We start from the raw sequence: 57,307 nt of genomic DNA on the forward strand, positions 1-57,307 counted from the left end.
CTGATCCAGAGTGATGCCGGTTCGGACTTTACTTCCGACCACTTCCAGCAGGTTTGCCGAAGCATCGGACAGTGGGTCCGTTGTCGCGTCGCCCAGGTCGGCGGCATGGGCATCCTGGAGCGCTTGAACCGCACCTTCAAGCACGAATTCGTCTTTCGTCACGAGGTCAGTACCCTGGCTGATCTCAAGACCCTGTTACCTGGATTCCAGTATTGGTATAACGAGCGCCGGTTGCACAGCCATTTGGAGTATCGTCCGCCCGCCACCGTTTTGGCCGACGAGGTGGCCGCTATACTCTCTTAACTATCGGAAGTCTTTTTTTGGGGCAGTACAACCCTTACCCATCGCATTCAGTCGAGGCCTCCATGAGACGAACTCCGTTCGCCCTGTTCGCCGCCGTGCTCACCGCCCTGTCCCTGGCGGCATCCTGGATCTCGACCGCCGCCGATCTCGCCCCCCCCGCGCCATCCGCGCATCGGCCTGGTGTTGAGCGGGGGCGGAGCTCGGGGCTCGGCCCATATCGGGGTGCTCAAGGTCCTGGAGGAGTTGCGCATTCCCATCCATGTGGTGGTGGGAACCAGCATGGGCTCCCTGGTGGGCGGCTCCTACGCGGCCGGACTGACGCCGGAGATCCTGGAGCAGCGGGTCACCCAAGTCGACTGGAATACCCTCTTCAACGACGACCCGCCCCGCAAGGACTGGCCGGCCCGCCGCAAGCAGGCGTCCGAGGCCCCAACCTTCGACTTTACCGTGGGGGTACGGGACGGTCAGCTCAAGCTGCCCAAGGGAGCCATTTCGGGTCAGCAGGTCCAGTTGTTCTTCAACGATCTGGTCAAGGGCGCGGAAACTGTCCAAAATTTCAACGACTTGCCGATCCCCTTCCGGGCCGTGGCCACCAACCTGGAGAACGGCGAGATGGCGGTCTTCGATCACGGGCCGCTGCCAGTGGCCATGCGTGCCAGCATGTCCGTGCCGGGATTGTTCGCGCCCATGGAATGGGACGACCACATCTACGTGGACGGAGGCTTGGTCCGCAACCTGCCCATCGACGTGGCCCGACACATGGGCGTGGACGTCATCATCGCCGTCAATCTGGGGTCCGGGTACCTCCCTCGCGATCAGCTCGGCAACATCCTCGGCGTCACCGGCCAGATGATTGCGATTCTGACCGAGCAGAACGTCCAGGCCTCGCTCAAGCAGATCGACCCCAAGCGCGACGTGCTGATCGTCCCGGATTTGGGTGACATCACCTCCAGCGATTTTGCCCGTGCCCCGGAAGCCATCGCCACCGGCGTGGCGGCTGCCCGCAAGGCGGCTCCCCAGTTGGTTCGCTACAGCCTGAGCGAAACCGAGTACGCCGCCTGGCAGCGCGGGCGCTTCGGTCCGGGTCATCCGGCACGACAGGTGGGTGAGGTGCAAATCGCTGGCCTGGAGCGAGTCAATCCCGGGGTCTTCGACACTCTGGTCGAGGCCCAAAAGGGCAAGCCACTGGATCGTCTTCGGTTGGAAGAGGATATCCAGAATGCCTACGGTCACGGCGACTACGAACGCATCAGTTACCATTTCCAGCCCCGGTCCGATGGCAGCGACCTGCTTATCGTCAACGCGGTGGAAAAGGCCTGGGGTCCAGGGTATCTGGGTTTCGGATTGGGCCTTTTGGCCGATAACAAGGGCGACAGCCGATTCGGCCTGCGCGCCACCTATGACCAAACTTGGATCAACCCGCTCGGGGCCGAATTTGGCGCCGAGCTGACCCTGGGCAATGCCCCGAACCTGCACACCGAGTTTTACCAGCCCTTGAGTCTCGACCGGGCGGCTTTCGTCGCCCCCTATCTGGACTATGGCTTGAGCCCGGACAGTGTCTTTCTCGACGACCAGCGGGTCGCGCGCTACAACGTGATACGCGGGCGCCTCGGCGTGGATCTGGGCACGACGCGACGCGGAACCGAGTTGCGGATCGGACCCTATTACGGGCAGACCAACGTCAACCTCGATACCGGTTCGCCCGAACTCCCGGTGGGGCGGATCACCGACACCGGGGTTCGCGCCCGGCTCCTCTACGATACCCTCGACAGCGCCGCTGTCCCGCGCTCGGGGACCCGCGTCTTGCTGGAGGTGTTAAACCCGCTTGAAGCCCTGGGGGCCGACGTTCAATACACCCGGGCCTTCCTCAGTGCCACCACCGCCTACAGCTTCGGACCCAACACCCTGGCCTTTAAACTCAAGGGGGGCAGCAGTTTCGGCGAGCAGATGCCCTATTACGACCAATTCCCCTTGGGCGGCTTCCTCAATCTCTCCGGTTACGCCAACGAGCAGTTCCGCGGCAATGATATGGCTTTTGCCGGCCTGGCCTATTATCGCCAGATCGCCGCGCTGCCCCCGCCCATTGGCCGTGGCCTCTACCTGGGTGCCTCCCTGGAGGCTGGTTGGCTGTCGGAGGGCGTGATCCGCAACCCCGACACGGGTCAGAACGTGACCTTGAGTCCCGAGCAGAACGGTTACGGCGGAAGCGTCTTCTTCGGCTCGGACACCTGGATCGGCCCGGCCTTCCTGGGGTTCGGAGTGTCGGGGTCGGGCGAGAGCGCCATCTATGTGCTGATCGGTCAGCCCTGAAACAGATTGGTGATCCATTGATAAGCACGTTTGAACTCCCCATTCGCATCTGAAGCGCTATCCATGCCTGAGTCGCCACCGGAGAAAACCATGCCTTTGATACTGACCGAAATCAGGGACACGATTGGCACCATCGTGATGAACCACCCACAAAAGCGCAATGCGCTCAGCGAGGCGCTGATCGACGAAATCACCGCCGCGCTGGAGTCTTTTCGGAAACAAAATATTCGTGCCGCCGTGCTGCGCGCGCCCGCCGGGGTAAAGGTCTGGTCCGCCGGTCACGATGTCAGCGAACTGCCCGACCGTGGTCGTGACCCGCTCGGCTGGAGCGATTCGCTGCGGGTTCTGGTCCGCGCCATTCAGGAATTTCCCGCGCCGGTCATCGCCCTGATCGAAGGCGGCGTCTGGGGCGGCGGTTGTGAAGTGGCGATGGCCTGCGATCTGCTGGTGGCGACGCCGGAGGCAACTTTCGCCATCACCCCGGCGAAGCTGGGCGTTCCCTATAACCTGGGCGGCATCTTGACGCTGATGAACATGATCCCGTTGCCAGTGGCCAAGGAAATGCTGTTCACGGCGCAACCCATTCCCGCCGCGCAGGCGCTCAATCTCGGCGTCATCAATTACATCAAGCCCGTCGAGGACATCGAGAGTTTCGTTTACGGCCTCGCCACCCACGTTGCCGCCAATTCGCCCTTGAGCATCGCGGTGATGAAGGAAGAGCTGCGACTGCTCGCCAGCGCCCACGCCATCACGCCCGAGTTGTTCGAACGAATGCAGGGCCTCCGCCGTATCGTGTATGACAGCCACGACTACCAGGAAGGATTGAACGCGTTTCGGGAAAAGCGCAAGCCAGTATTCAAAGGCAAATAAATGGCGTTTTATAAGCAAAATTGGGATCGATCGAGCCGTCGTGAGCCCTCTTATCCCGTTCACCACGGATTCAATCCACACACCGAGTATCGAAACATGCGCAATATAGGAAAAGTTTCCGATCTGGGCGTACTGATTGCGTCATTCCGTAAGTTCATGGCATCGTTGATGGTTGTCATGGGGCTCATCGGTTTGCAGGCCTGTTCGACGGCGCCCATGTCCCAATATCAGGTTGACGAGCAACGCGCCTCGGTTCGCGAGATGGCCGACCAGACCTTGGAACGGCTTTACCAGCAATACCCCGATGCCCGCCGGCGGATCGAACGAGCGGCCGGCTACGCGGTGTTCAGCAACTTTGGGCTGAAGATCCTGTTCATGGGGAGCGCCACCGGGGAGGGAATCGCCGTCAACAACGCCACGCGGCGGGAAACCTTCATGCGGATGGTCGAGTTGCAGCCCGGCTACGGTTTCGGAGTGCAGCGGTTCCGATTGGTGTTCGTGTTTGAAGACTCCCAAGCTTTCGACCAGTTCGTGTATTCGGGCTGGGAGTTCGGAGCGAATGCGATGGCGTCGGCGCGGACCAGCACCCAGCAGATGGGGAATCAGTTGGGCGTATCGGTATCGCCGGGCGTGCTGATGTACCAAGTCAGCGAGGAGGGCGCCATCGTCGGAGTCAGCATCACCGGCGCCAAATACTATCCGGATCCCGATTTGAACTGACGCCATCCGATTTGCCGGCTCCAGCGGCGCCCACGCCCTGCACGGCCACTGCGGGAGCCGGTATGATGGGCGGATGAAAAAGCATGGCTTTCTTTGGACGATCATCGCGCTGGGTTTGCTGGCGGCCGGCGGTTTCTGGGCATGGCGATGGTTTGGCCCGATCACCGTGGAGGTCGGGCAGCCGACCCGAGGTCCGGCGGTGCGGGCGGTTTACGCCACCGGCACCGTGGAGCCGACCGTCATGCTGCCCATCGCCCCGCGCAATTCCGGCCGTCTGGTGGAACTCAAGGCCGACGAAGGTGACCGAGTCCGCCAGGATCAGGTGCTGGCCCGACTGGAAGACGCCGATTTGCAGCGCTCGGTCGATGAGTTGGAGGCGCGGGCGCGCTTCGCGAAATCGCAATTCGACCGTGCCCAGACACTTTATGAACGCAAGCTGGGCTCGCTGCTGGAGCGCGACCAGGCGCGGTCCGAATGGCAGGTGGCGGAAGCGAGCCTGGCCCGTGCACGCGCCTTGCGCGGCTTCATGACCCTGACCGCGCCGGCCGATGGTCAGATCCTGCAACGCGATGGCGAGATCGGACAGTTGATTCCCGCCAACCAACCGATTTTCTACTTCTCCTGCTGCGCGCCGTTGCGGATCGAGGCCGAGGTCGATGAGGAAGACATTCTGCTGGTGCGGCCCGGACAGCGGACACTGATCCGCGCGCCGGCCTTGCCGGACCAAGTGCTGGAGGGCGAGGTCACGGAAATCACCCCGAAGGGCAACCCGGTCACGCGCAGTTATCGAGTGCGCATCGGTTTCAAGGGCGACACACCACTGCGGATCGGGATGACCACCGAGATCAACATCGTGGTGGATCGGCGAGAGAATGCGCTGCTGGTGCCGGCGACCGCCGTGGTCGAAGGTCAAATCTGGGTCGTGCGCGACGGCCGCTTGCATCGCCAGCCGGTCGAAACCGGTATCCACGGCGAGTTGAAGACGGAGATCCGGTCCGGCCTGACCGAGACCGACCGCATCGTGATCCATCCCTCCGCTGGACTGGAGGAGGGACACCGGGTGCGCGCCACCGTCATCGATCAAGTGCCCGCCGCCGGATAAGCCGTGTCGCTGCAACTCTCCATCGCCGTCACCCAACTGATCAGCCGCCGTCGGCCCACCCTGGTGTCATTGACCGGCATCGCGCTGGGGGTGGCATTCTTTCTAGCGGTGTCCTCGCTGATGCGCGGTTCCGAACGGGATTTCATCAAGCGGTTGATCGACAATAGCCCGCACATCACCGTCTCCGACGAATACCGCAAGGCCCAGAGGCAACCGGCCGCCGAGCAGTGGCCGGACGGCGCGGTCGAAGTGCGGCGGGTCAAGCCGCTGACCGAGGTGCGCGGCATTCGCGGCCACGCGCAAAAGCTGGTCTTCGTCGAATCGCTGCCCGGCCTGCGCGCCGCGCCGGTGCTGATGGGGTCGGTGGTGCTGACCTTTGCCGGGCGCAACGAAGGCGTCACCCTCAACGGCATCATCCCAGCGAAGATGAAGGGGGTGTCCACCATCGAGGAAAAACTGACTCAGGGCTCGCTGGAGGCGCTGGCCGCCAATCCGAACGGTATCGTCATCGGCGAAGGGCTGGCCAAGAAGTTTGGCCTGAGCATGGGCAGCGTGATGAACGCCGCCTCGCCGGGTGGGGAGGTACGTACCCTGAAGGTGGTCGGCATCTTCCGCACCGGCAATGCCAGCTACGACGAGAACCAGACTTTTTCCCTGCTCAAGCGGGTGCAAGGCTTGTTGGACCGGGCCGACCGGGTCAACCGTTTCATCATCCAGCTCGACGATCCCTACGCCGCCCGCGATGTCGCCGCCGTCATCGAACGGCAGGTCGGCTACAAGGCGGTGTCCTGGCAGGAATCGGCCGAAGATCTGATGAGCGTGCTGCTGGTGCGCAACCTGATCATGTACAGCGTGGTCTCGGCGATTCTGGTGGTGGCCTCGTTCGGTATCTACAACACCATTTCCACCATCGTCATGGAAAAAATCCACGACATCGCCATTCTCAAGTCGATGGGCTTCCACGCCCGCGACGTCCGTCGGATCTTTCTGGCGGAAGGCGTGATTCTCGGCGCGCTCGGCAGCCTGTTCGGCGTGACTTTGGGCATGGGGCTGATGTGGTTGCTGGCCCAGGTCGAGATCAAGCCGCCCGGCGCAGCGATCTGGTGCATCTGCCGATCTACTGGGGTTGGGAGCAGTATCTGCTGGCGGTGGGGTTCGCGCTGGTCTCGGCGGTGGGGGCGGCCTACCTGCCGGCGCGCAAGGCCGGGCGAGTGCAGCCGGTGGCGATCCTGCGAGGTCTGGCGTGACCCCGATCCTAGCGGCCGAGCGGCTCGGGCGGGTGTTGGCCGGCGAGGTGCCGGTGACCTTGGTGCGGGATATCGACCTGGAGGTCGGTCGCGGCGAATTCCTGGTCATCATGGGACCGTCCGGGTCCGGCAAATCGTCCCTGCTGTATCTGCTGGGCCTGCTCGATACCCCGACCTCGGGCCGGATTCTGCTGGACGGACAGGACACCTCGGGTTACGGCGAGGACCAGTTGGCGGCGACCCGCTTGCGCAAGCTCGGCTTCGTGTTCCAGTTCCATTTCCTGCTGGCCGAATTCACGGTGCTGGACAATGTGCTGCTGCCGATGCGCCGACTGGGCGTCCTCGACGAGAATGCCGCCCGGCGGCGGGCCGAGGATCTACTCAATCAGTTCGGCCTGCGGGAACACGCTCGCAAGCATCCGCACCAACTCTCCGGTGGCCAGCGCCAGCGGGTGGCGATTGTCCGGGCGTTGGCCAACGACCCGCTGATCATTCTGGCCGACGAGCCTACCGGCAATCTGGATACTCACGCCTCGGCCAACGTCCGGCAAATCCTGCACGATCTGACCCGCCAACTAGGGACCACCGTCATTGCCGTCACTCACGACGTCACTTTCGCCAACGCCGCCGATCGGCGCATTGGTATCGTCGATGGCCAGATCGATCCAGAATGGCAAATGTAGGTGGGATGATTTTGCCTGATTCCGGCACAGCCTTTTCTTCAGAATCAAGGCAACGGAGCCTTGAAATTTCCGTCCCATTGTTGCGGGTGTACAGCATCCGCGGTAATGCCTTGCTAACCGAGGCTTTCCCGCTCACGTCCTTCCCTCACTGCGCTAACGATATCTTCCCTCGTCACATCGAGCTCAATGTCCTTCACCACCGCCGCCGCCTGTTCGGCGTCGCGGTCGTGAGCGTGATCCTTGGCGATCAGGATGTACAACGCCGGCACGATGAACAGGGTGAACAGGGTACCGATCGCCATGCCGCCCACCAGCACCAGACCGATGGAGTTACGGGCGGCGGCGCCGGCGCCGCTCACCAGCGTCAACGGCAGATGGCCAGCGATGGTGGCGGCGGTGGTCATCAGGATCGGCCGCAGCCGGGTCAGGGCGGCGTCCCGCACCGCGTCGAGCTTGGAGAGGCCCGCGAACTGGCGCTTATTGGCGAATTCCACGATCAGGATGCCGTTCTTGGCGATCAGGCCGATCAACGTGACCAAGCCCACCTTGGAATAAATGTTCAGCGTGGTGGTCCAGCCGGCGGTCAGCGCGAAGGGGATGTTTGGATTGGGCATCTTCAGAAAGGTGAACAGCAGCGCGCCGAACATCGCGAACGGTACCGAACCGAGCAGGATGATGAACGGGTCGCGGAAGCTGTTGAACTGCGCGGCCAGCACCAGAAAGATCAGGATGATGGCGAAACCCATGGTGGTGAAGAACTTGCCGCCGCCCTCCAGCCGGAGCTGGCGCGATTCGCCGGTGTAATCGATCACATAACCTTGCGGCATCAGCTTGGTGGCCTCGTCTTCCAGAAAACGCAGCGCCTCATCGAGCGGGCGGATCGCCACTCCACTGATCTTGACCGCGTTCAACTGCTGAAAGCGATTGAGCGAACGCGGTTCGGTGCTGTTGCGCAGGGAAGCGACGGTGCTCAGCGGGATCAGTTGATTGTTCGGTCCGGTGACGTAGATGTCGTTCAGTTGGTCGGGATTGAGCCGGCCCGCCCGCTGCACCTGGGGGATGACCTTGTAGCTACGGCCAGCGATGTTGAAGCGATTGACGAAATTGCCGCCCACCGCCGCGCTGAGGTCGGCGCCGACCTGCTGCAAGTTGAGGCCGAGATCGGCGACCTTGTCGCGGTCGATGACGATCTCGGTCTGCGGCTGGTCGATCTTGACGTCGATCAACGGCGGGAAGGCGAATAGACCGCTTTGCATCGCCTTCAATTGCACCTGTTTGGCGATGTCGAGGATTTGCTGGGTGTCGGCGGTCGAGGCAATGATGAACTCCACTGGAAACTGACCGCCGCCGGGCAGCGCCGGCGGTGTGACCGGGAACATCTGGATGCCGGGGATATGTTGCAGTTTCTGCTGGATCTCGGGCAGGATTTGAAAGACGGTGCGTTCGCGCTCGTTCCAGGGTTTGGTCACCATGCCGCCGAAGCCCGAGGTGGGAAAGGTGATCTGAAAGGTGAACTCGGTTTCGGGGATGCTCTGAAAAGCGTCGTTGGCGGCGGCGGCGAAGGCGCTGGTCTGATCCAGGGTGGCGTTGGCGGAGGCATCGACGATGCCGAAGATCACCCCCTGATCCTCGGACGGCGCCAGTTCCTCCGGCGAGAACATCCACATCGGCACCACCACCAAAAACAACGCGCCCCAGACCAGATAGGCCGCCGGGCGCGCGCTCAGGGCGCCGTCGAGCAGCCGGCCGTAGAATCGCTTCAATCGTTCGAATGCGGCATTGATGTGAGCGGGCAGCCAATGCCGTTCGTCTTCCGCGCTCAGCAGCTTGGACGACATCATCGGCGACAGGGTCAGCGCCACCACGCCGGAGATGGTCACCGAACCGGCCAGGGTGAAGGCGAATTCACGGAACAGTGCGCCGGTCAGCCCACCCTGCAAGCCGATCGGGGTGTAGACCGCGATCAGGGTGAGCGTCATGGCAATGATGGGGCCGACCAGCTCGCGTGCCCCCAAAATCGCCGCGTCGAAGGGACTCTGGCCCTCGCGCAGATGACGCTCGACGTTTTCCACCACCACGATGGCATCATCCACCACCAGACCGACCGACAGCACGATGGCCAGCAGAGTCAACAGGTTGATGGTGAAACCGAAAACCTGCATCAGGAAAATGCCGCCGATCAACGAGAGCGGGATGGCGATTACCGGCACCAGCACCGAGCGCACCGAACCGAGAAACAGGAAGATGATGATCACCACGATCAACAAGGTCTCGCCCAGGGTCTTGATCACCTCCCTGATCGCGTTGTTGATGTAGTCGGTGGCATCGTAGGCGACTCGCGCCGCCAGACCGGTGGGTAAATCTTTTTGGATCAAGGCCATCTCGGCGCGGACCCGGCCGATGACGTCGATGGCGTTGGCGTTGGGCAGCGGAAAGATGCCCATGAACACGGCGGTCTGCCCGGAGAAGCGGACCTCGGCGTCATAGTCCTCGGCACCGAGCGCGACATCGGCGATGTCCCGCAGTCGCACCAGAGTGCCGCCCTGTTCGCGGATCACCAGATTCCTGAATTCCTCGACCGAACGCAGATCGGTGTTGGCCGTCAGGTTGACCTGGATCAACGCCCCCTTGGTACGACCGATGGCGGCCAGATAGTTGTTGGCGGCCAGTGCCTGGCGTACCTGCGCCGGGCTGATGTTGAGCGCGGCCATCTTGTCCGGTTTCAGCCAAACCCGCATGGCGAAGGTGCGCGCGCCCAGAATTTCGGCGCGCTGCACACCTTCCAACGCCGACAGTCGCGGCTGCACCGCCCGCACCAGATAATCGGTGATTTCGTTCTGTTGCAGGATGTCCGAGCTGAAGCTCAGGTAGGCCGAAGCGAACTCGCTGTCGGCCGATTCGATGTTGAGTACCGGCACTTCGGCCTCGGGCGGCAGATCGCCGCGCACCTGATCGACCTTGGAACCGATCTCAGCCAGCGCCTTGGTCGGGTCTTGGTTGAGCTTGAGGCGGGCGGTGATGGTCGATAGGCCCTGAGTGCTCTGCGACTCCAGATAATCGATGCCGTCGGCGGCGGCGATGGCGCGCTCCAGCGGCGTGGTGATGAAGCCACGCACCAGATCCGCGCTGGCGCCGACGTAGACGGTGGTGACCTTGACGCTGGCGTTGTCGCTGCGCGGGTACTGCCGCACGTTGAGGGTGAAGATGGCCTGGATGCCGGCGATGATGATCACCAGATTGACCACGATCGCCAGCACGGGGCGGGTGATGAACAGATCGGTGAAGGATTTCATGATGGGCTCGGCATCAGGAGTCGGTGGGTTTAGGGTTGATTTGGAAGTCGGGAGCCAGCTTGTTGTCGATCACCACCGCCATGCCGTTGCGCAGCTTGAAGAGCCCGGTGGTGACGATGGTTTGCCCGGCGCTCAGTCCCGAATCGACCACCACGAAATCGCCGCGGGTCTTGCCGAGCCGCACGAACTGCTGGTTCAGCACCTTGTCGACCGCGCCGGTCTTTTCATCCTTCTTGTCCTCGACCACGAACACCGAATCGCCGTAGGGTGCGTACAGCACCGCCGTGGCGGGAATCATCAGCACCTGTTCGGTGGCCGGCAGCACGGCGGCGACATCGACGTACATGCCGGGTCGCAGCAGGCCCGATGGGTTCGCCAGCGTGGCCTGCATGCGCACGTTGCGGGTGACCGTTTCGACTTCGGGGTTGATCGCGGTCAATTTGCCTTCGAAATCCCGGTCGGGAAAGGCGTCGGTGGTCACCCGCACCGTCAGGCCCGTCTTGAGCTGGGCGAGGCGTTGCTGAGGCAGGGAAAAGTTCACGTACACCGGATCGAGCGATTGCAACGTGACGATGGAGGTGCCGGTGTCGAGGAACTGGCCGAGGTTGACCTGGCGGATGCCGGCGCGGCCGGCGAAGGGCGCGCGGATCGTCTTCTTTTCGATGACGGCGCGGATGTTGTCGATCTGGGCGTCGGCCTGCTTGGCCTGGGCGTTGGCGCTATCGAGGTCGGCCTGGGACACCATGTTCTTGCCGCGCAGGTCGCGCGCGCGCACCAGGTTGGCGCGGGCCAGTTCGGCGCTGGCGACGACCGAACGCAGTTGGGCCTGCTCGACGCCGCTGTCGAGTTCCACCAGCAGCTCGCCGGCCCGCACGTTCGCCCCGGATTCGAAAGCGATCTGTTTGACCGTGCCCGCCACCTCGGCGCTGAGCATGACACCCTGAACCGGGGCGATCGAGCCGACGGCGGTCAATGTCGGCTGCCAGGTATCCCGCGTCACTTCGGCGGTGGTCACCGTCTCCGGCGGCGGCGTGAAATTGGCCCCTTGCGCGAACATGGTCTGAAACTGCAAGACCTTGAGGCCGGCGAGCGATCCCACCAGCAACAGCACGCCGATCAGGGCGAGGATGATTTTCTTGGCCATACGCTAAGGCTGTCCTTGACCGAATATTCATCGGTGATACTGGATGTTGATTTGAGGGGATTGAGCGCGAGCGTCCGAATCGTCCGCCAGCCGCAACCACTCGCGCCTACTGGGTCTTGAGCTCTGAACAGGGGTACGATCTGGCGATCAGGTCAAATCTCCGATCTGGGCTGCATTCGGATCTCCCAGAACCCGGTTTCTCCCCGCTTGTTTTGCCTGATACAAACGATGATCGGCGCTCTCGATCAAGGTCTGGGGTTCCATATGCGGATCGGGCCGCAAGGTCGCCACGCCCATGCTGACGGTGACGAATGGACAAACCGGCGAGAGCGGGTGATCGCTCCGCCGAGATGCGACTCGTTCCCGCAACCGTTCCGCTATCGCCATGGCGCCGGTGTGATCGGTCGCCGGCAACACACAGGCGAATTCCTCGCCGCCGTAACGGGCCACCAAATCGGTGCGCCGCGACAATCCTTCCGCCAGTGTTTGCGCCACGGTTTTCAAGCATCGGTCGCCAGCGGGGTGGCCATAATGGTCGTTGTAGGCCTTGAAGTAGTCCACATCCGCCAAAATCAGCGAAAGCGGTCTCCCAGTACGAGCCGCGCACAACCATTCGCTCTTTAGGAACTCATCGAAGCGGCGGCGGTTGGGGATTCCGGTCAGGCAGTCGGTCAGCGAGAGCGTGGCCAGAAAATCCCGGTAGCGTTTCAATTCCAGATGAATGCCAACCCGCAGTTTGACAATGCCGGGGCGCACCGGTTTGGTCAGATAATCGACGGCGCCCAGTTGCAGGCCGATCTCCTCGTCTTCCTCTTGATCCTTGGCGGTCACGAAGATGACCGGTATTTCCCGAGTGTCTGGATTTTGTTTCAGTCGAACGCAGACTTCGCGTCCATCCATCTCCGGCATGAGGACGTCCAAGAGGATCAGATCCGGTAACTGCTCCCGCGCCACGGCCAGCGCGTCCGAACCATTGGTGGCGAAGAGAACTCGATAATGATCGGACAGCACATTGTTCAAGATTTCAATGTTTTCGATCATATCGTCGACCACCAGAAGGGTCGCTCGCTGTTCACCGAGCAGGGTCATCTTCTCTTCCATCGAGCACGATTCCCAGGGAGTTGGCCATGCAGGTCAGGACCCGCAGCGCCTCGGTAAAATTTAGTCGTTCAATCTGCTGACCGACTTCGTGCAATTGATGTCGGGTTGCAAGGTCCACGGCCTGAGCCGCCACCTCGCCAAACAGCTTTCTCGCCCGAAGATCGCGCGCTGCAAGCAATTTCGCCAAATCATTCAGCATCTTCGCCCACTGTTGACGGCCAAGCGGCGGTTCGGTCGCCGATCGCGGAAGTATCGCCGGGTCCGCCGTCGGATTCAGCGCCAGTTCCTGGATGCTTGTCAGTGCCTCGCGCAACGCCACTTCCGCTTGTGTCAGGCATCGGGGAACGTCATCGGTCCCATCGTTTAGCGCCCGTTCCAAGCTCCGCATCGCCTGTTCCAAGGATACGGCGGAAAGATTTGCCGCTACTCCGGTCAAGGCATGCGCCCGATGTATCGCCTGTTTCCAGTCGTCGGCATCCAGGGCTATCCGGATTTCCGCCAGCATGTTGCCGTAGTGGTCGGGAAAGCGCGCCAAAAGCCGCCGGTGGAGCGCTTCGTTACCGCCAAATCGCCGCTGGCTGGCCACCAGGTCGAAACCCGGCATTGCGGCGGGTAAGGAGGATGCGGCGGCGGTGTTGGGCGACGCTTCGGCTCCGGGTTCCGCGCCCGAATGGGTGACCGGTTGCGCGGATGTGACCGCCGCCTTCTTAATCCAACGCTGCAAGGTCCGGTACAAGATCGGGACATTGATCGGCTTGGCCAGATAATCGTTCATGCCGGCGGCCAAGCAGCGTTCTCGTTCCCCAGCCAGCACATTGGCGGTCATCGCGATCACCGGCAGCTCGGCATGGCGCGGATCGGCTCGCAGCCGCCGAGTGGCTTCGTAACCGTCCAGCACCGGCATCTGCAAGTCCATCAGTACGACATCGAATCCGCTGGGATTGGCTCGTACCTGGTCTAGCGCTTCCTGGCCATTGTCGGCCATCCACACCAGCAATCCAGCCTGACGCAGAATATCCCCGGCCACTTCCTGATTGATGGGTTGATCCTCCACCAGCAGCACCCGAGCCCCACGCAATTGAGTCGCTTCTTCAAGCGAACGGACCGGCCGTTGGGTGGATTCCGTTTGGGACGGTTCGGCGTGGCCGAAAGTGGCGGTAAAACGAAAGACGCTGCCTTGGCCCAGGGTGCTGGTCACTTCGATCCGCCCACCCATCATTTCCACCAACCGTTGGCTGATCGCCAAGCCTAGCCCGGTGCCGCCGAAGCGCCGGGTGATCGAGGAGTCCGCCTGACTGAACACTTGAAAAAGCCGAGCCTGTTGTTCCGGTGTAATGCCGATGCCGGTGTCCCGCACCGCGAATTCCAAAATGGTTTGTTCCGAGGAACTCTCCATCATTCGGATAAAAACCTCAACCTCGCCGTGTTCGGTGAACTTGATCGCGTTTCCCGCCAGGTTCAGCAGTACTTGCCCCAAGCGACCGGGGTCGCCGCGCAGATACTTCGGCACCCGTTCATCCTCATGAAACTTGAGTTTCAGTCCCTTCTCGATGGCTTGAAATCCCAGCGCGCTGCGAATTTGGTCCAAGACCGCGCACAAATCGAAGGATACGACCTCAAGCTCCAAATGTTCGGCTTCGATCTTGGAGAAGTCCAGGGTATCGTTGACGAGTGTCAGCAGTGTATGCGCCGAGTGTTCCATTTTTCTTAACCGATCATCCAGCCTTGGTGGCGGCTGGTCTTGCCGGGCCAGGTGGAGCAACCCTTGAATGGCGTTGATCGGAGTACGGATTTCATGACTCATGTTGGCTAGAAACTGACTCTTGGCCCGATTGGCTTCATGTGCCTCCTGTTCAGCCCGCTGCCGTTCCAGCACCTCGCAGCGCAGGCGATGACCCAAGGCAAGCACCCATCGCCAGACCACCAGCAGCAGCACCAGAATCAATAGGGACTCGGCGATCAAGGTCCGACGAATGTCTAGCTTCAGCGTCTGAAAAAACAGGGGGCTGACATAAAACCGGGCAATGCCCAGCAGTTCATCGGTTAAGGGGGCATAAAGTGGGACTTCGACTCGAAAATAGTCTTGGCGATCCATGTGTCCTCGTCCCAAATCCAACGTTCCCTTGGCGGCGGGTATGACTTCGTAGTCCAACTCCAGCATCAGCCCAACGATAAGAGGCTGACCGGTGGCCGGATCGGTGACGAGCAGAATTTTATCCATTGCCGCAATCACCTCGTTGACGGAAATCGTATCGCCGCGCGGTTGCAATACTTCCGCCAGAGGAACCGCCTGCGCTTGGGCCAGCAGTTTGGCGTTGGCATCCGCCGCCAGAAATAAGCGGGGTTGCAGCAAGACGAACCAGTAAACCGCCGTTACGCCCGCTACCGCTAGCACCAGCGACATGAATGACAGCGTGAGCTGGAAAACGATCCGGTCGGCTTGCCGCCTGGCATGATGACCGGCGCCTTTAGTCATGAATCTTGGCTACTTTGAGCAAGAGACTGTTCAGCCGGATACCGGACTGCTTCAAAGTGGTCTCGTTGATATAGGGCATGACCCGCACCTCGATGGCTAAGCCGGCCAAGGTTCCCTTTTCCACCTGCCCCGCGAACGGGGAAAATACGATTCGCTGGTGATCGATGCCATACCGAATGATCGCCTCCAAAGCAGGGTCCGGTAGCGGCTGCACCAGATAAATGGCTGCTGGCGTTCGCTGCCGCAACTCCTTGAGATGAGCGAGATCGGTGAGAGTGATCTGGATGGGAAAATTTCTGATCTTGCCTTGCTCGCTACCGCGACCCGATTCTTGCAGCGCCGTGGCGAATTGCTCGGCCTGGGTCCGATCATCCTGATAGACCAAGGCCAATTCCAACCGGCCTTCGGCATTCACTTTCTCCGCCAAATCCCGATCCGCCGCCAGCATGGTGCGAAACAGGCGCAGCCCGATCTGAACCCGTTGTTCCTGCGGACCGCCCAACGCCCCATGCAAAACGCTCAGGAAGCCCAGCAGGATTCCCAACAACAATGACAGATGGTTCGGCGAGCGAGAACCGGGCATTGTGCAACGATTACTCCAGCCATTCCGGGCGGGCGGCATCAAAAGTCATACGAAATCTGTCCCCAGATCAGGCTATCGGGAAAATCGGAAGTGATCACGCGGAGCGGACCTCCGATCAGGGAGCGCTGATCCGCCTGCAAAAGATTGCGCACCCCCAGCCGCAGCGTCAGTCCTTTTGTCCAGATATCGAACAGGTTCAGGGTGACGGCGACCCGGTGTTCCGCTGCGGAATCCACGCTCGCGGCATGGCGTTCGCCTATATAGTTCCAATAAGCAGTGAGCAGCATTCGGTCGGTGGGCCGGTAGAACAAGGCCAGGTTCCCTAGCCAATCGGTGGTACCAGGATCTTGGTTATTGGTTCTTTCGCCGGGAGGTAGCATGCGACCGTCTCGGCTATCGCTGTAAGAGAGATTGAACGAGGACTTGAACTGAGGGGACCATTGTTGTTCCCATTCCAGTTCCACGCCCGCTGTCCGTGATGAACCGACGTTGCCAAAATCGAAACTGGGCGATCCCAAAGGGGTGATATGATTTTCCATCTGGGAATGAAACAGTGTCAGCCGCAGCACCCGATCCGCTAGGCGATTGATGTAGCTGAGTTCGGTGGTTGCCACGGTTTCCGGCTCCAGATCAATCTGGGTATTGTTCGGAAATAGCTCCCAGAATGTCGGTGCTCTGTAGCCTTCGGCATACTGGGCTTTCAGAATATGGACATCCGAGAGTCGCCACACGGCGGCCAAACGAGGGGTGAGGAGATTCAGATCAAGATCGTCGCGATGGTCGAAACGCAGACCGGCGGTGATCGACAGCCGGTCGGACGCCTCATACTGATCCTGTAGGCTGATACCGTAGTAACGCCAGTTTACATCGCTCTGATTCACCGCCGGAGGTCGGGGGTTGTTGGAGGGAGGACTGGGTGACGCTTTAAAAGCTTCCTCGATACGAGTGTCTGCATACGAGAACTGCGCTAACCAGCGATGACGTTCCATCCCCCGCCAGGAAAGTTCCCCGCGCCCTTCCCAGGTGTGCCCCAGAAAGTGCTGACCCCTTGTCTCAAAATCATTATCCAGGTAAGAACCATACAGGTTCGCGGTGGTGTTCGCCGTCAGTTCGAAGGTTTGACGCGCCTCGAAGGCCTCGGTGCGTTCGTTGTAGCCTACCCCCTGGTCATTTTGATAGTCGCGATGAATGGCCTGAGCGGTGAGTTGGAATCCCCGATGCGCAAAGATGGCGATACCGGATGGTTGGTCGTCCTGAGCGTGGAGGCCGACCTGGGCTTCCACCGAATTACCGGTTAGACCGGCAATATTGAGACTGAACCGGGTGGCGTCGTCCTCACTTCGATAAGCATACTGTCCTCCGAGCGTGGTCGTGCCATGTTCGTCCACCCGCGCGAATGTTCGAGTATTCTCTTTGCGGGTCAGAATATTGAGTACCCCATTATAGGCATAGTCGCCGTACAGGATCGCGCCAGGACCCCGGATAAACTCGATGCGATCCACCTGCTCGATCGGCAGGGATAATGCTTGGGAGGAAAGCCCAGAATTGTCTCGACTCATTGGCACCGAGTTCAACAGCACCTTGATATTGCCGGAGTTAAACGGAGCGCTGAATCCTCGGACCGCCACCAGCAAACCTCCCTGACCTCCCTGGTTGATCATTACGCCGGGAATCAGGGCCAGCGCGTCCCAGACCGTGCGCATGCCCAGTGCTTCCAAATCCCGGCCTTGCAAAACCGTCACCATGCCTGGCACATAATCGGCGTTCAGTCGGTTTTTGGTGGCGATTTCGGTGCTTTCGTCCAACACCTGCATTAGTTCCCTCAACCATTGTTCGTCTTCGCTGGCTGGGACAGCGGCCAAATCAGCGGAAGCTTCCTCGGCCAATGATGGGATACTAATGCTCAGCGAGAACGTTGTTGCCAGCACCCATTTCATCCAACATCTTGGCCTGTCACTATGGTTTATCACATCACGGGTGATTTCAATTTTCCGGCGGGCACGGCAGATGGTCACCATTTCATGGATCATCATCGTGTTTTACTCCGGTTCACCATATCTCGACTATTGCCATTCGATTTCATGAAAAATCAACTGGTCACGGATACCCATCCACAACTTTCATTATTAAGCAAAGTCAAATGACCAGACAAAATTTTCCAGGTTGGTGGCCAAACAGTTAATGTTAGGCCATGGTGTTCCTCTCTGATTGACGGAATCGCCATTTCGAGTGACCCCGGTGCTCTGTGTCGCTTCTCTTGGTCAAGAATGAAAAGCCACAATTCGAAAAGAATTGCCATGGTGTCGACCAGTAGTGGCGGATGGTCGAGCCTGAGTTTGTCCGACAGTCTGAGAGTCGACCAAAATCTGGGTTGGATCGAGACTGGACGTGCATGTATCCCCCGCCGAAATCGAGGATGCGGGGAAGGTCGTTGGATGGCGAGGAGAAACCATGAAGCACCCGCAATCTTTAACCGCATGGTCCTGGCGCCTGAACTGGGACACGATCCGACACGATCTGACGATCGGTAGCTGCCCGCGTGGCCCGGCCGATCTCGATCGACTCCAGGCCGAAGCCCGGATTTCGGCGGTGCTGTCGTTGCAGCACGACGAGTGCCTGGAAAAATTGGAAATCGATTATCCGCGACTCGCGCGTCACGGCCGTGCCCAGGGTCTGCGCATGGAACGCAGCCCGATGCGCGATTTCGAGCCCGAGGACCAGCGCCGCCGCTTGCCCGAGGCCGTTCGGATTCTGCACGATCTACTCAGCCAGGGTCATCGGGTTTATTTGCACTGCACCGCCGGCATCAACCGTTCGTCGCTGGTGGCGGTGGCCTATCTGACCTGGATCGAAGGCCAGTCGCTGGACGACGCCATGGCCCTGCTGCAAGGCGCCCGACCGGAAGTCAGTCCTTACTGGGACGCTTACGAAGGATGCGGGCAGGATCTGATTGCCCGCCATGCCGACCAAATTCGTCAGCGCATCGCCGAACTGAGCCGCCAAGACCCTGGACGGAGCGCCAAAATCCACCGGTCGCGGGCGGAACGGGAAATAATCCGGACCGTGCTGATCGGCTGATGGCATCAGGCGTGCTTTGCTGATCGCCGTTCGTTCGGAAGATGATTAGTTCGTGGTGAGGGGCGGAGCTTGAATCGATACCGCTCATCCTTGACTCGCGGGGGAATTCACCCCTCGTCGTGATCGATATCGACCGCCGGTGGGGAAGGGTCTTGTCCTACTTTTGAAACGATCAGCGCATGGCTTTCATGAACCAACGTGGCGGTATGCAGTTCGCCGTAGTCGGCGGTCACGAAAAAGCCGCGAACCGAACCGCTGACGGGTAGGTTGTGCTGGAACTCCAGCAATGCCTTACAGAAAAATCGGTTGCAGAGATCCGAACGCATCTCCCGAAGCAAAGCGCAACCATCGGCCTGATGATAGAGGCAGGAATCTCGATAGGTCCGAGAGCCCACACGGCCCAAGTAGGCGGCGGTCACGGCGGAAGCGTCCTGTTCCGGATGCGCCGCCCGATAAGCGCGCAGGGTCTCGACGTCGAGATAGGCGTGATCCCCACCACCCTGACAGCAGAAACCTCGGCAGCGCGCGCAGGCTTGTTCCAGTACCGTCCGGACGCGGGGTTCCGGCTCGGGTGGCCGCGTCGATGGGCGCTCCGGCGGTTCGACGGGCGCTGGGGATGGGTCGAAGGCTTGCTCGACCAGCGCCGTCAAGCTCGCCCGGAAAACCTCTTTGCGCTGCTCCGGCAGCGGGGCGAGCCCCGCCGTCACGGAGGGCGTCACCACCAGGGGAAAGGAGTCCGGCTCGCGGATGCCGAAAGCGGCCAATACCCGGTCGCGCAACCGCGTGGCATCTTCGATCTCCCGCCGCAGCAGAGCCGTGTAACGAGCTTGGTTGCGCTCGTACACCTGAACCGCATAGTCCTTGACCGCCGCCCGCTGGCACGTCGCGGTGGCGCAGGTTTGGGTCGGCTGCTCCCGCGCCGACAGCGGGCGACCGCAAACCCGGCAGACTTGGCCCCGCCGTTGTAGCAGCGAATAGCGTTGGTGACACTCCGCACGTACGCAAAGTGAGCGGGGCCGCGCCGGACCGAAAGGCAGCGGAGCCTGGCAGATCAGGCAGATGGATGCCGTCGGGCTCTGGAGATCGGGCGGGACCAGCATGACAGTTTACCGGGGTTGGGGTGTTCGACCACCAACAATCGGGATACCCGCACGCTTCGCATGGAGTGGCCTGACGGTTCGGCTAGCCGATGTTGCGAGCCGACGGCGGCGTCTGCAAGTCCGACTCGATCTTCGGACGGCTGCTGATGGGTTCGTTGGGGGTGCCCAGTCGTCGCAATCGTTCGGTGGCCTGCAATTGTTGTTGCTGGACCGAGGCGGCCAGCGAGCCCAGCGCCAGATGGGCGAAAGCGGCCAGCGACCGCGCCCGGGCGGCGGCGCCGTCGGCGAGGGCGTCGGTGATAGCCTCGTTCAACGCAGCGGCATAAGCCTCCAGGGCGTCAAGCAGCGCGTCGTGGCGCTGGGCCAGGGGAGTGAGACGATGCGCGGCGGGTGCGTCGGTCATTTGGAGGTCCTCAAGCGATGCGTCATCCTATGGTTCCGTCGGGATTTCGCCATCACCCATCGCATCGCGCAGGCATTGCGTTAGCGCGTTCAGGGTATAGGGTTTTTGCAGAAACCCGAATAGTGGCTTGCCCGCGAACTGCGGGGCGATTTCGGCTTCGGTGTAGCCGCTTGAGATCGCCACCCGCACCTTGGCGTCGATTCGCCGCAGTTCGTGCAGGGTTGCCTCGCCGTCCATCTGCGGCATGGTCAGATCGAGCAGGATCAGCGCGATCTCGTCGCGCCGCTTGCGGTAGATGTCCAGCGCCTCCTGTCCATCCGCGGCGACCAATACCTTGAACCCGATCCGCTCCAGCATGCGGGTCCCCAAGGTCCGAACCGATTCCTCATCGTCCACCAACAGGATGGTGCCAGCACCTTTCCAGTTCCAGGTGCCGGCTTTCGGAGCGGCGCCCTGTTCGGCGGAAAATTTGCCTTCCGCCAAAGCGGGGAACAACACCTTGACCGTGGTACCCTTGCCTGGTTTGCTGTACACCTTGAGCGCGCCCTTATGGCCGCGCACAATGCCCAGCACGGCCGACAGGCCCAGGCCTCGGCCAGTGAATTTGGTGGTAAAAAACGGTTCGAAGATGCGCCGCTGAGTTTCCTGGTCCATGCCGGTGCCCGTATCCGAGACTTCGAACCAGACATACAGGCCTTCGGCCAGGTTTTCGTAGAGATAAGGCTCGCAAAGATATTCACGCGAGCACTGCATCAGGCCGGTCGAGATCGTGATGACCCCGCCGCGGTCGCCGATGGCTTCCGAGGCGTTGGTCACCAAATTCATGATGACTTGGCGGATCTGGCCGGGATCACCGTGCAACGGCGGCAGCGGTTCCTTCAGATTCAGGTTGAGCGTGGCTTTCTTCGAAATGGAGGACTGCAACAGGGAGAACATGTCCCCGACCAGATTGCCCAGCCGGATGTCGTCGATGACGAAACGGCCCTTGCCGGAATAAGCCAGAATCTGGCGGCAGAGTTCTGCGGCGCGCAGCGAGGTTTTCTCGATGGTCAGCAGGCTTTCGCCCGCCGGAGACAATGGCGGTAGGTCGTCCAGCGCCAGGCTGGTGTTACCCAGGATAATGGTCAGGAGATTGTTGAAGTCGTGGGCGATACCGCCGGCTAGCACACCCAGGCTTTCCAGTTTCTGGGTCTGCTGCATCTGTCGTTCCAGTTGCAGGCGTCTTTCCTCGGCCCGCTTGCGCTCGCTGATGTCGGTGATCGTCAACAGCAGTAGGGGTTGGTTATCGCGCTGCGGACGTCCCATGGGCGTGGCGATGATCGTTCCTTCCATGTGTGCGTGAAACGCCGCATCTGGACCACTCGGGATCAACGCTTCCAGGTTTTTGCCGATCGGATTCTTGAAAAAATGCCCGATAGCGCGAGAGAAACACGCTGCGGTCGTCACCCTCCAGGCAATCCGCAAACGGGCTGCCCAGCAATTGATTCCGGTTGCGGCCCACCATCCGGCAGAACGTTTCGTTGGCTTCGTGAATCAATCCGACATCGTCCAGCGCCAGATAGCCGATCGGTGCTTGGTGAAACAGAATGGAGAACTGATTGCGGGATTGCTCCAATTCCGTCATCAGGCGGCGCAGTTCTTCGTTCTGCAATTCCAGCTCGATCTGGTGGACTTGCAATTCGTGAACCAGCTTGCGGATTTGCTCGATGGAGAGATCCGATATTTCCGCTTGGTGTTCCGCAACGCTGGCTTCGGCTTTTTCCCTAAGATGCTTCATGCCCTCCTGGTTATGTTGCGTCATGTGGCCCTTCTCCGTTGAATCGTGACAGGCGGGCCCGGCACGTTGCGGTGCGTTGGACCATTCAGCGCCTGTGGCTTTTTTATTGTCGCGGTTGTTCGCCCGTTGCGGTGGCGCCCGTGCATTCGTGAATCACAATGACGCGCATCGGCCCGTCGCCGGGCAAACCGGTGGCACGCCTGACCAGCGTGCATTGTTCCGACCATGCCCGACAGGACGAGTCGTGCTGGATGAAGCGCGGGCGCGTTCCAGCGAGCACGGCACGGATTCCCACGGCAAAGTCGGACGCTTTCTCGGTGGCGGCATCTTGCGGGCACTCGCAGGCTTGCAGGTAGTTGCTCCCCTCCAGTAGGCCGGCCAATGGCCCCGAACTCGCGCGGGCAAGATCGCGCCAAGCTTTGTTCACTATTAGGATAGTCCCGTTTTCGTCAAGGATGGCGACGCAAGCCGAGACGGCGTCCAACGCCGCTCGCGCGAAGCGTTCCGATTCGCGCAATTCGTCTTGAATGCGCTTCAGCTCGCGCTTTGCCTCCAACCTGGCGGTGATGTCGTTGAAGGTGGCATAAACCTGCGTGGGCTTGGATGTGCCCGGTTCGAACAGAGGAATGGCGTTGACCCGGAGCCAGCGGGTATGTTCGAGCGCGGCATTGTGTACGCCCATCACGGTGGCCGTCACCGGCTGGCCCGTCCGCAGGGCGATCATGGACGGATGTTGGTCGGGAGGTAAAACCGTACCGTCCTCGCGGAGCGCTTGCCACTGGGGATCGGCGGAGGTCCACCCCGAGATCCGGTCGGCCGGTAGGCCGAGAATACGCTCGGCGGCCGGGTTGACCGAAACGATTTCGCCACGCTCGTTCTGATATACCACCCCTTCCGCCATGGTGTTGAACAGTTGCCGGAAACGCTCCTCACTGGCCTGCGCGCGCGCCACCGCCTTGCGGTGCGTGGAGAGATCCAGCACGGTGAAGATCGCGCCCTCTTCCGAGTTGTCCGGATTCAGCGCCGAGGCGTTGAGCAGGATCGGCAGGGGCGTGCCGTCCTTACGCTGCCAGCAGGTTTCCACCGTCCCCACTCCGTGCAGCCGGATCTGTTCGTATAGATCCTTGCCGACGCGCTCGAATTCCTGGAGTGAGGAATACATCAGACGCGCGCTCTGACCGACCAACTCGGCACGGGAGTATCCGAACAATTGGCATAGCTGGTCGTTGAGTTCCAGGAATATCCGGTTGGCGACTCGACCGATTCCCACCGGCGTGGCCCGGTAGAGGCTGGATAGCCGAGTTTCGCGCTCGTTCAGCGCATCGCGGGTGGTCTTCAGCAGGTTGATGTCGATGAAGGCCAGCACCACCCCGGCGATGGTGCGCACCCCGACATAATAGGGTAGCACCCGCATCAGAAACCAAGCGCCATCCTCGGTGCGGACTTCCCGTTCCTGCTCGACGGCGGTTTCGGCCACTTCCTTGATGACCCCGAACAAGTCGATATCCAGATTGTGCAGCAGATGATTGATCGGGCGGCCGATGTCACCGTCCAGAATCTTGAAGATGCGTCGGATCGCGGGCGTGAACCGGCGAATGGCCAGGTTTTCATCAAGGAACAGGGTCGCGATCCGGGTGCTAGCCATCAGGTTGTCCAGATCGTTGGTCAGCTCAGTCAATTCGATGATCTTGCTCTGGTGCTCGGCGTTGACCGTATGTAGTTCCTCGTTGACCGATTGCAATTCCTCGTTGGTGCTTTGCAATTCCTCGTTACTGGCCAGCAATTCCTCGTTGGTGGCTTGCAGTTCCTCGTTGGCCGTTTCCAACTCCTCGATGGTGGCTTGCAGGTTTTCCCGGGTGAATTGCAGCTCCTGCTCCAGGTCGTGGAGGCGTTGTTCAACTTCCAGACCGAGGTCGTATACCTGCGCCTCGTTGCCGCTGCTCCTGTCTTCGAGCCGTGCGGCTAGATCTTCGATGAAGATCGCCGCCAGCAGCTCCTGCCCGCGTTTCCCCGGTAGTGGGCGGATGCGAATCTGTACCGTTTTGGTTTCATCGCGCCATTTGGTGCGGATGCTGGTGTATTTCAGCTCCTCGCCGGACTTGAACACTTTTTGCAAGCCGGTGGCCAGCGGGATGGCGAGATCCTTGGAGGCAATCTTGGTGATGTCGTTGATCAGTTTGCCGGAGGGCAAGCGGAGGTAACCTTCCGGGTCGCCGAAGATGTGCAGTACTTCCAGTTGCTCGTTGACTATCACCACCAGTGGCAGGTAATCGCCGACCAGCGCCTGCAGGAAGCGGCTGAGCAGGCGCTCTTCCTCCTGAGCACGGGACAGGCGGCCACTGCCGGCCGCTGGTTGGCCACGGTCCTGTGTAAATCGAGGTTCCTGGAAAAGGGTAAAATTCGGTTTTTCGGCATTTGGGCGGCGTTTGCCCTTGGAGGCGTAAATTTTGTATTTCTGGTGCAGGGAATCGAATAGGTCGGCCATTTCGCCGGTCGTTTCGCTGGTACCCAGCAGCAGAACGCCCTGCGGATTGAGCGAGAAGTTCATCATCTCCATCGCCTTGCGCTGCAATACCGGCTGCAGGTAGATCAGCAGGTTGCGGCAACTGACCAGTTCGATGTTGGTGAACGGCGGGTCCTTGATCAGATTGTGCTGCGCGAACACCACCATTTCGCGGATGGAGCGGTCGATCTGATAGCGGTCTTCCTTGTAGTGAAAATACTTGGTCATGAGCTTCGGCGGCAGGTCGGCGACGATACCATCCGAATAAATGCCGCTGCTGGCGCGCAGGATGGCGTCGCGGTCGATGTCGGTGGCAAAGATTTTGACCTCCAATCGTTTCCCCATTTGTTCCAACACTTCGCGGCTCAACATGGCCAGCGAATAGGCTTCCTCGCCAGTGGAACAACCGGCCACCCAGAAGCGTGCCTCCTGATTGTTCGCCCGCTCGAACAAGCGCGGCAAATGCTGCGTTTCCAGTTCGTCGAACACCTCGCGGTCGCGAAAAAAAGCTGGTGACTCCGATCAGCAGTTCGCGGTAGAGCGTGTTCACTTCGCTCGGATTGGCTTCCATGTAGCGCACGTAATCCCGCAGATCTTGGAGTTGGTAGATTGCGATGCGCCGTTCGATGCGTCGGGCCACGGTGCTGGGTTTGTAATAGGTGAAATCCACTCGCGTGCGCTCGCGCAGCAGGGCGAAGATGCGCATCAGATTATCTTCGTCCGTCAACAGCACGGGTGGGCGATCGGTCTTGGCGGCGTAGGGGTGGCGGGCGAAGGACAGCAGCTTTTCCGGCATTTCGTCCGGGGGCAGGATGCAGTCGGTCAGTCCGGTGGAGATGGCCGACCGCGGCATGCCGTCGAAGCGGGCGGATTCCTCGCTTTGCACCATCACCATCCCGCCGGCTTCCTTGATCGCCCGGATGCCGCGCACCCCGTCGCTGCCGGTACCCGAGAGGATGATGCCGATCGCCTTGTCGGCCTGATCGTCGGCCAGCGAGCGCAGGAATACGTCGATGGGTAGATTCAGCCCGCGCGAGCGATCCGATTCGCTCAGCAGCAGCTTGCCGTGGAAGATGGATAGATTTTTCTTGGGCGGGATCAGATAAACCGAGTTGGCCTCGACCCGCATGCCTTCCTCGGCCCGTTGCACCGGCATGGCGGTGCGCTTGGAGAGCAGTTCGACCATCATGCTCTTGTAGTCGGGCGAGAGGTGCTGGATGACAATGAAGGCCATCCCGCTGTCGGCCGCCATGTGCGAGAAAAACGCCTCCAGCGCCTCCAGGCCGCCGGCCGAGGCGCCAACCCCGACATAGTAGATCGGGTTGGAGGAGGTGGTGCCGTGCTGGAAGGAAGACTCTTGCATGGATTCGGCCCTAACGGGTCAATGGATGATGCTGGATTGGGATATGGATGCGCGGCCGTGGCGGCGTGGTGGCACGCCTCTTCAGCCTTCGCCCAGCACTTCGCGCAGTTTGGCCAACCGGATCGGCTTGGTCAGGGTGATCACCGAACGCAAGCCCTTGAATTCCGCCAGCAGGCGGGCGTCCTTGGCGTAGTCGGGGCTGTAGCCGGTGATGATGATCAGACTGGCCTCGTAGTTTTGCTCCACCAGCCACAACACCAGTTCGTTGCCGTCCATTTCCGGCATCACCATGTCCATGACGATCAGGGTGGGGTGCAGTTCGAAATACGCTTGTTGGAAAGCGCGGCCGTCGGTGACGACCCGTACTTGATAACCGAGATCGGAAGCCACCTTGCTGACGAGTTCGCCGAATTCCGGTTCGTCGTCGACCACTAGAAGCCGTTTTTCACTCATTTCGTTCTTTTTCGCTCATGAAATTATCCCGCGGACGAGCCGATACAGTGCAGTTTCAGAATAACATGCTTTACGCTGGGATCATCGTGATCGGTATGGATGGCGAAACCCAGCGCGCGATCCAATTGCAGCATGGGTTTGTTTTCCTGCAATACTTCCCCCGTAGATTTCGCCGATGCCGCGCCGGCGCGCATAATCGATGATGCGCCGCATCAGCAGATTGCCCAGACCCAGTCGCATCATCGCTCGATCGACGATGATCGAATATTCCGCCCGCTCGCCGTTCGGGTCGGCGCTGAGGTTGACGATCCCGTAAATCTCCGCCTTGCCGGGCAGTCCGGGGCCGACCGCCACCAATGCCATCTCCCGATGGTAGTCGATTTGGGTCAGCGCCGCCGCCATCTGATGCGACAACTCGCGGATCGGCTGGAAGAAGCGCAAGCGCAGGTCTTCGGGCGAGGCGCGCGATACCAGCGCTTGCAACGACGGTTCGTCCTCCGGCAGCACTGGGCGCAGCAGCAGTTCCTTTTCGTCGTTCGGCGAGAGCGTTTCCTCAAGCTCCTTCGGATAGGGGCGAATCGCCAGACGGTGGGCCGGCGCCTTGGGGGCGAGCTGCACTCGGGCGTCCAGCGCCACCACGCCCCGGGCGTTGAGCCGCAACGGGTTGATATCCAGTTCGACCAGTTCACCCAGGTCGATCACCATCTGCGAGACTTTGACCAGGGTCAGCGCCACGGCGTTAAGGTCGGCGCGGCGCAGCAAGCTGTAGCGCAGACGCTGATAGAGGCGGGTCTGCGCCATGATCTCGCGCGCCAGGTGCATGTTGAGCGGCGGCAGGCCATAGGCCATGTCGTTGATGATCTCGGCTTCCGTCCCGCCTTGGCCAAAGCAGATTACCGGTCCAAATCGCTCGCCGGAGCGCACGCCCAGAGCGATTTCGTAGGCACCCTCCCGAGGGATGATGGGCTGGAGCGCAAAACCGTCGAATTTGGCCGCCGGGGCCACGGCGTGCAGTTGCGCGAGCATGGCGGCGGCGGCTTGGCCGACCGCCTCGGGAGTGTTCAGATAACGCACGACTCCGCCGATCTGCGATTTCGCGCCGATGTCCGGCGACATGATCTTCAGGGCCACGGGCTGGCTCAGATCGGCGGCGGCGGCGGCGGCGGCGGCCGGCGAATCGGCGAACCGGGTTTCCGCGACCGGAATGCAGTAGGCGGCCAGCAGTTGCATGGCCTCGTACTCGTTAAGGTAGCGACGGCCGCTGGCCAACGAATCGGCGATCAGGGCTCGCGCCGCGGCGACGTCGGCGGTGAACTCCTCCGGCAGCGAAGGTGGGGTTTCCATCAGCAGCGATTGATTACGCTTGTATTGCACGATCCGCATGAAGGCTCGCACCGCGCCGCTGGCGGTTTCGTAGGTCGGGACCTGTCGTTCCAGCAGATGTCGCCGCGCTTCCTGCCCGGTGATTGGGCCGGGAAAGCTGGCGATGACACAACAGCGCTGATTAGGTAGGCGCTGGATCAGCGCGTCGGCCACCGCCGTGGCGTCGCTGAGCGCGCTGGGTGTCTTGATGACCAGCACGCCATCCACTCCTGGGTCCGCCAGCAGGAGATCCAAGGCTTGCTGATAGGCTTTGACATCGGCCTGATCGCCGAGATCGACTGGGTTGGGCGGGGCATTGGGTTCGATCAGCTTTTCCAAGCCCTGCTGGGTGGCCTCGGAAAATTGTGCCAGTCGCCCGCCGAAGTGATAGAGCGTATCGGTGGCCAGCAGGCTCATGCTGGAACTGTTGCCGAGGATGGCCAGACGGTCGTTGTGCAGCAACTTGGCCGCTTTCAGCACCTCGACCATCTGCAGCAACTCGTCGTTGTCTTCCACCCGCAGCAGACCGGCGCGGCGAAAAGCGGCGTCGTACACGGCGTCGTCGGGCTCCTCGGGATGGCGGCGCGGTTTCAGCACGATGACGGGTTTGACGCGTGCCGCGTGCCGTGCCGCCGACATGAACTTGCGAGCATCGCCGATGTTTTCCAGGTACAGCAGGATCGCTCGGGTCCGATAATCCCCGGCCAAATAGTCGAGGATGTCGGCCAGGTCCACATCGAGGCTGTCGCCCAAGTGGATGAGATGGCTGAATCCGAAACCGTAGTGATTGCCGATGTCGAGCGCGGTTTGCGCGATGGTGCCGGACTCGGTGACAAAGGCGATCTGGCCAGGCAACAACGATTGGCGGTTCAGACTGACGTTGAGATTGGACAGCGGCACGCTGAACCCTTGGGAAGCGGGTCCCAGCACGCGCAGTAGATAAGGTTCGGCGGCGTCCAGAATCGCCTGGAACAGCGTTTCGCGTTCGGTTTGCGGGATGCCGCGGGTTTCGCTGATGAGCACCGCCGCCCGTGCGCCGCGTTCGCCCAACTGCTGGATCAGCACCGGCACTTCCTTGAGTGGCCGGGCGATGATGGCCAACGCTGGAGCCAGGGGCAGACTGGCGATATCGCGATAGGCGAGGGCGCCCGCCAATGCCCAGCGTTTGGTGTCCACCGGCATGATCGGCCCAGTGAAACCGCCGTTCATCAAGTTACGGATGATGATGGCTTCGCTGTCGCCGTTGCCACCGCAAATCAAGGCGATCGTGTCTGGTTTGAACAGGTAATCAAGGTTTCGGATAGTCATGACGACAGGGTTCGAGCAGGTGCGGAGACCGGTTCGGTTTTCGGCGAGCCGGCGGGTTTCGTAAATGAAAGGTGGGTATCGTAGGCGGGGGCGGATGATCGATCAAGCAGCGGAAGATCCCAATTGGAGGGCGAAACCGTCGGGGTGATGGAAATCCGGTGGACCTGATGGATGGCGAAGCGCCCAGTACGACAAGCCGCCGTCCCGTGCTTCGACGACGGTGGCCACGGCGAGCCGCCGCGCCGCGCCCGCCGGCAGCCCGTCGAGATGCACGATCGCTTGCAGCTCGAATCGATCTGGATGGATCCACGAGTTTATCCTCGGCGACGGATTCGCGACGGCGGGGTTCATCCCCGCGCGGTAGCCGGTAAACCGATAGCATGCCCAGGCGGTCGAGGGGGAAAAATTAAATTCGTAATAGCCCGGTTGACCGTCCACCGCGAGGAATGCTTCGCAGCAGGTATGGCGCCAGAGCCCATCGGTGCGATGGGGCTCGCTAGGGGCAGGAAGTAGCAGGCCGCTCGGATCGCCCTCGATCCGGTAATCCAGCACAAGCCGTGCCCCGCGCCGCCGGACCCGCGCCTCCACGCGCCAAAGGGACGGATGCGGCGTGGTGGGATGAGGAGTCAACAGGATGAAGGACATTTCGTTCGCTGTCACCACGGTTCACACTCGATGCGGTGGTGACGCCCCTGGATGATTTGGGTGGTGTCGCATTGGCGGAGAAATGCTCCAGTTCGGTAAACCACGCGCCCATGCGCGAGATCGCCCGCTGGTGTCATTTCCCCACCGGCAGAATGCGCAGCAGCGCCCCATCGTCCTCATCGGTCAGCACGTACAGGTAGCCGTCCGGTCCTTGCCGCACGTCCCGCACCCGCTGGCCGATGGTCAGTTTCTCCTCGCCGACGACCCGAGTACCATTCAGTTTGAGATGGCGGATCTGGCGGAACTTGAGCGCGCCGCTGAACAGGTCGCCCTTCCAGCCTGGATAGACCTCGCCGGTGTAGAACGTCAGTCCACTGGGCGCCTTGGATGGGGTCCAAACCAGAATGGGATCGGTGATACCGGGGCGACTGGTTTCATCCGAGATCTTCGGACCCCAGTATTCGATGCTGTAAGTCACCACCGGCCAGCCGTAGTTGTGACCGCCCTCGATGACATTCAGCTCGTCGCCACCGCGCGAACCATGCTCGTTGGCCCAGATGCGTCCGCTGACCGGATCGCGGGTCATGCCCTGGATGTTGCGATGGCCAAGAGTCCAGATTTCCGGCTTTGCGCCCGGCTGACCGACGAACGGATTGTCCGGCGCGGGTGTGCCGTCGTCTTTCAACCGCAACACCTTGCCGAAATGCGTACCCGGATTCTGAGCTTGGTTACGGATGTTCTCGCCATTGAAGCTGAGCGGCGGATTGCCGCCGTCGCTGACGTTCAAGAGTAGAGTTTTGTCCGGTAGCCAGACGATGCGGGAACCGAAGTGCTGACCACCGGACTTCGGGTCGGCGTTCCTAAAGATCACCTCGGTATCGCGTAGCGCGTGGCCGTCGAAGCGTCCGCGCGCCAGCGCCGTGCGATTCGCTTCCGGGGTGCCGGTGACGAAGGACAGATAGACGAGGTGGTTGTCGGCGAAATCCGGATGCAGTGCGACATCCAGCAATCCGCCTTGGCCAAAAGCCAACACCGGCGGCAGGCCGACTATGGGTTCCGGGTCAAGCTTGCCATCGCGGATCAGGCGCAGGCGACCGGCGCGCTCGGTCACCAGCGCCGACCCGTCCGGCAACCAAGCGATGGACCAGGGATGATCCAGACCCCCGACCACCACTTCCGCGCGCCAACCCGTGGCCTCCGGGACATCCCCGCTGATCGGCGCCGGTCCGGTCCGGGCCGTGCAACTCACGGTCATCATGGCCAACAGCCCACAGAAGAAGAGACGCGCGCGCCATTTCCGCGCCGTAAAATTGGCAAGCGCGCTCGATCGACAAAACGGAAGGTGGCGGAACATGATGAAAGGGTTTTTCATGAGGGTGATTTCGCAAATGCTCATGGGACCAAGCCGAGGCGAATAGACTTCAGTGTGGACGACACCTGGAATCCATTCGACCGATACGGTCAACCCTCCCGAGACGGGCCATTCGTCAGCGGCGGGAATTCGGGATGGGCGGACTCTTGGCGGCGCACGGCGGGGTTGTAGCGCAGGCAGTTGGGCACGCAATCGCACTCGAAGGCGATCTTCATCGGCGCGATCCGGCCCTCGTTCTTGAGTTGGAACAAGCGCGGCACCACTCGATCGCGCAGGGTTTCCGGGTCGATGGTGTTGACGTAGATCTTGGTGCCGCCCTCGAAACCGGCCGGGGTCGATACCCGCCACTTGATCAGCACCCGCCACGGCATGGGCACATCCACGTCGGGCGGCTTGTAATACCACTCCTCGTTGCAGGGGATGTCGGAACCGGCGGCGGCGTGGCAGGCGTGGACCAGATCGGACATCCCGCGCAGTTCCTCCGGCGCGTGGTTCCAGGGCTGGCTGCGTTCGCTCTTGGAGAAGATCTCCAAGGTCGGGTAGCGATGGCCGAAGCCGGCGTAGGCGATGGCGTGATCGTTCTCGGCCACCACCAGGTTGCGATAGGCGGCGAAGTTGACGGCGGCCTCGTTATAGAGGTTGGGGTTGGCCCGCACCCGTTGCAGTTCGATGTCGTTCTGGACCCCACGCTCGTCGATGGCCACCAACTGCTTGTGCAGGTGGTCGAAGGAGGCCCCGGCCGGCTTCAACCAGTTCTGAAAGACCGCGACATAACGCACGTAGCGATTGTGAACGTACAGTTCGCGCGCGGCATCGATGGTGAAGCGCAGATATTGGTAGTGCTCCTCCGGGGTTAGGGTGCCAGAAGAAGCGAGCCGATCGTTGTGAGTAGCACCATCGGCGTAGTGGCGCCGGGCGACGATCACCTCGTGGCCGCCGCCGAAAAAGGCGCTGGCCATCTGTAGCTTCTCTTCCTGGGACAGTCGATTGCGTGCCGCCTCATCCAGGCCGGACGCTTTCAGCCGTTGTTCCACGACTTGCAGGACGTGGTGGCGACCCGCTTCCGAGGCCAGATAGTCGCGTTGGTGGGCGGCGATGGCGTCGGGCACTCGGTAGTCGAAATTCTTTTGCCAGTAATCGAAAGACACGATTTCGAACAGGTTGGGAACGCGGCGAAACTCGGCCACCGTATCGAACAGCGCCTCGGCGTGCAGGTGGCGCAGGGTGGCGAAACCATTGCCGGTACGGATCAAGCGCGCCTTCTCCGGCGGCGTCTCCAGATAACGCCGGGCGCAGAACGCGCAGTGGGCGTCGTGCTGATCGGGATTGAGGGGAGCGGGCGCGAGTGGACCGACCCCCAGCGGCCGGTTGCCGCGACCAGGCACGGTCCACACTTCCGTGCCGGTAAACGGGTTGACTTGCTTGATGGTCCCGTCGGCCATCCGCATCAGATAGTTGGATTCGGGAATGAGTTGTGGCTGCATCCGGGTCTTGCCTCACCGTTGTGGATGTCTCTTGCTATGGGAAAAGTGGTTTTGAACGGTCGGCGCCGGGATTTGCTAGCGCACGCCGGCGACCGGTCGCATTTGAGTATCGCAGCGATCACCCACGGTGACCGTCCGCGTGCCGCCACCGCCCTGGCACTGCTTGCCTTGGTCGTGGACGTGGCAGGTCAACGCCAGCGGTTGGCCCGAGTGCAGCCAGGAGGGCGTTTTTCGATAGCGTCCAACGGTGCCGAATCGGCAGCCGCGCGGAATGCCGTAGGGCGCGCAGTGACTCGCCGCCCGCAACGACACCTTGCGTCCATCGATGACGAAGCCGGGATAGCGGTCGACGATCCGCACCACATCCCGGTCTTCGTCCTCCTGGAACAGGAAATCCTGGAAAAAATACCCGCCCCGCGTCGGTTGCTCGATCCGAATGCGGGTGTTGGCGATCAGCGCGAAATCTTGCCCTTTGCTGGCCACCGCTCCGGTGATGTACTCCACTCGATCATGGTGGGGGAAGCATTTGCCCATCGCCGGCGCATGATAGTAGTGGCGCAGGCTTTTCAGCTCCCCCACGGAGACATTGGGAAAAACCGTCCGCAGGTCCTGATCGCCGCCGAATAAAATGCGTTGCATCGAATCCAGATTTTGCGCATACATGCTTTGCAGCTTGTGGTAATACCGCACGTTATGACCGTCGCCCACGGTCGCTTGGTTCCCGCCCAGGTCGGCGCGCAGAAAACACGAGGTCAACCCGGAAACCTGTGTCAGGTATTCATCCCAGATATTGTATTGGGAAACCCGGCTGGCCACGCCCTGAAAATCGCCCGGAAACCGGCAGCCCTGATGGCGAGAACAGCTTTCCCGTCCCCGGTTGCGGATCGACAGGGCGATGATGTTGCGCTCGCAAGCGCCGTAGGCGTTGCAGCCTCGGTCGAGATGCCCCTCGAAGATCGCGGTGCGCATGGTGTAGTCCAGATGCTTGGCCTGCCGTAGAGACTGCTCGGACCAGCGATTTCGATGGGTGCGAATGAAAGAATCCCAGGCGTTTTGCAAGGAAGCGCGCCGTCCGATCAGATGGCGATTGGCGGCCTCGCACTGAGGGGACTGGTGAAAGGCGCGCACGATGCGGTCCAGCTCGCCGCTGGACGCGCGAGGGGCCGTGCGAGTTCTGGCTGGACGCGGGGGGTCGAAAAACGGTGCCTTATTCAGCGCATACAATTTACGGATGCTGATCACATGCCGGACTCCGGCACCGCAGTGGTGGTTGGTTACCGTGAGGGATTGGCGCTGCCGCCACGCGGCTTTGAAGCGTTCGGTCGAGGCCGGCGTAGCCGTGCGCGAATTCACCACGATCTGAAACCCCACATACGGCGTACCGTTGCGGTCGGTCAGCGGTCTACCGTCTCGCATCACCAGGCAAGGGATCAAAGACGTACCCTGGGTCAGGAAGCCGGCTGGCGAAGCAGGGCCGGAGCGGCGAAAGGATTCGACTTCGTAATAGGGGATTTCGAGCTTGCCGTTGAACTGATACAGCGTCATGACCGGCGTGGCGGGGATGCCGGCCCATGCGGGTACGGCGGCGATGAATACGAGCAGAAACAAACATTTTTTCATGTCGCGCTTTATCTTGGACGGCTGGCGGGTTTCGATCCAGCAACCGGGTTGCGGGCCGGAAAGGCGGCAAACGAGGGCGGGGCCAGAGGATGATCGAATCCAATTCAAGGGGAGTCCGCGACTGATGTCAACCCAATCAGTCGCGCCGCAGCTTCGACCCAGCGGTCACGGATCGGTGGTCGATCGGGCGTGATCAAGAGGCCGATCTCGGTGCGTGGGGGTTGGCAGCCCGACCCCGACGCATTTAAAGTTGTATATTCGCCGCCCCACCATGGAACCCGCATGAAGCGATTGTCGCCATTGTTTCCACTTTTGATCACCGGCGCGCTGGCAGGCCCCGTCCATGCCGAAACCGGCTATGTGACCGATTCCTGCACCATCCCGATCCGACGCGGCATGTCCACCCAGTACAAGATTCTGAACATGGCGCCCAGCGGTACGCCACTGCAGATCCTGGAAACCAACGGCACCGAAGGCTACACCAAGGTCAAGACTCCGGAAGGGACCGTCGGTGGATACTGACCCGCTATCTGATGGATCAACCCGCCCCTCGTGATCAGGTGACGCAACTCGAATCGCGCATCACCACGCTGGATGAAGAAAATCGCGGCTTGCGGGGCGAAGTCGAAGCGTTGAACACCAACCGAGCCGCCCTGGCCCGTTGCGGTGAGGAACTGGCGGAAATCCGCCGCGCCGCCGCACAAACCCTGGCCATCGAACAGGAAAATCGTAATCTACAGCAGGAAACCGCGCTGGCTCGCGAACAGGTCGCTCACCTCGAACGGGAGAATGCCTCGCTGCGGAAGAAATCCCAACGCGACTGGTTTCTGGCTGGCGCGGGTGTCGGCTTTGGGGGGCTATTGTTGGGGCTGATCATTCCCATTCTCCCTTGGCGACGCCAGCGCCGACGCTGGGATCAATTCTGAGCGCCGAGGATGAATCGGTCAGGAATTCTGTGTTCGTGAGCCATGCTGCCTCCCGTAAGGGAAGGAGCATGCATGGTAATTCGCCATCCGGTTTGGCGAGCGATTTACACTAACAGCCCCTTTTGGGCGCTTTCCTCAAGCCACCCGCCATGCGGTGGGTAGCCCGTGATCAATGACACGTCCTAAACTAGAAAGACCACGTTCCTTCGAGAAATACCCATGGCCGATCCCGTGCTGCCCGCTGCCTACAACAACCTTCCCGCGTCGCTCAAACAAACCCTTGTCCAATCACATCAGGAATACGTCAAAGGCTGGCCCGGTCGGCTCTTTGCCGATTACATCAATGATTTGGATACGGGCGGTCACTTGGCGGTCATCAGCGCCGTGTACGCGCGTTGCGGCAAGGAATCCAAGTTGTGGCCTTTTATCCAAGCGATCATCGGTCCTTGGAACTATGCCCAAGGCCATCAAATTTCGCAGGGCTTCAATTTTCTCTGCGACAAACCGGACGATTTGCTCAAACTCCTGCGGGGCTCCTCGCTCTTTTGCGAGGACGATCCGACGACAACCGTGCATGGCCCTCGCGACTGCTTTCGCGAGTTGATCACCAGTGGTCCAGGCTTGCACGTCTGCGTGGTTCGATCCAGTTCGCGATCCACCCACCGGCACGATATTCACATCGACAAATCTCAAACGGTTTGCACGCGCCAGAATGACGGTTTCTGCGACTACCACTATTTAAACACCAACTTTGTCAATCATATGAAAGACGTAGTGCCTTGGTTCATCACTGACGTCGCCCCGAAGAAGATCGGCGAAGCCGTTGGCGACGCCGTTCGCGACTACGGCGAGCGCGAAAGCAAAGGCCACGGTCCGAAGTGGTAACCGTGGCCGCTCGCTTGATCGAGCCGAGAGGACGGGAGGCTTTGCGCGGGGCGTGACCGACCTCCTCGGCGCAACGGTCGAGGTGGCGAAACGGAATGAGATGCATCCCTTCATGCTTCTATCCAAAGGAAATCGACCATGCAATTCTGGTTCGAATTCGCCAGCACCTATTCCTATCCAGCCGCCCTGCGGGTGGAAGCGCTGGCCCGTCGGCATGGGGTCCCGCTGGAATGGAAGGCTTTTCTGCTCGGTCCAATCTTCCAGGCCCAGGGTTGGAACGATTCGCCGTTCAATCTTTTTCCGGTTCAGGGGCGCTATATGTGGCGGGATCTGGAGCGCATCTGCGCCGATCTGGAACTGCCCTTCCGCCGACCCGATCGATTCCCGCAACATAGCGTGCTCGCCGCGCGGATCGCCTGCCGGTTCGCGTCGGAACCGTGGCTGCCGGATTTCGTGCGCGCCGTGTTCCGAGCCAATTTCGCCGAGGACCGAGATATCGCCCAACCGGAGGTGCTGGAGCAGTGTCTGAACCGCTTGGACCTGCCGGGAGCCGAACTGCTGCAACAAGCGCAATCGCCCGAGAGCAAGGCGTTGCTGCGGGCGCAAACCGAACGGGCCGTGGCCCTGGGGATCTTCGGTGCCCCCACCTTCATCGTCGGCGACGAGCTGTTTTGGGGCAACGATCGTCTGGAAGCCGCGCTGGCCTGGGCAACGCGACGGCTTGCTTGAAGAGACGGGCGGTATTGCCCTCAAGCCAGGATCGCCGGGTTGCCCGAGGACATCGACGAAGACAGCGCCTCGGCCGCGAAGCCTTCGCGCATGTAACCGGCCAGACATTCCGCCACCGCCGAAACCGAACCGCCACGATGCAGCGTGATGCTGGCCGGCGGCAATGGCGGGAATCCCTCCGCCGCGCCGAGAGGGCGGACGCCGGCCGGCAGCACGCTGCGGCCGAGCACCGTCACCGCCAACCCGGCGGTCACCGCCGCCAGAACGCCGCTGATGCTGGCGCTGGTATAGGCAATGCGATACGGGCGGCCCAGTCCGCTCAGACCGGCCAGCGCCCAGTCGCGAAACGGACAACCGGCCTGGAACAGCGCCAGCGGCAGCGGTTCGTCCTCGTGAGCGAGATGGCGCTCGGCGGTCGCCCACACAGTCGGTTCCCGACGTAGCACCTCGCCGGTTTCCGCGCCCGGCGTACAGGTGATCAGCGCCAAGTCGAGCCGATCCTCGGCCAGCAAGCGCCGCAGGTTGACGCTGGGCTCGCAATGCACTTCCACCTGAACGCGCGGAAAGGCGCGGGCGAAGCGGACCAGGATGTCGGGCAGAAACCGTCCCACGTAATCGTCCGGCGTGCCCAGCCGCACCAGGCCGGACAGATCCGGTCGAGCCAGCACCGCCAGGGCTTCGTCGTGCAGCTTCAATAAACGACGCGCATAACCAAGCATCGCTTCGCCATCCGGCGTGAGCTGCACACCGCGCCCCTCGCGCTGGAACAATGCCCGATCCAGTAGGGTTTCCAGCCGTCGTACCTGCATCGATACGGCGGATTGAGTGCGATGTACCTGCTGCGCGGCGGCGGTGAAGCCACCCGCATCGACGATGGCGACAAAGGTGCGCAGGAGATCCGGGTCGAGTTGGGTGGACATGAAAACACTCCCGATTCATCACGAAAAATGATGTGTCATATAAAACTTATTCGTTGGATGAATCAATAGGCGTTCTTCATGATAGCTCGCGACCCCTTGAGACTCTGGAGGACCCGAACATGATCCATAATGCGACTCTGTGCCTGGAACGTCCCGCCAATCGTCGTCCTGGCCTTGGCATCCTGCTTGTCGGCATGCTCGCGTGGCTGCGCGATCGCCATGCGGTTTATCGTCAGCGCCGCGAACTGCTCGCCCTTGACGACAGGATGCTGAAGGATATCGGGCTCAGCCGCGCCGACGCCTTCCGGGAAGGCAGTAAACCGTTCTGGCGCCCATGAAGGCTCGTTCACTTCGATGATTCACCCATAAGGAGTTTCTCCATGATATCCGCCCTCACCCTGGTTATCGGCAATAAAACCTACTCGTCTTGGTCGTTGCGTCCCTGGTTGTTGCTGAGGCATCTGGGGGTGACATTTCAGGAGATTTCCGTTCCTCTGCATGCGCCGGACACCGCGACTCAGATTGCCCGCTATTCCCCCTCCGGCCGGGTTCCGGTCCTGCTGGACGGTGATCGGGTGATTTGGGAGTCGCTGGCGATCGGCGAATATCTGGCCGAACGGTATCCGGCGGTCTGGCCGGTCGATGTGCATGAGCGGGCGCTGGCTCGTTCGGCGGCCAGCGAGATGCATGCGGGTTTCGCCGCGCTGCGTGAGGAATTGCCTTTCAATTGCCGTAGCCGACGCGCGGGCGTCGTGCCCTCGCTAGCAGCTCAGACGGAAATCGAGCGGGTGGTGGCTCTTTGGAGCACCTGTCGTCAGGCGATCGGCGACGATGAGGAGGGGCCTTGGCTGTTCGGGCGTTTCACCTGCGCCGATGCCATGTTCGCGCCGGTGGCGCTGCGCTTTCATACCTATGGCATCGCTCTGCCGGAACTGGCCACGCGCTATGTCGATACCGTCCGTCAGGATATCCACGTACAGGCCTGGATTCATGCGGCATGCGCGGAGACCGCCATCATCCCCGAGGAAGAACGCGGCGAACCGATGGATTAAGAAGGTCGCGCCTCCACGGCGAACCCGCCGACCATGGCGGGTTTTGCCCGTGGGTCGAGGCGCCGGGTTAGCTGGCTGGAGCAGGCGCGAAGGCCGCGATCCGTTCGGTTTCCGGTTGCAGCTCATCGACCAGTCGTTCGACCAGTCGGGTCATTTTTTCGAGGGCGTGAGCCGGCGTTTCCAGCGGCAGGTCGCCGACCTCCCAATATTCGACCAGCGGTCCGTAAGTCGGGAAGAATCGTTCCACCATGGGCTGATGCTCATGGCGGCTCAGGGCAACGATGCGATCCGCCCGAGCCAGATCGGCGCTCTGCACGGATCGGGGATAACGTAGCGATGCACCGGGACTGGCGCCCAACTCGGTCAGCCTCTGAAGGGTTGCCGGCGAAATGGGTCCGGGATTGCGAAAGACATCGACATCTGGCGCCAGCCCCCGGGAATCCGCCCGCCACGGCAGCCCCAGATACCGGGCTCGATGATTGAAGTATTCTTCGCAAAACCGGCTCCGGTAATAGTTGCCGGTGCACAGGAAAAGAATAGGGTTGGTCATGGACTTGGACCTATCGGATGTAGTAACCGGACACTTTCCATGCCCCGTCTTTTTGCCGCATCGGCGTAACGGTTTCAACCGCCGCCGCCTTGTTCTCGAACCGGGTATCGAACTGGATGACGACGTACTCGCCATCCGGCGCACCGGGCAAGCTGCGGGTAAAGGTGGCGGTCTTGAAGGTTCGCGACTTCAGGGCGCCCAGCGGTGCGCGCGTCGACTGAACCGCCTTCATCCATTCCTGCTTGGTCACGGCGCTCTTGAACAGCGTTGCGGCTTCGTCCCAGCTCTGCCCATACTGGGCCGCGTCCACCAACGCCAGCCAGGAATTAGCCGACTTCCGCGCCTGGTTCACCGCCTCGGTATCCGCCGCATGGACACCGGATACAGCGAGTACGAAGGCGAGGAACAGGAAGCGTAGCGTTGTTTTCATGCAGGGGCTCCTTGCGGGATCGACGGTTGGCTGGTGCAACGGGCGGGATGGGCCGGCCGGGTTTACAGGTAATAGGTTTTCAGCGGTGGAAAGCCGTTGAATTCGATGGCGCTGTAGGAGGCCGTGTAAGCCCCGGTGGAGAGCCAGAAAATCCGGTCGCCAATCTCCAGCGACAGCGGCAGTTGATACTTGTAATGCTCGTACATGATGTCCAGGCTGTCGCAGGTCGGCCCGGCCAGGATCACATCCCCGGTTTCGCCGGTTTTCTCGGTGTAAGCCGGGTATTTAATCGATTCGTCGACGGTCTCCATCAGACCGTTGAAGATGCCGACATCGGTATAGACCCAGCGTTTCAAATCGGTTTTCGATTTCTTGGCGATCGAAACCACTTCGCTGACCAGCACCCCCGCTTCGCCCACCAACCCGCGTCCGGGCTCCAGATAGATGGCCGGGACGGAGTCGCCGAAATGCAGGTCGAGATAGCGGTTGATTTCCTCCGCATACACGGAGAGCGGGTTGCTTTTCACCAGGTAATCGGCCGGGAAACCGCCCCCCATGTTCATCGCCTTCATGTAGATGCCGGCGCTCTCGATCTGGTCGTACAAGTCGCGAACTTGGGCGATCGCCGCGTCCCAGGCCGGGATTTCGCGTTGTTGCGAGCCGACGTGAAACGAAATGCCATACGGTTCCAGACCGAGATCGGCGGCCAATGACACCAGTTCCGTCAACATTCGCGGCTGGCAACCGAACTTGCGCGACAGCGGCCAATCGGAATCGGAGGTGACCGCATCCATCAACAGCCGAAAGAATATCCGCGAACCGGGCGCTTCCTTGGCGAGGTGGCGGACATCCGCCTCGCTGTCGCTGGCGAAAAGCCGGATGCCCTTGTCGTAGGCTTCCCGGACATGCCGCGCTTTCTTGATGGTATTGCCGAAGCTGAGGCGATCGGGCGTCACGCCGAGGTCGAGCATTTGATCGAGTTCGTAAACCGAAGCGATGTCGAAGCAAGAACCCAGATCCCGCAGCAAAGCCAGCACTTCCTTCCCGGGGTTCGCCTTGACCGCGTAATAGATCTTCGCGTTGGGAAAATGGGTGCGGAACGCCTGGAATTTCTGTCGGACTCGATCCAGCGAGACCAGCAGAAAGGGGGTCTCCTTAGTGGCCGAAAACGCGACAATTTTTTCCCATTCAGCCGGGGAATAAGCATTCGGATGCATCGGTTGCTTCCTCAGGTGGTGGATGGTCCGCGAAATGCGGCGCAACGATACTGCGATCCGGGCGTGCTTGAAAGCCCTGTCGTCATCATCCGCAAGGCATCAGCTCCCCGCTCGGACCGAAGCCGAGCAACGGCCGATCCAGACCCACCGCTTCCGTCGCCGCCGCCACGAAGGTTTCCAGCGAAGATCGATACTGGATGCCTCCCCGATAGTAACGCGCCGCTTCGCCGTCGAGTTGATCCAGGCAGGTGATGGCCAGACCCGCGTTCACGGTCAAGGCCGGATAGGCGGCCGCGTCGCTCAGATCCTCATGGATGGCGCGTCCCAGCAGATCCAGATCCAGCCAAGCGAACCGCAAGGTACCCTGATGTTCGTTGGGAATGTTCGTCGTATCGACGATTCCCGGATAAGGCTTTTCGGGTCGCTCGCGCGGCAGCGGGCCGGCGCCATGCCGGGTCAGATAGGCGCGAGTGACGTAGGTCACGTCCAGTCGCTCCAGACCCAGTTCGTCGGCCAGGGCGAGTACGTTGCGCAGCCCGGTGTTGGAGCGAGTGACGTGGGGGAAGCAACCGCGATCTTGATCGAGCAGCAGACCCTGGGCGCCTTCGAAAACCAGGGGTCGATCCCGAATCGCCGCCCGTGCCTCGGTCGTGATCGTGACATCCAGAAAGTGCCTCGCGTCCTCGACGTAGTGTTCCAAGATGGCGTCCGACCGAAACAAATCGGCGTTGGCTTCGAAGGTGTGCGCGACACCCAACCGGGCCAGTCGGGCCGGCGCGTACTCGCGGCGGATGGCGTCGAGACGGTTGGTCAACATCGATGGATCCGCCAAATCGGCGACGGTCAGCGCGAAACGGCCATCCAGGTTGCGTTCCAGGGTTTCGCCGAAACCGATGCCGCAACTGCCGTGCCGATCGGCTCCCCGTTCCCGCTCGACGATTTGGTTGATCATCATGTCGTAGGGGGTGGTCACCGGGCTGGCGGGATCGACGTAGACCGTTGGCGTGACGCCTTGGGCCGCCAACAAGTCCAGTTCCTTCAGGAACAGGATGGGATTGGCGACGAAAAAGCGCGATAGATAGGTGGCGGCGCCGGCCAGCGCGCCGCTGCCGACATGGCTGAATACGTGGCGCCGGCCATCCGGGGCGACCACCGTGTGGCCGGCCTGCGCGCCGCCGTTGAAGCGAACCACGATCGCATCGTCACCGATTTCCATCACATGATGAGCGGTCAGTCGACCCTTGCCCTCGTCGCCGAACTGGGCACCGATCACGACCCGAGCGGTTTTGTTGAGATGCATGGCGATGAACTCCTCCACATCCGTTCGTCAGAACCGCACCACGCCAGCCGCCGGGCCGGGGGAGGGTGTCAGCCCGCCCACGGCGCGCTGTACCACCAGGGCGGTCTGCCGCGATGACCAGCTTTTCGCCACCCGATCGCGGTCGCGGCCTTCGTTGACTTCGATCGCCGACACGATGACCTCCGCCAGCTTGGTGTGATCGGACAGGCCGATCACCCTCTGTCCGAGCAGATCGACCCAGCGGCTCCGTACCCCGTGCGGGTCGCGGCGTGCGTGCGAACCTTCCTCGACGATGACGTGGAAAACGTGGTACATGCGGCTGACCATGGTCAGCAATTCGTGGGAGCTGAAATCGCGTTGCGGCCGGTCGCCGATGAAGCGGGCGATGGCCTTGGCCGGCAAATCGCGCGGCGGCTCTTCGTCGCCGACCGTGAACAGATAGCCTTTCTTGCCGCGCTTCTCGAAACAATCGATCGAGGTATGCAGCGCCGCGAAGTACCACGGCAGGGTGTAGGACTCGCAGGAATTGCCGCCGCCGCCTTTTTCCAGCCAGATTTTTTCCAACTGGCGGGCGATACGAATGTCGGCCTCGAATTGCGTCACTTGCAACGGCGCCCGATCGTACAGCACATCGCCGATGCCGGCGCACAGGATGTGGGGATCGGACACCGGTTTACGGGCCAGAATCTCCTCGACCATGGTGCCCAGCCCCTTGCGGGCCAAGGCGTCGGCGATCATGCCCATCGAGCCGGTCACGTCCAGCCCGACCACGATGGCGGTCGATGCCGGGTTCAAATCCGAATCCCGCGATTCGCGCATGACCGCTCCCAAGGGGTCGAGAACCTTGTCCATGCCTCGCGAGGCGAACACGGCGTCGGTGGTCTTGTGGGCAGTCGATTTAGCGTAGCTTGTCCAATCACTTGGATTCCAGCGAGCGGTTCCCATGGCGTTCTCCTTCTCAGGTCAGTAGAGGTCTTGACGGGTCAAATCCAGCTCGACGAAACGGCGTTCGTCGAAGCTGGCGGGTAATACCTGGCGCTGCCAGGTCTGGTAATCGTCGAGGGCGCAAGCGCCGGCCGGCAGCCGTAGCCAGTCGATCATCGGCGGCGGCGCGGCCTTTTCGCGCGCCAGCCGCGATCCGGTGATATCGCCCAGCAGTTCCCGGCCCAGCGCCCGGATCGACTCCAGGTCGATGCGATGATCGCCCCGCCGGTGAGTCATGACGTCGATAGGGGCGTACTGGATGGTGGCGGCCGGCGCGGCGCGCAGCGGTTCTCCTTGCCGGACCGCATACCACCAACCGCCGAGCAGGGCGCCGCTGTGCGCTGGCGGCGAGATGTAATAGGTTTCGGTCGAAATGGCGTTGTGGACGATGCCGGCATAATCGAGATAGCAGGCCAGATTGAGCAGCGAGCTGACGATCCAGGCCACATGACGGGGGTCCAATCGGCCATCGTAGTGGTCGAGCACCTCCCGCAGCGGCAACAGGTCCGGCGTTTTCCGCACGACCAGTACTTGGCCGGCACCGATTTCGAAACAGCGGATAATCTCGGGCAGGCAGCGCCCGACTTCCGCCGCCATGCGGGCGTCGGCGCAGGGCAGGCGACCGATGGCGACGAGCGCGTTCGGGAACAGGTCGGCGTGCGCTCGATCCACCAGAGTGGTCACGATGTCGTCGCCGACGAACACCCGGCCCAATTCGAATTCGCGTTCCCGGTGGTAGCGAACGCGAAACTCCGTTTCGTCGGTCGCGCGTAACCGCAGCAAACCGGGCGTTTGCCAGATGCCGTCACGCAGCTTTCCGAGCGCCGCCTCGTACAACCGACCGAGATGTTGAAACACCTCGGTCGCCTCGAGCCGCGAGCACCGATCCGGATGCCAGATCGAAGCCAGCGCCCGAAATTCCTGGCGGGCAGTCTCCGGGTCGCCGCTGAACAGCCGTTCCGGTTCGGTCGGCGGGATCGCCAGCAGCGTCGCGGCGGACAGGGTTGGGTTAGTCGTCGTGTTCATCGCGCACCTCCATGGGCGAAGATATTAACATGATATTTGTATTTTACAATTATCATTTAATTAATTTCCAAAACGACATCGCATCCAACATGACCGAGAACGAATCAGTCGCTCAGGGCGTTTCGTGCCCAAAAATTTCCAGGGCCGATTCGATCAACCCTCGCACGGCGGAATTTGCCATGGTTTTGGTTTCCAAACCGCTGTCGTCCGACGCCGCTTTGGCCAGGGTGGCGGTGCTGTCCCGGACGATGCTGCCCTGATAAGTCGCCGCGCAGTTGTAGTACGGACAACTGCCGAAATACTCATAGTGGGTGGTGATGGTCACCGTTTGGCTGGAGAAATCGCCTTGATAACCAAAGTAAGTCTCGCCCCGACAGTTCGCCGATGACGTTTGCGTCAACCGTTCGGACTGGAGGGAAAACAGGCCCTGCGCATCCACCGTGCCGGATACCGCCAGGGTCCCGCCCGAATTTTCCGTGCCACTCAACTGGGAGCCGGTTTGGTTCAGTTTCAACTCGCTATTGACCTGCTGGTTAACCGCGAACGGGCAACTGTTGCTGCTCTGCGAGGCTTGGGATTGGTAGGTACCGCTGAAGTCGTCGGTGGGCGGATCGCCGGCCGTACTGATCCGGGTGATGGCAAAGCCCTGGGCTTCCGTGCGCCATTCCAGCCGGATGTCGTAAGTCTTGCCCTCGGCGGTAACGTTTTGCAACAGGAACGATCCGCTATTGAACGTCGCGGAGGCGCCGCTCAGGCTGACGCTCGCCGGGTCGGCAATATAGGCGTTGGGGAAGCGGGTGACGTTGAAATCGACCGCTGCGTCCTTGAGCGCGCCTTCCCGGTCAATCGCCCGGATCAGGATGGCGTGCGAGCCGGCGAGCAGGCTCGAATAGTTGAACGCCATCGAAAATCCGGCGTTGGCGGCATTGGGATAGTTCGGATAGGCGTCGCCCACATCGGAACGCCGACCGCCGGTGGGGATGGGCGTGAGGAGCGCGCCATCCACGTACAGTTCGACCCGGTCGATGCCCGCCGAGCCGACGACCCAACCGCGAATATTGGCCACGCCGGAATAGGTGTCGCCAGCGGACGGCTCCTCGACCGTCAGCACAATATCACCAGCCCAGACGCTCGAAAGGGACGCCACGCTCGAACCGAACAGCAGCGCGGACAGCAAGCTCTTGCAAATCGGATTCACGGCAAACCTCCAGGCAAACGCAATCGATCAGGCCGTCGATTCTAAATCCCCAAGGCGCGCGAGGCTCTACATCTTTTTTTTTGTTACACTTTATGCTTGCACACAGTCTAATCATGAGCGAGACCAGCCGATGAATCAGAATCAACAAGCCTTTCAGGACTTCTATCCCGACGAACTCAGCCATTGCTACGGTTGCGGCCGGCTGAACGAACAGGGATTGCAACTCAAAAGCTACTGGGACGGCGAGGAAACCGTGGCCCACTTGGAACCGCGACCCCATTACATCGCGATCCCCGGTTACGTGTACGGCGGCTTGATCGCTTCGCTGATCGATTGCCACGGCACCGGCACGGCTTCGGCGGCGGCCTATCGCGCGGCCGGACGCGAACTGGGCAGCGAACCCCCGTTTCGCTTCGTGACCGCATCGCTGCAGGTGGACTACCTGCGGCCGACTCCGCTGGGGGTATCGCTCGAAATTCGCGGCCGGATCGAAGAAATCAAAGGTCGCAAGGTGGTGGTGAGCGCGACGGTGACGGCGGCGGGCGAGGTCTGCGCGCGCGGTCGGGTCGTGGCGGTGCAGATGCCGGAAAACATGTTGCCGCCAGCCGGCGGGGCAGGTTGACCGCCCGCGCGGGTTAACCTGGAAAATCCCGCGCGAATCTGGCCACCCACTCCATCGCTGCTTCCTCGCCCGAAAGCTGCCGTCCTTCCCGTTCCAGGATCTGCCTCTGGTAGTGATTGATGTGGCAAATTTGCTCGATCATGCGAACCGCGAATTCGGTGTTCTCGTCGGCAAAGCGCACGCCCACCTCGAAATGACGGTTGGTCTTGCGACACCAGACAATGGTGCCGGTGACGGTGAACTCCGGTTCCCGGATCGGAATCGCGATGTGGATCACGCAACCCCGTTCGATGGAGGTGTCGGCGCGAAAACACAATCCACCCCGACTGATATTCCGTAGCCGGTTTTTCCAGCAGCTTCCGACATGGGCGACGCTGTACGTGATGGGAATGTCCGAGGGGTGGCGAATGAATTGTCGCATCGGCCGCACTCCACGCCGCGAGGTTGAGTGGCCCACTCATCCGCGCCGGCGGCGGGCGAGTGCTTTGATAGTTCAATTATAGACACCAGCATTTGCACCGTATCCGCCATCCATCCTCGTGTACCCGATGGCGGTCCAAGGGCGTCGCGGTTCGATTTGCCCGCCCGAGGGAACCCGAACTCCGTCATGACCGACAAGGCGGACAGGAGCGGCTACCGTTCGGTATCCGGCGGTTGGACTTCCTGGTTCTGCCCATCGGCTGGCGGCGAAATCTCTTGTCCCATGGTAACAATGTGCGGATCCGCGGCGGGGATTCCAGCCTGCCCGGTAAACGGGCGGTTGATGTTCAGGCTCATGTCGCCGCCGCGCGAGCTGGCCGGACACGGGTCGGCCTGGTAGCTGATTCGGCCGCTGGGATCGACGCACTTGTTGGCCGCCAGCACCGGCGTCGCGAGCAGGCTCAGCATGATCAATCCAGATCCAGTGGGACATTTCATGGCGTTCTCCGGTTTCGAAATGGCTCCGAGCGGACGATTCTAACCCGATCAAGCAGTTGTGGACGGAGTTTCGACCAGCCGCGATGATGGTCGTTTAATACATCCGATGACGAAACAGCCAGCCGGCCAGGATCAGGCTGACCAGGCCGATGAGCGCCATAGGCCAGTATTGATCCATCAGCAAGGCGTAAGAGTCGCCTTGCAGGAATACCCCGCGCAGCACGATGAGAAAATAGCGTAGAGGATTGATGTAGGTCAGCCACTGCACCGCTTCCGGCATGTTGGCGATGGGGGTGGCAAAGCCGGACAGGATTATCGCCGGCACCATGAACAGAAAGGCGCCGAGCAAGCCCTGCTGCTGGGTCACCGCCAGCGACGAGATCATCAGACCGACCCCCACCGCCGACAGCAGGAACAACGCCATCCCCAAGTACAGCGCGCCGACCGAACCGCGCAGCGGGATACCGAAACCATGGACCGCGATGGCCACGATCAGACTGCCTTGCAGCAAGCCGATCAACAAACCGGGAATGGACTTGCCGATCAGAATTTCCACCGGTCGCAGCGGCGTCACCAGCAACTGATCGAAGGTGCCGGCCTCGCGTTCTCGCGCCACCGACAGGGCGGTCACGATCAGGGTCACCACCAGGGTCAGCAGGCCGACGATGCCCGGCACCACGAACCAACGTGATTCCAGGTTGGCGTTGTACCAGGGGCGGATTTCGAGATGCGCCGGTGGCCCGGATCGACCGTGACGCGCTGCCCAGGTATCGTTGAAGTCGGTGACGATGCCGCGCGTGTAGTTCAGCGCCAGCATGGCGGTGTTGGAATTGCGCCCATCCAGGATCACCTGCACCGAACCGCTGCCGCCGCTCAGGATTTCCTGGCTGAAACGAGGATCGATGCGCAGAACCAGCAGCGCCTGGCGGTCATCGATCAGGGGCGCGACTTGGGCATCGTGATCGATCCGCGCCACCACCTCGAAGTTGCGCGAGCCCTCGAAGCGCGCGATCAGCTCCCGGGCGGCGGCGCCCTGGTCCTGGTCGTAAATGGCGATGGAAGCGTTTTGCAGGTCGAAGGTGGCGGCGAAGCCGAACACCAGCAATTGAGCGATGGGCGGGCCGATCAGCACGAAGCGGCTGCGCTTATCCCTGAGCAGGGCCAGCAACTCCTTCAAGGCCAGGGCGAGGATGTGTTGCAGCATGGATTACTCCAGGCGCTTGCGAGCCTTGCGACCCAGCACCGCGAAGAAGATCAGCATCATCAGCAGCAGGGCGGCGGCGTTGCCCAGCACCACCGGCCAGACATCGCCGGCCAAAAACAGGGTTTGCAAAATGGCGACGAAATAGCGCGCCGGCACCACATGGGTGATGAACTGAATCGGCGCCGGCATCGAGCCGATGTCGAAAATGAAGCCCGACAGAATGAAGGCCGGGAGGAAGGTGACGAGGATCGCGATCTGCCCGGCCACGAACTGGTTGCGGGCCACGGTGGAAATCAGCAGTCCCATGCCCAGCGCGACCAGCATGAACAGCGTCGAGGTTGCCAGCAATAGCCAGAACGAGCCGGCCAGAGGTACCCCGAACTGCCAGCGGGCCATGGCCACGCTCAGCAGCATGCCGCCCATGCCCAGCACGAAGTAGGGCAGCAGCTTGCCGAGCAGCAATTCGCCGATGCGGATCGGGGTGACCATCAGTGCTTCCATGGTGCCCCGCTCCCATTCCCGCGCCACCACCAGCGCGGTCAGCAAAGCGCCAATCAGGGTCATGATCACCGCCACCAGGCCGGGAACCAGAAAGTTGCGGCTGCGCAGGGCCGGATTGAACCAGACCCGTTGTTCCACCGCCGCCGGCAGGGTCAGCTCCTGACCGTGGCTGCTCGCGTAGGCTTGCAGCCAGCTTTGCCAGGCTCCTTGGATGTAGCCCGAGGCGATGCGCGCCTGGTTGGCATCGACGCCGTTCAGAATCACCCCGACCGGTGCGTCGCCGGCGGCCAGCAGGCGGCGGCTGAAATCGCCGCGTAACCAGACGATGCCGTCCACTTGCCGCTCCCGCAGGGCCTGCTCGGCGTCCTGGATGCTGTCGAAGCGGCGCGGACTGAAGTATTCGGATTGCTGGAAGGCGGCGGCGAAACTGGCGCTGTTGGCGTCCGGGCGTTCGATAACCATCGCCAATGGAATGTGCTGGGCATCCAACGAGACGCCATAGCCGAACAACAGCAGCAGCACCACCGGCATGACGAAGGCAATGGCGATACTGGACGGGTCGCGAAGGATTTGCAGACTTTCCTTGCGCACCATCCCACGCAGACGCATCAGGGCGCCACCTCGTGCGTTCATGCCGGTTCTCCAGCAGTTTGCGCCCGCTGCTCGATCAGCGCGATGAAGGCGTCTTCCATGGTCGGGTCCGATCGTTCGGCGTCGCGAAAGCGTGCCTTCGTTTCCGCTGGGGTGCCCTGGGCGAGCACCTCGCCGTCGGCCATGATCACCAGCCGATCGCAGTAATTAGCCTCGTCCATGAAGTGGGTGGTCACCAGCACGGTAACCCCCTGTTCCGCCAGCAGGTTGATGCGATGCCAGAATTCCCGCCGCGCCAGCGGGTCCACCCCGGAGGTCGGCTCGTCCAGGAACAGGATGTCCGGTTCGTGCATCAGGGCAGCGGCCATGGCCAAACGCTGTTTATAGCCCAGCGGGAGATCGCCGCTGGCCATATCGGCGTAGCGTTCCAGGTCGAAGCCGTCCAGCGCCCAGCGGATGCGTTCCCGCCGCCGCTGGCCCGTCAAGCCGTAGGCGCTGGCGAAAAAACGTAGGTTCTGCGCCACCGTCAGGTTGCCATAGAGGGAAAAACGCTGGGCCATGTAACCGATGCGGCCACGGGCCTGAGCCGCCGCGTGGCGCAGGTCGTGCCCGGCTACTTCGAGCTGCCCCCCGGAAGCTGGCAGCAAGCCGCACAACATGCGAAAGGTGGTGGATTTGCCGGCGCCGTTCGCACCCAGCAGGCCGAAGATTTCGCCCCGCCGCACCTCGAAGCTGACGTCCTTGACCGCGTAAAACTCGCCGAAACGACGCTGGACCCGATCCACCCGGATGACCGCCGCGTCATCGTTGGCCATGGTCGCCGCCATGGGCAGAGGAGGCGATTCCTCCGTGGTTGCGTCGTGCTCCCCCTGTAGGCGGATGATGAAGGCGTCCTCGAAGTTGGGCACCACCGGGCGGATTTCGACGCCCGCCGGTCCCGCGTCCAAGCTCGATAGATCGAGTGGCCCGACCGCGCGGGCGACCACCCGCACGCTCTCGCCCTGAATGATGGCGTCCGCCACGGCCGGCAACGCGGTCAGCCGCATTTGCAGGCGACGCTTGGGGATGGTCGGCGCGTTCACCAGGTAGCAACGACCGGTCAACGGCTCGCTGAAGCTGGCGGGCGTTCCCTGACCCAGCAAGCGACCCTGATGCAGCAGGATCACTTCGTCGCAGCGTTCCGCCTCGTCCAGGTAGGCGGTGCTGAGCAGCACGCTGACGCCTTCTTCCCGCACCAGGCGTTGGACGATGGCCCACAGTTCGCGCCGCGACACCGGATCGACGCCGACCGTGGGTTCGTCCAGCAGCAGCAACCGAGGCGGTCGCACCAGGGTACAGGCCAGCCCGAGCTTTTGTTTCATGCCGCCGGACAGCCGTCCCGCCAGTCGCGCGGTGAAGCGCGCCAAACCGACCATGTGCAACAGTTCGGCGTAGCGTCCGCGTCGTTCGACAGCCAGCACGCCTTGCAGATCGGCGTATAGATCCAGATTTTCCTGGACGCTCAAATCCTCGTACAGACCGAAGCGCTGCGGCATGTAGCCGATGACCGACTGTACCGCCAGCGGCTCGCGGCTTACGTCCAGATCCAGCACCCGCAATTCGCCGGCATCGGCCCGCAGCAACCCGGCGGCCAGTCGCATCAGCGTGGTTTTGCCGGCGCCGTCGGGACCGATCAGGCCGGTGATTCGGCCCGGCGTAACCGTCAGGTCGATGCCATCCAAAGCCTGAATGACGCGGCTGCCGCTGCTAAACGTCTTGCCGAGGCCGTGGCAAGCGAGCGCGGCTGGGGAGCCAGCGTTGACCACCGTGTTACTCCGCGCAGCGCTGGGGCGATTCGGCGGCCTGATCGGGCGGGCGGTCCAGCGAAAGAGTCACCGTGGCCGGCATGCCCAGGCGCAATTCGTTCTGGGGGTTGCAGACGAAGATCCGCGCCTGATAGACCAGACGAGTACGCAGATCCGAGGTTTCCACGTTCTTCGGGGTGAATTCGGCAGTGGGCGACAGGAAGCCGACCCAGCCGTGGTAGGTTTTGTCCGGATAGCTATCGGTGTGGACTTCGGCGGCCATGCCCAGCCGGATACGGCCCAGCTCCGATTCCGGCACGTAGGTTCGCACCCAGAGCGGATCGTTGAGGGCCAGAGTCAGCACCGGCGTCTGCGGCGAGGCCATATCACCTGGTTCCAGAATGCGGTCGCGCACGATACCTGACGCCGGGGCCAGCAAGGTCGCGTCGTCCAACCGTTCCCGCGCCAGCGCCAGCTCCGCCCGTCGCGCCGCCAGCCCGGCTTCGGCGCTGGCGATGTCCTCGGCGCGTGGGCCGGCAACAGCCAGGGCGTAGGCTTCCTCGGCGGCGCGGGCCTCGGCCTCCGCCGCGTCGGCGGTGGCGCGAGCCTGGTCGATTTCTTCTGGCGCGGCAAGCCGTTTCTGGCCCAGTTTCAGCAAGCGGGCGTGGCTGATTTGCGCCAGCCGGGCCTTGGCGACGAGGGCATCGGCCTGGGCGCGGGCCTGGCGGATTTCCTGCGGGCGGTTGCCGGCCTTGAGTTTGGCCAGCGCCTGTTCCTGAGCCGCCACGGTAGCCTGGGCCGCCGCCAGCGCCGCTTCTAGCTTGTCCGGTTGCAGACGTGCCAACACTTGCCCCGGTTGCACGCGGTCGCCTTCCTGGACCCGGATTTCGGTGACGTGCCCGCTGGCGTCGAACGCCAGATCCGCTTCGCGGATATCGACATTGCCGTACAGGGTAAGCCGCGATGTATCTTGCGGTCGCTCCTGCTTTTGCCACCACCAATAGGCGCCGCCGCCAACCGCGAGCAGTATCGGTATCAGCAACAACGGTTTTTTGTTCATGCCTGGGTCCTATTCCTTGATTGAGTCTGGCCGCCAACCGACGCGAACCCAGTATAAACTTGATCGAACGAGGCCGGCTTTTCACTTTGAGTCGGCCAACCTTTCCTCGGTCGGGTTTCGGGATCACCCTATTTTTGGAGCAACGCGATGCGGCAATTCATGATGAAAGTTCTGTTCAAGCACGAATGGATCACCTTCATCTGGATGGGCGTGTTCTTTGTGGCCTTCGGCGTCAGTTCCCTCAATCTGTTCATGCTGTTCAAGGCCAATTTCGATTTGTACCTGGAGCACGGCGCGATGGTGATCGACGACGGCGCCTTGCGGCAGTTGCTCGAACTGATCGCTTACGGTTATCTGAGCCTGCTGTTTTACCTGCTGTTCAAGGCGTGCGAACGGGTTCTGGTCGAGCGTCTGACCCAGGGCGGGCGCTCCGAGCGGTGAACCCGGCGCGACGCGGGCAGGTCCATTAAGCAAGCCGGCCACGGGCCGAGTCATTCACGGCGGGGAGATCGAGCAATGAGAAACTGGATAACCGCGACGTTGTTGAGTTTGACGCCGCTGCTGGCGCTGGGCGCCACCGGCCAAGCCGTGACCTATACGGTCAACGGTCAGCCCTACGAGGGTTATTACGTCAGCCCGAATGCACAGGCGCCGCTGGTGCTGTTGATTCACGACTGGGACGGCCTGACCGATTACGAGATCAAGCGCGCCGACATGCTGGCCGAAAAGGGTTATGCGGTGTTTGCGGCGGATCTGTTCGGCAAGGGTGTGCGGCCGACCGAAATGACCGACAAGCGCCAGCACACCGGCGAGCTCTACAAGGACCGCGAGAAAATGCGCGCCTTGATGATGGGAGCGCTCGATACCGCCCGCGCCAAGGGCGCGAACACCGGCAACACGGTCGTCATGGGTTACTGCTTCGGGGGCGCGGCGGTGCTGGAATTGGCACGTTCCGGCGCCGACCTGAAAGGTTTCGCGACCTTTCACGGTGGTCTCGAAACCCCGGCGGGGCAGGATTACACCCAGACCAAGGGCGAAATCCTGGTGATGCACGGCACCGCCGACACCGCCGTCACCATGGATCAGTTCGCCGCGCTGGCCAAGGCATTGGAGGCGGCGGGCGTCAAGCATGAGATGGTGACCTACGGCGGCGCCCCCCACGCCTTCACGATATTCGGTGACGAGCGCTATCGGGAAGACGCCGATCGCAAGTCTTGGGCGCTGTTCAACGAGTTTTTGACCCGGTTGCTGAAATAGCGGTCCGGCGCGCGGCGGGCGTGGCGCGGGAAGCTCCCGCGCGGGAGTGCCTGTCGACGCGTGGCGGATCCGGTGCCGGGTGAAGGCGGCGGCGGGAGTTTCGAGGAATCGCCAGTCCGCGCCGCCGGACCGTGGTCACTCCGCTTGTCTTTCGACCCGCGCCCCTTCCATCTCGCTGGACCATTCCGTGTCCAGCACGGCGCTCAGCATATCTGGAAACGTCTGGCAATCGCCCAGCGGCGTCGCGGCGCCATCCGCGCGGATCAACTGATAATCGCCGGCCCCGGTCCAGTTGGTCTCGATCGTCACTTTGCAATCGTCGGCGTAAAAATCGATGGACCCGTTCATGACAGCCTGTTCCTCGTCGTGGAAAAAGTAGGGTGCCGCTCTTGACCTGCAAGCCAGGGCGAGCGAGCTACGGACCATGGACCTTGAGCAGAATCCATGCCATTCGGTCTCGGTTCGCGTGAAGCAAGGCCAGTGTTTGAACGAGCGCGGCTGGGAGCCATGCCCTGGCCGATCGGTCTGTCGCCGCGCCGATGGCCCGAAACGGTGACGACGACAGCCAACCGTTCGCATTGACCGGCCCACAGGTTCAGATTGGTGGGGTCGGGCCGCGTTGCCGCGCGTCGAGCCAGTGCTTTCCCCCGGTATTTCAGTTCGGCTCGCGACGACAAGGCGGCAATGCCGCTAAACCATTGCCGAGTTTCGCTCTGGCACGGATTTTATGATAGCGTCGAATCCATCCGCCATCGCTCACCAGGTGACCGCATGAGTTCCGATCCCTACTCGAACAACACCGACGCCGAGCATCATGTACAACTCAGCTTGGCGCAAACCTTGTGCGAAGCCGCCAGCACCGGCGTGGACACGGCTCTGGCCCGCGAAATCCTCGATCAACTGGTTGCGTACAGCGACGTGCATTTCCTGTCCGAACAACTGTTGATGCGTTTATGCAGCTATCCAGATTACGATGATCACCTGTCGGACCACGATCGCCTGATGCTGAAACTGGAAGCGGCCAGGCAACGCGACGGCGAAGAGCAGACTCTCACCCCACCCGCAGCAGAAGCTATTCTGGCGTTGTTGGCTCAGCACATCAGCACGCGGGATCGGCGTTTCGTCGATTTTTTTCGGGACTGGTCCCGGCACGCCGCCAAACCGGAATCGCCGCCGATTACCTGATCCGTGGCCGGTGATATCGGATGGCTGTCCGCGTTGTCATGGAGAAGAAAGCGGCGCGAGATCGGCGGGCGTATCGATATCCTTGAGGATGCCGGAGTCCTCGCAAGCCAGCCACCGCACCTGCTCGGCATGATCGCGCAGGATCGACCGGGCGCCTTCATCGCCTGTCAGTTGCGTTAGCCGCTCGAAATACGCTCGGCCAAACCCGACCGGATGCCCTCGCCGCCCGTGAAACACGGGGGCAGCCAGCGTCGTAGGTCGTTCGATGGCATCGGCGACTTGGGCGATGGTTTCGGATCGAATGAAAGGCATATCGGCCAACGCCACGATCCAGGCAGACGCTTGTGGAGTCTGGCGCACCGCCCAGGCAAGACTGGTTCCCATGCCATCTTCCGCCCGAGGACAGACCGTGACCGGAAACCCGTCCTCGGCTAACAATCGGGCCAGCAACGGATCGCCGGGATTGACGACCGCCAGCACGTTGGGCACGGCGGCACGCAAATGGCGAGCGGCGATCAGCGCCATGGGAATGCCATCGGCCAACGGTTGCAACAATTTGTTCGCGCCGAAACGCCGAGAAAAGCCCGCTGCGAGCAGAATGCCCTGCTTCACGATGCAGCGACGCCACTGGCCGCCGTGATGGCAGATCGGGGTCGAACAGGTGCCAGTTCAATGCCATGGCGCAGCGCGGTCAGTTCGGCCAGGATGGCAATCGCGATCTCCGGCGGGGTGCGACTACCGATCGGCAGACCGACCGGACCGCGCAGGCGGGCCAGCTCCTCGGGCGTCACGTCAAGTAGCGCCAGACGTTCGCGGCGTCGCGCCGTGGTGGTGGCCGAACCGAGCGCGCCGACGTAGAACGCATCGGTTTTCAGCGCCTCCATTAAAGCCATGTCGTCCAATCTCGGATCGTGAGTGAGAGCGACGATGGCGGTGCGCCGGTCGGGCACGATGGCGCGTACCACGTCGTCGGGCATCCCCGGCAACAGCTCCGCGCCAGCCACGGTCCATTCCCGCACGTACTCGGCGCGCGGATCGCAGACCAGCACCCGGTAATCGAGCGCTTGCGCCATGGACGCCAAATAAAACGAAATCTGGCCGGCGCCGATGAGCAGCAGGCGCCAGCGCGGGCCAAAAATCTGGGTCAGCACCTTACCATCGAAGGTCGGCGAATCCTCCGGCGTCGCCGGTTGGAAACTCGTCGCGCCGTCGGCGAGCTGCACCCGCCGTGCCAGTAATTCGCCGCGCTCCAGCGCCGCCAATGCCGGTCGCAGGGTCTCGACGCCGGCTAGCGGCTCTACCACCAGTTGCAGCGTCCCACCGCAGGGTAGGCCGAAGCGGCGCGCATCCTCGGCCGTCACCCCGTATTTCACTACCTCGCAAGTGCTGGGAAAGCGAGCGCGGAGTCGGGTGGCGAGATCATCCTCGACGCAGCCACCCGATACCGAACCGCACGGCTGCCCGTCCTCGTCGAGCGCCAGCAGCGCCCCGACCGGACGCGGCGCCGAACCCCAGGTGGCGACCACCGTGACCAGCGCCACCCGCCGCCCCGCTTCCAGCCAATCGATGGCCCGCCGCAGAACAGCGATATCCAAACTGTCCACGGTTCAGGCTTTGAGCGCTGCTGGATCGATGGGCAGGTCGCGCACCCGCTTGCCGGTGGCAGCATACAGCGCGTTGGCTACCGCTGGCGCAATCGGCGGCACGCCCGGCTCACCGACGCCGGTGGGGTGCGCTTCGCTCGGCACGATATGGACCTCGATCTTCGGCATTTCTCCGATGCGCAACAGCGGATAATCGGCGTAGTTGCTTTGCTCCACTCGACCGTCCTTGAGGGTGATTTTGCCGTGCAGCGCCGCCGTCAGCCCAAAACCGATGCCGCCTTGCATCTGGGCCTCGATCACGTTCGGGTTGACCGCGACCCCGCAATCCACGGCACAGACCACGCGATCCACCTTGAAATTTCCGTCTGGCTGCACGGTCACTTCGGCGACCTCGGCGACGAAGGAGTCGAACGATTCGTGCACGGCGATGCCCAGACCTCGACCTTTGGGCAGCGGCGAACCCCAACCGGCTTTTTCGGCTGCCAGTTCCAACACCACCCGATGGCGCGGATGGTCGGCCAGCAAGGCGCGGCGATATTCGTAGGGATCCTGACCGGCAGCGGCGGCCAGCTCGTCGATGAAAACTTCGACGGCGAAAGCGGTGTGCGTGTGGCCGACGCTGCGCCACCACAAGACCGGAATGCCGTTTTGAGTGCTATGCAGTTCCACACGCAGGTTAGGAACGGCGTAGGACAAGTTGGACGCGCCTTCGACCGACGTGAAGTCGATCCCATCCTTTATCATCCCCCCGAACGGCGTGCCGGCCAGAATGGATTGACCGACGATGCGTTGCAGCCAAGCCGCTGGCTTGCCCTGGGCGTCCAAACTAGCGGCGATGCGATGTACGAACAAGGGTCGATAGTAACCGCCCTTGATGTCGTCCTCGCGCGTCCACATCAGTCGGATCGGCGCGTTCAACTCGCGGGTTGCTTTGGCGGTCGCCACTGCCTCGGCGATGTAATCCGAGGTGGGATTGGCGTGGCGACCGAAGCTGCCGCCAGCCAAGGTAGTATGAATCGTGACCTGCTCCGGCTGGAGGCCGGCGATTTTCGCGGCAATGGCTT

53 protein-coding genes and 2 pseudogenes (1 of these 55 cut by a window edge) are annotated in these 57,307 nt (G+C 61.8%); 19 read left to right on the forward strand and 36 right to left on the reverse strand.

The window, feature by feature from the left end; all coding sequences use genetic code 11:
* The 8 genes and pseudogenes from E4P82_RS10220 to E4P82_RS10250 form a co-directional block, all read left to right on the forward strand.
* On the forward strand, positions 1-303 hold a 303-nt coding region (locus E4P82_RS10220; protein WP_169248785.1), incomplete at its 5' end, for an integrase core domain-containing protein.
* 180 nt (positions 304-483) lie between these two features.
* Complete coding sequence (locus E4P82_RS10225) at positions 484-2,613, forward strand: patatin-like phospholipase family protein (RefSeq protein WP_420887094.1); 2,130 nt, start codon at positions 484-486, stop codon at positions 2,611-2,613.
* Between the two features lie 90 nt (positions 2,614-2,703).
* Positions 2,704-3,483 (forward strand): methylmalonyl-CoA decarboxylase, encoded by a 780-nt coding sequence (scpB, locus tag E4P82_RS10230; protein ID WP_169248786.1) that lies wholly within the window; start codon positions 2,704-2,706, stop codon positions 3,481-3,483.
* Positions 3,484-3,660: 177 nt separating this feature from the next.
* Positions 3,661-4,203, forward strand: coding sequence for a lipid-binding SYLF domain-containing protein (locus E4P82_RS10235; RefSeq protein ID WP_246327507.1), 543 nt, complete (start codon positions 3,661-3,663; stop codon positions 4,201-4,203).
* 73 nt (positions 4,204-4,276) lie between these two features.
* Positions 4,277-5,305: an efflux RND transporter periplasmic adaptor subunit gene (locus tag E4P82_RS10240; RefSeq protein ID WP_169248787.1), complete on the forward strand. Its 1,029-nt coding sequence runs from the start codon at positions 4,277-4,279 to the stop codon at positions 5,303-5,305.
* 108 nt (positions 5,306-5,413) lie between these two features.
* Positions 5,414-6,310: pseudogene (locus E4P82_RS10245) on the forward strand (ABC transporter permease); the annotation flags it as partial.
* Positions 6,311-6,360: 50 nt separating this feature from the next.
* Complete coding sequence (locus E4P82_RS23200; protein WP_312914691.1) at positions 6,361-6,552, forward strand: hypothetical protein; 192 nt, start codon at positions 6,361-6,363, stop codon at positions 6,550-6,552.
* Positions 6,549-7,235 (forward strand): ABC transporter ATP-binding protein, encoded by a 687-nt coding sequence (locus E4P82_RS10250; protein ID WP_169248788.1) that lies wholly within the window; start codon positions 6,549-6,551, stop codon positions 7,233-7,235. The genes E4P82_RS23200 and E4P82_RS10250 overlap by 4 nt, the downstream gene beginning before the upstream one ends.
* Positions 7,236-7,348: 113 nt before the next feature.
* Here the strand turns inward: E4P82_RS10250 and E4P82_RS10255 are convergent, their stop codons facing one another.
* From E4P82_RS10255 to E4P82_RS10280, 6 genes are all read right to left on the reverse strand, one after another.
* Positions 7,349-10,528 carry an efflux RND transporter permease subunit gene (locus tag E4P82_RS10255; protein WP_169248789.1) on the reverse strand — a complete coding sequence of 1,060 codons (3,180 nt, stop codon included), beginning with the start codon at positions 10,526-10,528 and terminating at the stop codon, positions 7,349-7,351.
* Positions 10,529-10,541: 13 nt separating this feature from the next.
* Positions 10,542-11,672, reverse strand: a complete 1,131-nt coding sequence (locus tag E4P82_RS10260) for an efflux RND transporter periplasmic adaptor subunit (protein ID WP_169248790.1) — start codon at positions 11,670-11,672, stop codon at positions 10,542-10,544.
* A 147-nt stretch (positions 11,673-11,819) separates the two neighbouring features.
* Entirely contained in the window at positions 11,820-12,773 is a 954-nt protein-coding gene (locus tag E4P82_RS10265) for a diguanylate cyclase (RefSeq protein ID WP_246327508.1), read from the reverse strand.
* Positions 12,745-15,249, reverse strand: coding sequence for an ATP-binding protein (locus E4P82_RS10270; protein ID WP_169248791.1), 2,505 nt, complete (start codon positions 15,247-15,249; stop codon positions 12,745-12,747). Before E4P82_RS10270 ends, E4P82_RS10265 begins: the two co-directional genes overlap by 29 nt.
* Positions 15,242-15,832: a hypothetical protein gene (locus tag E4P82_RS10275; RefSeq protein ID WP_169248792.1), complete on the reverse strand. Its 591-nt coding sequence runs from the start codon at positions 15,830-15,832 to the stop codon at positions 15,242-15,244. Before E4P82_RS10275 ends, E4P82_RS10270 begins: the two co-directional genes overlap by 8 nt.
* A gap of 38 nt (positions 15,833-15,870) precedes the next feature.
* A complete protein-coding gene (locus E4P82_RS10280; protein WP_211203105.1) occupies positions 15,871-17,760 on the reverse strand; it encodes a TonB-dependent receptor plug domain-containing protein in 1,890 nt (629 codons plus the stop codon).
* A 523-nt stretch (positions 17,761-18,283) separates the two neighbouring features.
* On the opposite strand from E4P82_RS10280, the gene E4P82_RS10285 reads away from it, so the two are divergent.
* Positions 18,284-18,910 (forward strand): dual specificity protein phosphatase family protein, encoded by a 627-nt coding sequence (locus tag E4P82_RS10285; RefSeq protein WP_169248794.1) that lies wholly within the window; start codon positions 18,284-18,286, stop codon positions 18,908-18,910.
* A 107-nt stretch (positions 18,911-19,017) separates the two neighbouring features.
* Here E4P82_RS10285 and E4P82_RS10290 read toward each other — a convergent pair whose 3' ends face one another.
* From E4P82_RS10290 to E4P82_RS10340, 12 genes and pseudogenes are all read right to left on the reverse strand, one after another.
* Positions 19,018-20,010: a hypothetical protein gene (locus E4P82_RS10290; RefSeq protein ID WP_169248795.1), complete on the reverse strand. Its 993-nt coding sequence runs from the start codon at positions 20,008-20,010 to the stop codon at positions 19,018-19,020.
* 82 nt (positions 20,011-20,092) lie between these two features.
* A complete protein-coding gene (locus E4P82_RS10295; RefSeq protein WP_169248796.1) occupies positions 20,093-20,413 on the reverse strand; it encodes a hypothetical protein in 321 nt (106 codons plus the stop codon).
* Positions 20,414-20,440: 27 nt separating this feature from the next.
* Complete coding sequence (locus E4P82_RS10300; RefSeq protein ID WP_169248797.1) at positions 20,441-21,745, reverse strand: hybrid sensor histidine kinase/response regulator; 1,305 nt, start codon at positions 21,743-21,745, stop codon at positions 20,441-20,443.
* A complete protein-coding gene (locus tag E4P82_RS10305) occupies positions 21,696-22,214 on the reverse strand; it encodes a PAS domain-containing protein (RefSeq protein WP_169248798.1) in 519 nt (172 codons plus the stop codon). The genes E4P82_RS10300 and E4P82_RS10305 overlap by 50 nt, the downstream gene beginning before the upstream one ends.
* A gap of 79 nt (positions 22,215-22,293) precedes the next feature.
* The gene (locus tag E4P82_RS10310) at positions 22,294-25,182 is read right to left on the reverse strand and encodes a CheR family methyltransferase (protein WP_312914700.1); all 2,889 of its coding nucleotides are present in this window, start codon (positions 25,180-25,182) and stop codon (positions 22,294-22,296) included.
* A 127-nt stretch (positions 25,183-25,309) separates the two neighbouring features.
* Positions 25,310-26,056, reverse strand: a pseudogene (locus tag E4P82_RS22085) (chemotaxis protein CheB); the annotation flags it as partial.
* A gap of 81 nt (positions 26,057-26,137) precedes the next feature.
* Positions 26,138-26,509 (reverse strand): response regulator, encoded by a 372-nt coding sequence (locus E4P82_RS10315; protein ID WP_169248799.1) that lies wholly within the window; start codon positions 26,507-26,509, stop codon positions 26,138-26,140.
* An 81-nt stretch (positions 26,510-26,590) separates the two neighbouring features.
* Positions 26,591-29,179 carry a bifunctional acetate--CoA ligase family protein/GNAT family N-acetyltransferase gene (locus E4P82_RS10320; RefSeq protein WP_246327509.1) on the reverse strand — a complete coding sequence of 863 codons (2,589 nt, stop codon included), beginning with the start codon at positions 29,177-29,179 and terminating at the stop codon, positions 26,591-26,593.
* Between the two features lie 102 nt (positions 29,180-29,281).
* Positions 29,282-29,839, reverse strand: coding sequence for a DOMON-like domain-containing protein (locus E4P82_RS10325; protein ID WP_312914705.1), 558 nt, complete (start codon positions 29,837-29,839; stop codon positions 29,282-29,284).
* 118 nt (positions 29,840-29,957) lie between these two features.
* Positions 29,958-31,082 carry a PQQ-dependent sugar dehydrogenase gene (locus tag E4P82_RS10330; protein ID WP_169248800.1) on the reverse strand — a complete coding sequence of 375 codons (1,125 nt, stop codon included), beginning with the start codon at positions 31,080-31,082 and terminating at the stop codon, positions 29,958-29,960.
* Between the two features lie 203 nt (positions 31,083-31,285).
* Complete coding sequence (locus E4P82_RS10335) at positions 31,286-32,680, reverse strand: DUF4921 family protein (RefSeq protein WP_169248801.1); 1,395 nt, start codon at positions 32,678-32,680, stop codon at positions 31,286-31,288.
* A 75-nt stretch (positions 32,681-32,755) separates the two neighbouring features.
* The gene (locus tag E4P82_RS10340; protein ID WP_169248802.1) at positions 32,756-34,300 is read right to left on the reverse strand and encodes a hypothetical protein; all 1,545 of its coding nucleotides are present in this window, start codon (positions 34,298-34,300) and stop codon (positions 32,756-32,758) included.
* Positions 34,301-34,582: 282 nt separating this feature from the next.
* Between E4P82_RS10340 and E4P82_RS10345 the strand changes: the two genes are divergently transcribed.
* The 4 genes from E4P82_RS10345 to E4P82_RS10360 all read left to right on the forward strand — a co-directional run bounded on the left by E4P82_RS10345 (position 34,583) and on the right by E4P82_RS10360 (position 36,840).
* Positions 34,583-34,822 carry an SH3 domain-containing protein gene (locus tag E4P82_RS10345; protein ID WP_169248803.1) on the forward strand — a complete coding sequence of 80 codons (240 nt, stop codon included), beginning with the start codon at positions 34,583-34,585 and terminating at the stop codon, positions 34,820-34,822.
* An 11-nt stretch (positions 34,823-34,833) separates the two neighbouring features.
* A complete protein-coding gene (locus E4P82_RS10350) occupies positions 34,834-35,226 on the forward strand; it encodes a TIGR04211 family SH3 domain-containing protein (protein ID WP_169248804.1) in 393 nt (130 codons plus the stop codon).
* Between the two features lie 219 nt (positions 35,227-35,445).
* On the forward strand, positions 35,446-36,111 hold the full coding sequence (locus E4P82_RS10355; RefSeq protein WP_169248805.1) for a hypothetical protein: 666 nt from the start codon (positions 35,446-35,448) through the stop codon (positions 36,109-36,111).
* 138 nt (positions 36,112-36,249) lie between these two features.
* On the forward strand, positions 36,250-36,840 hold the full coding sequence (locus E4P82_RS10360; protein WP_169248806.1) for a 2-hydroxychromene-2-carboxylate isomerase: 591 nt from the start codon (positions 36,250-36,252) through the stop codon (positions 36,838-36,840).
* A gap of 20 nt (positions 36,841-36,860) precedes the next feature.
* Here E4P82_RS10360 and E4P82_RS10365 read toward each other — a convergent pair whose 3' ends face one another.
* Complete coding sequence (locus tag E4P82_RS10365) at positions 36,861-37,760, reverse strand: LysR substrate-binding domain-containing protein (RefSeq protein ID WP_169248807.1); 900 nt, start codon at positions 37,758-37,760, stop codon at positions 36,861-36,863.
* 119 nt (positions 37,761-37,879) lie between these two features.
* On the opposite strand from E4P82_RS10365, the gene E4P82_RS10370 reads away from it, so the two are divergent.
* Together E4P82_RS10370 and E4P82_RS10375 are read left to right on the forward strand one after the other, a co-directional pair.
* Positions 37,880-38,098 (forward strand): DUF1127 domain-containing protein, encoded by a 219-nt coding sequence (locus E4P82_RS10370; protein WP_246327510.1) that lies wholly within the window; start codon positions 37,880-37,882, stop codon positions 38,096-38,098.
* Positions 38,099-38,140: 42 nt separating this feature from the next.
* Positions 38,141-38,812: a glutathione S-transferase family protein gene (locus E4P82_RS10375; RefSeq protein WP_211203106.1), complete on the forward strand. Its 672-nt coding sequence runs from the start codon at positions 38,141-38,143 to the stop codon at positions 38,810-38,812.
* Between the two features lie 67 nt (positions 38,813-38,879).
* Here the strand turns inward: E4P82_RS10375 and E4P82_RS10380 are convergent, their stop codons facing one another.
* The 7 genes from E4P82_RS10380 to E4P82_RS10410 all read right to left on the reverse strand — a co-directional run bounded on the left by E4P82_RS10380 (position 38,880) and on the right by E4P82_RS10410 (position 45,517).
* Positions 38,880-39,362 carry an arsenate-mycothiol transferase ArsC gene (locus E4P82_RS10380; RefSeq protein ID WP_169248808.1) on the reverse strand — a complete coding sequence of 161 codons (483 nt, stop codon included), beginning with the start codon at positions 39,360-39,362 and terminating at the stop codon, positions 38,880-38,882.
* A 10-nt stretch (positions 39,363-39,372) separates the two neighbouring features.
* A complete protein-coding gene (locus tag E4P82_RS10385) occupies positions 39,373-39,792 on the reverse strand; it encodes a DUF4019 domain-containing protein (protein WP_169248809.1) in 420 nt (139 codons plus the stop codon).
* A gap of 62 nt (positions 39,793-39,854) precedes the next feature.
* On the reverse strand, positions 39,855-41,009 hold the full coding sequence (locus E4P82_RS10390; protein ID WP_169248810.1) for a type III PLP-dependent enzyme: 1,155 nt from the start codon (positions 41,007-41,009) through the stop codon (positions 39,855-39,857).
* An 85-nt stretch (positions 41,010-41,094) separates the two neighbouring features.
* The gene (locus tag E4P82_RS10395) at positions 41,095-42,309 is read right to left on the reverse strand and encodes an adenylosuccinate synthetase (RefSeq protein WP_169248811.1); all 1,215 of its coding nucleotides are present in this window, start codon (positions 42,307-42,309) and stop codon (positions 41,095-41,097) included.
* A gap of 27 nt (positions 42,310-42,336) precedes the next feature.
* Positions 42,337-43,254 carry a VWA domain-containing protein gene (locus tag E4P82_RS10400; RefSeq protein WP_169248812.1) on the reverse strand — a complete coding sequence of 306 codons (918 nt, stop codon included), beginning with the start codon at positions 43,252-43,254 and terminating at the stop codon, positions 42,337-42,339.
* Between the two features lie 18 nt (positions 43,255-43,272).
* Positions 43,273-44,319: a hypothetical protein gene (locus E4P82_RS10405; RefSeq protein WP_169248813.1), complete on the reverse strand. Its 1,047-nt coding sequence runs from the start codon at positions 44,317-44,319 to the stop codon at positions 43,273-43,275.
* Between the two features lie 112 nt (positions 44,320-44,431).
* Entirely contained in the window at positions 44,432-45,517 is a 1,086-nt protein-coding gene (locus tag E4P82_RS10410) for an Ig-like domain-containing protein (RefSeq protein ID WP_169248814.1), read from the reverse strand.
* 130 nt (positions 45,518-45,647) lie between these two features.
* Between E4P82_RS10410 and E4P82_RS10415 the strand changes: the two genes are divergently transcribed.
* The gene (locus E4P82_RS10415; protein ID WP_169248815.1) at positions 45,648-46,139 is read left to right on the forward strand and encodes a PaaI family thioesterase; all 492 of its coding nucleotides are present in this window, start codon (positions 45,648-45,650) and stop codon (positions 46,137-46,139) included.
* Between the two features lie 13 nt (positions 46,140-46,152).
* Here the strand turns inward: E4P82_RS10415 and E4P82_RS10420 are convergent, their stop codons facing one another.
* From E4P82_RS10420 to E4P82_RS10445, 6 genes are all read right to left on the reverse strand, one after another.
* Positions 46,153-46,560 carry a PilZ domain-containing protein gene (locus E4P82_RS10420; RefSeq protein ID WP_169248816.1) on the reverse strand — a complete coding sequence of 136 codons (408 nt, stop codon included), beginning with the start codon at positions 46,558-46,560 and terminating at the stop codon, positions 46,153-46,155.
* Between the two features lie 212 nt (positions 46,561-46,772).
* Positions 46,773-47,057, reverse strand: coding sequence for a hypothetical protein (locus E4P82_RS10425; RefSeq protein WP_169248817.1), 285 nt, complete (start codon positions 47,055-47,057; stop codon positions 46,773-46,775).
* 94 nt (positions 47,058-47,151) lie between these two features.
* Positions 47,152-48,261 carry an ABC transporter permease gene (locus E4P82_RS10430; protein WP_169248818.1) on the reverse strand — a complete coding sequence of 370 codons (1,110 nt, stop codon included), beginning with the start codon at positions 48,259-48,261 and terminating at the stop codon, positions 47,152-47,154.
* Between the two features lie 3 nt (positions 48,262-48,264).
* Positions 48,265-49,395, reverse strand: coding sequence for an ABC transporter permease (locus E4P82_RS10435; protein ID WP_169248819.1), 1,131 nt, complete (start codon positions 49,393-49,395; stop codon positions 48,265-48,267).
* Positions 49,392-51,158, reverse strand: a complete 1,767-nt coding sequence (locus tag E4P82_RS10440) for an ATP-binding cassette domain-containing protein (RefSeq protein WP_169248820.1) — start codon at positions 51,156-51,158, stop codon at positions 49,392-49,394. Before E4P82_RS10440 ends, E4P82_RS10435 begins: the two co-directional genes overlap by 4 nt.
* Before the next feature lie 4 nt (positions 51,159-51,162).
* Positions 51,163-52,197, reverse strand: coding sequence for an HlyD family secretion protein (locus tag E4P82_RS10445; protein WP_169248821.1), 1,035 nt, complete (start codon positions 52,195-52,197; stop codon positions 51,163-51,165).
* Between the two features lie 159 nt (positions 52,198-52,356).
* On the opposite strand from E4P82_RS10445, the gene E4P82_RS10450 reads away from it, so the two are divergent.
* Complete coding sequence (locus E4P82_RS10450) at positions 52,357-52,638, forward strand: hypothetical protein (RefSeq protein ID WP_211203107.1); 282 nt, start codon at positions 52,357-52,359, stop codon at positions 52,636-52,638.
* Positions 52,639-52,713: 75 nt separating this feature from the next.
* Positions 52,714-53,454 (forward strand): dienelactone hydrolase family protein, encoded by a 741-nt coding sequence (locus E4P82_RS10455; protein ID WP_169248823.1) that lies wholly within the window; start codon positions 52,714-52,716, stop codon positions 53,452-53,454.
* Between the two features lie 135 nt (positions 53,455-53,589).
* Here E4P82_RS10455 and E4P82_RS10460 read toward each other — a convergent pair whose 3' ends face one another.
* Complete coding sequence (locus E4P82_RS10460) at positions 53,590-53,802, reverse strand: hypothetical protein (RefSeq protein WP_169248824.1); 213 nt, start codon at positions 53,800-53,802, stop codon at positions 53,590-53,592.
* Positions 53,803-54,225: 423 nt separating this feature from the next.
* Here E4P82_RS10460 and E4P82_RS10465 point away from each other — a divergent pair, with 423 nt between their 5' ends.
* Entirely contained in the window at positions 54,226-54,639 is a 414-nt protein-coding gene (locus E4P82_RS10465; RefSeq protein ID WP_169248825.1) for a bacteriohemerythrin, read from the forward strand.
* 36 nt (positions 54,640-54,675) lie between these two features.
* Here the strand turns inward: E4P82_RS10465 and E4P82_RS10470 are convergent, their stop codons facing one another.
* The 3 genes in view from E4P82_RS10470 to E4P82_RS10480 are tightly spaced (at most 3 nt apart) and all read right to left on the reverse strand, a layout consistent with a single transcriptional unit that may run on beyond the window.
* Positions 54,676-55,251 (reverse strand): nucleotidyltransferase family protein, encoded by a 576-nt coding sequence (locus E4P82_RS10470; protein WP_169248826.1) that lies wholly within the window; start codon positions 55,249-55,251, stop codon positions 54,676-54,678.
* Entirely contained in the window at positions 55,248-56,243 is a 996-nt protein-coding gene (locus E4P82_RS10475) for an XdhC family protein (RefSeq protein ID WP_169248827.1), read from the reverse strand. The genes E4P82_RS10470 and E4P82_RS10475 overlap by 4 nt, the downstream gene beginning before the upstream one ends.
* 3 nt (positions 56,244-56,246) lie before the next feature.
* A protein-coding gene (locus tag E4P82_RS10480) for a xanthine dehydrogenase family protein molybdopterin-binding subunit (protein WP_169248828.1) crosses the window boundary here: on the reverse strand, positions 56,247-57,307 show its final stretch. 1,120 nt of this gene lie beyond the right edge of the window; only the last 1,061 of its 2,181 coding nucleotides appear in the window; its start codon lies beyond the right edge, outside the window; the stop codon is at positions 56,247-56,249.

It is taken from the genome of Candidatus Competibacter phosphatis (assembly GCF_012939995.1).
Taxonomy (GTDB): Bacteria; Pseudomonadota; Gammaproteobacteria; order Competibacterales; family Competibacteraceae; genus Competibacter; species Competibacter phosphatis.

Bases quoted from the DNA above. Each gene is read 5' to 3' on its own strand.
- scpB (WP_169248786.1), top strand. From the start codon at position 2,704: ATGCCTTTGATACTGACCGAAATCAGGGACACGATTGGCACCATCGTG.
- E4P82_RS10235 (WP_246327507.1), top strand. From the start codon at position 3,661: ATGGGGCTCATCGGTTTGCAGGCCTGTTCGACGGCGCCCATGTCCCAA.
- E4P82_RS10240 (WP_169248787.1), top strand. From the start codon at position 4,277: ATGAAAAAGCATGGCTTTCTTTGGACGATCATCGCGCTGGGTTTGCTG.
- E4P82_RS10255 (WP_169248789.1), bottom strand. From the start codon at position 10,528: ATGAAATCCTTCACCGATCTGTTCATCACCCGCCCCGTGCTGGCGATC.
- E4P82_RS10260 (WP_169248790.1), bottom strand. From the start codon at position 11,672: ATGGCCAAGAAAATCATCCTCGCCCTGATCGGCGTGCTGTTGCTGGTG.
- E4P82_RS10265 (WP_246327508.1), bottom strand. From the start codon at position 12,773: ATGGAAGAGAAGATGACCCTGCTCGGTGAACAGCGAGCGACCCTTCTG.
- E4P82_RS10270 (WP_169248791.1), bottom strand. From the start codon at position 15,249: ATGACTAAAGGCGCCGGTCATCATGCCAGGCGGCAAGCCGACCGGATC.
- E4P82_RS10275 (WP_169248792.1), bottom strand. From the start codon at position 15,832: ATGCCCGGTTCTCGCTCGCCGAACCATCTGTCATTGTTGTTGGGAATC.
- E4P82_RS10285 (WP_169248794.1), top strand. From the start codon at position 18,284: ATGAAGCACCCGCAATCTTTAACCGCATGGTCCTGGCGCCTGAACTGG.
- E4P82_RS10290 (WP_169248795.1), bottom strand. From the start codon at position 20,010: ATGCTGGTCCCGCCCGATCTCCAGAGCCCGACGGCATCCATCTGCCTG.
- E4P82_RS10295 (WP_169248796.1), bottom strand. From the start codon at position 20,413: ATGACCGACGCACCCGCCGCGCATCGTCTCACTCCCCTGGCCCAGCGC.
- E4P82_RS10300 (WP_169248797.1), bottom strand. From the start codon at position 21,745: ATGGAAGGAACGATCATCGCCACGCCCATGGGACGTCCGCAGCGCGAT.
- E4P82_RS10305 (WP_169248798.1), bottom strand. From the start codon at position 22,214: ATGACGCAACATAACCAGGAGGGCATGAAGCATCTTAGGGAAAAAGCC.
- E4P82_RS10315 (WP_169248799.1), bottom strand. From the start codon at position 26,509: ATGAGTGAAAAACGGCTTCTAGTGGTCGACGACGAACCGGAATTCGGC.
- E4P82_RS10320 (WP_246327509.1), bottom strand. From the start codon at position 29,179: ATGACTATCCGAAACCTTGATTACCTGTTCAAACCAGACACGATCGCC.
- E4P82_RS10330 (WP_169248800.1), bottom strand. From the start codon at position 31,082: ATGATGACCGTGAGTTGCACGGCCCGGACCGGACCGGCGCCGATCAGC.
- E4P82_RS10335 (WP_169248801.1), bottom strand. From the start codon at position 32,680: ATGCAGCCACAACTCATTCCCGAATCCAACTATCTGATGCGGATGGCC.
- E4P82_RS10340 (WP_169248802.1), bottom strand. From the start codon at position 34,300: ATGAAAAAATGTTTGTTTCTGCTCGTATTCATCGCCGCCGTACCCGCA.
- E4P82_RS10345 (WP_169248803.1), top strand. From the start codon at position 34,583: ATGAAGCGATTGTCGCCATTGTTTCCACTTTTGATCACCGGCGCGCTG.
- E4P82_RS10350 (WP_169248804.1), top strand. From the start codon at position 34,834: ATGGATCAACCCGCCCCTCGTGATCAGGTGACGCAACTCGAATCGCGC.
- E4P82_RS10355 (WP_169248805.1), top strand. From the start codon at position 35,446: ATGGCCGATCCCGTGCTGCCCGCTGCCTACAACAACCTTCCCGCGTCG.
- E4P82_RS10360 (WP_169248806.1), top strand. From the start codon at position 36,250: ATGCAATTCTGGTTCGAATTCGCCAGCACCTATTCCTATCCAGCCGCC.
- E4P82_RS10365 (WP_169248807.1), bottom strand. From the start codon at position 37,760: ATGTCCACCCAACTCGACCCGGATCTCCTGCGCACCTTTGTCGCCATC.
- E4P82_RS10370 (WP_246327510.1), top strand. From the start codon at position 37,880: ATGATCCATAATGCGACTCTGTGCCTGGAACGTCCCGCCAATCGTCGT.
- E4P82_RS10375 (WP_211203106.1), top strand. From the start codon at position 38,141: ATGATATCCGCCCTCACCCTGGTTATCGGCAATAAAACCTACTCGTCT.
- E4P82_RS10380 (WP_169248808.1), bottom strand. From the start codon at position 39,362: ATGACCAACCCTATTCTTTTCCTGTGCACCGGCAACTATTACCGGAGC.
- E4P82_RS10385 (WP_169248809.1), bottom strand. From the start codon at position 39,792: ATGAAAACAACGCTACGCTTCCTGTTCCTCGCCTTCGTACTCGCTGTA.
- E4P82_RS10390 (WP_169248810.1), bottom strand. From the start codon at position 41,009: ATGCATCCGAATGCTTATTCCCCGGCTGAATGGGAAAAAATTGTCGCG.
- E4P82_RS10395 (WP_169248811.1), bottom strand. From the start codon at position 42,309: ATGCATCTCAACAAAACCGCTCGGGTCGTGATCGGTGCCCAGTTCGGC.
- E4P82_RS10400 (WP_169248812.1), bottom strand. From the start codon at position 43,254: ATGGGAACCGCTCGCTGGAATCCAAGTGATTGGACAAGCTACGCTAAA.
- E4P82_RS10405 (WP_169248813.1), bottom strand. From the start codon at position 44,319: ATGAACACGACGACTAACCCAACCCTGTCCGCCGCGACGCTGCTGGCG.
- E4P82_RS10415 (WP_169248815.1), top strand. From the start codon at position 45,648: ATGAATCAGAATCAACAAGCCTTTCAGGACTTCTATCCCGACGAACTC.
- E4P82_RS10420 (WP_169248816.1), bottom strand. From the start codon at position 46,560: ATGCGACAATTCATTCGCCACCCCTCGGACATTCCCATCACGTACAGC.
- E4P82_RS10425 (WP_169248817.1), bottom strand. From the start codon at position 47,057: ATGAAATGTCCCACTGGATCTGGATTGATCATGCTGAGCCTGCTCGCG.
- E4P82_RS10430 (WP_169248818.1), bottom strand. From the start codon at position 48,261: ATGCTGCAACACATCCTCGCCCTGGCCTTGAAGGAGTTGCTGGCCCTG.
- E4P82_RS10435 (WP_169248819.1), bottom strand. From the start codon at position 49,395: ATGAACGCACGAGGTGGCGCCCTGATGCGTCTGCGTGGGATGGTGCGC.
- E4P82_RS10445 (WP_169248821.1), bottom strand. From the start codon at position 52,197: ATGAACAAAAAACCGTTGTTGCTGATACCGATACTGCTCGCGGTTGGC.
- E4P82_RS10450 (WP_211203107.1), top strand. From the start codon at position 52,357: ATGATGAAAGTTCTGTTCAAGCACGAATGGATCACCTTCATCTGGATG.
- E4P82_RS10455 (WP_169248823.1), top strand. From the start codon at position 52,714: ATGAGAAACTGGATAACCGCGACGTTGTTGAGTTTGACGCCGCTGCTG.
- E4P82_RS10460 (WP_169248824.1), bottom strand. From the start codon at position 53,802: ATGAACGGGTCCATCGATTTTTACGCCGACGATTGCAAAGTGACGATC.
- E4P82_RS10465 (WP_169248825.1), top strand. From the start codon at position 54,226: ATGAGTTCCGATCCCTACTCGAACAACACCGACGCCGAGCATCATGTA.